56 protein-coding genes and 1 tRNA gene (1 of these 57 cut by a window edge) are annotated in these 57671 nt (G+C 42.2%); 10 read left to right on the forward strand and 47 right to left on the reverse strand.

Annotated features, from left to right (window positions below):
• Positions 1 to 574, reverse strand: the 5' end (the start) of a protein-coding gene (locus OCV57_RS03245) for a segregation and condensation protein A (RefSeq protein WP_138337493.1). 629 nt of this gene lie to the left of the window's left edge; only the first 574 of its 1203 coding nucleotides appear in the window; its start codon is at positions 572 to 574; its stop codon lies beyond the left edge, outside the window.
• Positions 575 to 600: 26 nt separating this feature from the next.
• A complete protein-coding gene (locus tag OCV57_RS03250; RefSeq protein WP_038671741.1) occupies positions 601 to 1266 on the reverse strand; it encodes a site-2 protease family protein in 666 nt (221 codons plus the stop codon).
• Positions 1267 to 1514: 248 nt separating this feature from the next.
• Between OCV57_RS03250 and rpmB the strand changes: the two genes are divergently transcribed.
• The gene (gene rpmB, locus OCV57_RS03255; protein ID WP_022288401.1) at positions 1515 to 1700 is read left to right on the forward strand and encodes a 50S ribosomal protein L28; all 186 of its coding nucleotides are present in this window, start codon (positions 1515 to 1517) and stop codon (positions 1698 to 1700) included.
• A 107-nt stretch (positions 1701 to 1807) separates the two neighbouring features.
• Here the strand turns inward: rpmB and OCV57_RS03260 are convergent, their stop codons facing one another.
• Positions 1808 to 4078 (reverse strand): LTA synthase family protein, encoded by a 2271-nt coding sequence (locus OCV57_RS03260; RefSeq protein WP_267300433.1) that lies wholly within the window; start codon positions 4076 to 4078, stop codon positions 1808 to 1810.
• A 427-nt stretch (positions 4079 to 4505) separates the two neighbouring features.
• Between OCV57_RS03260 and OCV57_RS03265 the strand changes: the two genes are divergently transcribed.
• A complete protein-coding gene (locus tag OCV57_RS03265) occupies positions 4506 to 5291 on the forward strand; it encodes an HAD family hydrolase (protein ID WP_267300434.1) in 786 nt (261 codons plus the stop codon).
• A gap of 47 nt (positions 5292 to 5338) precedes the next feature.
• Here OCV57_RS03265 and nspC read toward each other — a convergent pair whose 3' ends face one another.
• From nspC to speD, 10 genes are read right to left on the reverse strand one after another with little or no spacing between them, the layout of a single operon-like run.
• On the reverse strand, positions 5339 to 6469 hold the full coding sequence (gene nspC, locus OCV57_RS03270) for a carboxynorspermidine decarboxylase (protein WP_138337484.1): 1131 nt from the start codon (positions 6467 to 6469) through the stop codon (positions 5339 to 5341).
• Between the two features lie 16 nt (positions 6470 to 6485).
• Entirely contained in the window at positions 6486 to 6770 is a 285-nt protein-coding gene (locus OCV57_RS03275) for a hypothetical protein (RefSeq protein ID WP_046439728.1), read from the reverse strand.
• The gene (locus tag OCV57_RS03280) at positions 6771 to 7091 is read right to left on the reverse strand and encodes a YbjQ family protein (RefSeq protein WP_038673184.1); all 321 of its coding nucleotides are present in this window, start codon (positions 7089 to 7091) and stop codon (positions 6771 to 6773) included.
• A complete protein-coding gene (locus tag OCV57_RS03285; protein WP_022288395.1) occupies positions 7072 to 7302 on the reverse strand; it encodes a hypothetical protein in 231 nt (76 codons plus the stop codon). The genes OCV57_RS03280 and OCV57_RS03285 overlap by 20 nt, the downstream gene beginning before the upstream one ends.
• Positions 7303 to 7314: 12 nt before the next feature.
• A complete protein-coding gene (locus tag OCV57_RS03290) occupies positions 7315 to 7554 on the reverse strand; it encodes a hypothetical protein (protein ID WP_022288394.1) in 240 nt (79 codons plus the stop codon).
• Between the two features lie 14 nt (positions 7555 to 7568).
• Positions 7569 to 8771 (reverse strand): saccharopine dehydrogenase family protein, encoded by a 1203-nt coding sequence (locus OCV57_RS03295; RefSeq protein ID WP_267300435.1) that lies wholly within the window; start codon positions 8769 to 8771, stop codon positions 7569 to 7571.
• A gap of 38 nt (positions 8772 to 8809) precedes the next feature.
• Positions 8810 to 9658, reverse strand: a complete 849-nt coding sequence (speB, locus tag OCV57_RS03300) for an agmatinase (protein ID WP_267300436.1) — start codon at positions 9656 to 9658, stop codon at positions 8810 to 8812.
• An 11-nt stretch (positions 9659 to 9669) separates the two neighbouring features.
• Positions 9670 to 10521, reverse strand: coding sequence for a polyamine aminopropyltransferase (speE, locus tag OCV57_RS03305; RefSeq protein ID WP_038671730.1), 852 nt, complete (start codon positions 10519 to 10521; stop codon positions 9670 to 9672).
• Between the two features lie 16 nt (positions 10522 to 10537).
• Positions 10538 to 11989, reverse strand: coding sequence for an aminotransferase class I/II-fold pyridoxal phosphate-dependent enzyme (locus OCV57_RS03310; protein WP_038671728.1), 1452 nt, complete (start codon positions 11987 to 11989; stop codon positions 10538 to 10540).
• Between the two features lie 16 nt (positions 11990 to 12005).
• A complete protein-coding gene (gene speD, locus OCV57_RS03315; RefSeq protein ID WP_171028812.1) occupies positions 12006 to 12821 on the reverse strand; it encodes an adenosylmethionine decarboxylase in 816 nt (271 codons plus the stop codon).
• A 217-nt stretch (positions 12822 to 13038) separates the two neighbouring features.
• Here speD and OCV57_RS03320 point away from each other — a divergent pair, with 217 nt between their 5' ends.
• Positions 13039 to 14982 (forward strand): ABC-F family ATP-binding cassette domain-containing protein, encoded by a 1944-nt coding sequence (locus OCV57_RS03320; RefSeq protein ID WP_267300437.1) that lies wholly within the window; start codon positions 13039 to 13041, stop codon positions 14980 to 14982.
• A 78-nt stretch (positions 14983 to 15060) separates the two neighbouring features.
• Positions 15061 to 15597 (forward strand): adaptor protein MecA, encoded by a 537-nt coding sequence (locus OCV57_RS03325; RefSeq protein WP_046439739.1) that lies wholly within the window; start codon positions 15061 to 15063, stop codon positions 15595 to 15597.
• On the opposite strand, the gene rpe is transcribed toward OCV57_RS03325, so the two are convergent.
• The 4 genes from rpe to OCV57_RS03345 all read right to left on the reverse strand — a co-directional run bounded on the left by rpe (position 15580) and on the right by OCV57_RS03345 (position 18680).
• Positions 15580 to 16233 carry a ribulose-phosphate 3-epimerase gene (rpe, locus tag OCV57_RS03330; RefSeq protein WP_117891716.1) on the reverse strand — a complete coding sequence of 218 codons (654 nt, stop codon included), beginning with the start codon at positions 16231 to 16233 and terminating at the stop codon, positions 15580 to 15582. The two genes, OCV57_RS03325 and rpe, sit on opposite strands and share 18 nt — an antisense overlap.
• 86 nt (positions 16234 to 16319) lie before the next feature.
• The gene (gene yfbR, locus OCV57_RS03335) at positions 16320 to 16904 is read right to left on the reverse strand and encodes a 5'-deoxynucleotidase (protein ID WP_267300438.1); all 585 of its coding nucleotides are present in this window, start codon (positions 16902 to 16904) and stop codon (positions 16320 to 16322) included.
• Positions 16905 to 16972: 68 nt separating this feature from the next.
• Positions 16973 to 18196 (reverse strand): sodium ion-translocating decarboxylase subunit beta, encoded by a 1224-nt coding sequence (locus OCV57_RS03340; protein WP_046439744.1) that lies wholly within the window; start codon positions 18194 to 18196, stop codon positions 16973 to 16975.
• 31 nt (positions 18197 to 18227) lie between these two features.
• The gene (locus OCV57_RS03345; protein WP_117957928.1) at positions 18228 to 18680 is read right to left on the reverse strand and encodes an OadG family transporter subunit; all 453 of its coding nucleotides are present in this window, start codon (positions 18678 to 18680) and stop codon (positions 18228 to 18230) included.
• Between the two features lie 236 nt (positions 18681 to 18916).
• Here OCV57_RS03345 and OCV57_RS03350 point away from each other — a divergent pair, with 236 nt between their 5' ends.
• Positions 18917 to 19723, forward strand: a complete 807-nt coding sequence (locus OCV57_RS03350) for a mechanosensitive ion channel family protein (protein ID WP_117864016.1) — start codon at positions 18917 to 18919, stop codon at positions 19721 to 19723.
• A gap of 32 nt (positions 19724 to 19755) precedes the next feature.
• Here the strand turns inward: OCV57_RS03350 and OCV57_RS03355 are convergent, their stop codons facing one another.
• The 25 genes from OCV57_RS03355 to murD all read right to left on the reverse strand — a co-directional run bounded on the left by OCV57_RS03355 (position 19756) and on the right by murD (position 46739).
• Entirely contained in the window at positions 19756 to 20013 is a 258-nt protein-coding gene (locus OCV57_RS03355; protein ID WP_267300439.1) for a hypothetical protein, read from the reverse strand.
• Positions 20003 to 20197: a hypothetical protein gene (locus OCV57_RS03360; RefSeq protein ID WP_022286749.1), complete on the reverse strand. Its 195-nt coding sequence runs from the start codon at positions 20195 to 20197 to the stop codon at positions 20003 to 20005. Before OCV57_RS03360 ends, OCV57_RS03355 begins: the two co-directional genes overlap by 11 nt.
• Positions 20198 to 20239: 42 nt before the next feature.
• Positions 20240 to 20956, reverse strand: coding sequence for a ComF family protein (locus tag OCV57_RS03365; protein ID WP_267300440.1), 717 nt, complete (start codon positions 20954 to 20956; stop codon positions 20240 to 20242).
• On the reverse strand, positions 20931 to 23177 hold the full coding sequence (recD2, locus tag OCV57_RS03370; RefSeq protein ID WP_117938599.1) for an SF1B family DNA helicase RecD2: 2247 nt from the start codon (positions 23175 to 23177) through the stop codon (positions 20931 to 20933). Before recD2 ends, OCV57_RS03365 begins: the two co-directional genes overlap by 26 nt.
• Before the next feature lie 17 nt (positions 23178 to 23194).
• Positions 23195 to 23539, reverse strand: coding sequence for a hypothetical protein (locus tag OCV57_RS03375; RefSeq protein ID WP_117876122.1), 345 nt, complete (start codon positions 23537 to 23539; stop codon positions 23195 to 23197).
• Between the two features lie 142 nt (positions 23540 to 23681).
• Positions 23682 to 24524, reverse strand: a complete 843-nt coding sequence (locus OCV57_RS03380) for a zinc-ribbon domain-containing protein (protein WP_267300441.1) — start codon at positions 24522 to 24524, stop codon at positions 23682 to 23684.
• A 93-nt stretch (positions 24525 to 24617) separates the two neighbouring features.
• Positions 24618 to 25352 (reverse strand): hypothetical protein, encoded by a 735-nt coding sequence (locus OCV57_RS03385; RefSeq protein WP_195249191.1) that lies wholly within the window; start codon positions 25350 to 25352, stop codon positions 24618 to 24620.
• Between the two features lie 116 nt (positions 25353 to 25468).
• The gene (locus OCV57_RS03390) at positions 25469 to 27583 is read right to left on the reverse strand and encodes a polyribonucleotide nucleotidyltransferase (protein ID WP_022286743.1); all 2115 of its coding nucleotides are present in this window, start codon (positions 27581 to 27583) and stop codon (positions 25469 to 25471) included.
• Between the two features lie 177 nt (positions 27584 to 27760).
• Positions 27761 to 28027: a 30S ribosomal protein S15 gene (gene rpsO / locus OCV57_RS03395; protein WP_022286742.1), complete on the reverse strand. Its 267-nt coding sequence runs from the start codon at positions 28025 to 28027 to the stop codon at positions 27761 to 27763.
• Between the two features lie 171 nt (positions 28028 to 28198).
• Positions 28199 to 29053, reverse strand: coding sequence for a bifunctional methylenetetrahydrofolate dehydrogenase/methenyltetrahydrofolate cyclohydrolase FolD (gene folD / locus OCV57_RS03400; protein ID WP_046439758.1), 855 nt, complete (start codon positions 29051 to 29053; stop codon positions 28199 to 28201).
• The gene (gene lgt, locus OCV57_RS03405; RefSeq protein WP_195388494.1) at positions 29054 to 30304 is read right to left on the reverse strand and encodes a prolipoprotein diacylglyceryl transferase; all 1251 of its coding nucleotides are present in this window, start codon (positions 30302 to 30304) and stop codon (positions 29054 to 29056) included.
• A gap of 41 nt (positions 30305 to 30345) precedes the next feature.
• Positions 30346 to 31620, reverse strand: coding sequence for an EF-P 5-aminopentanol modification-associated protein YfmH (gene yfmH / locus OCV57_RS03410; RefSeq protein ID WP_022286739.1), 1275 nt, complete (start codon positions 31618 to 31620; stop codon positions 30346 to 30348).
• Complete coding sequence (yfmF, locus tag OCV57_RS03415; protein WP_267300442.1) at positions 31613 to 32899, reverse strand: EF-P 5-aminopentanol modification-associated protein YfmF; 1287 nt, start codon at positions 32897 to 32899, stop codon at positions 31613 to 31615. Before yfmF ends, yfmH begins: the two co-directional genes overlap by 8 nt.
• 118 nt (positions 32900 to 33017) lie before the next feature.
• Positions 33018 to 33185: a hypothetical protein gene (locus OCV57_RS03420; protein WP_022286737.1), complete on the reverse strand. Its 168-nt coding sequence runs from the start codon at positions 33183 to 33185 to the stop codon at positions 33018 to 33020.
• Between the two features lie 2 nt (positions 33186 to 33187).
• Positions 33188 to 36658 (reverse strand): DNA polymerase III subunit alpha, encoded by a 3471-nt coding sequence (locus OCV57_RS03425; RefSeq protein ID WP_267300443.1) that lies wholly within the window; start codon positions 36656 to 36658, stop codon positions 33188 to 33190.
• A gap of 2 nt (positions 36659 to 36660) precedes the next feature.
• Positions 36661 to 37602, reverse strand: coding sequence for a DNA-binding protein WhiA (whiA, locus tag OCV57_RS03430; protein WP_242989164.1), 942 nt, complete (start codon positions 37600 to 37602; stop codon positions 36661 to 36663).
• Positions 37603 to 37615: 13 nt separating this feature from the next.
• Entirely contained in the window at positions 37616 to 38473 is an 858-nt protein-coding gene (gene rapZ / locus OCV57_RS03435) for an RNase adapter RapZ (protein WP_038671699.1), read from the reverse strand.
• 60 nt (positions 38474 to 38533) lie between these two features.
• Positions 38534 to 39448, reverse strand: coding sequence for a UDP-N-acetylmuramate dehydrogenase (gene murB, locus OCV57_RS03440; protein WP_267300444.1), 915 nt, complete (start codon positions 39446 to 39448; stop codon positions 38534 to 38536).
• 45 nt (positions 39449 to 39493) lie between these two features.
• Positions 39494 to 40216 carry a phosphatase gene (locus tag OCV57_RS03445; RefSeq protein ID WP_267300445.1) on the reverse strand — a complete coding sequence of 241 codons (723 nt, stop codon included), beginning with the start codon at positions 40214 to 40216 and terminating at the stop codon, positions 39494 to 39496.
• A 38-nt stretch (positions 40217 to 40254) separates the two neighbouring features.
• Positions 40255 to 41214 carry an HPr(Ser) kinase/phosphatase gene (gene hprK, locus OCV57_RS03450; RefSeq protein ID WP_022286731.1) on the reverse strand — a complete coding sequence of 320 codons (960 nt, stop codon included), beginning with the start codon at positions 41212 to 41214 and terminating at the stop codon, positions 40255 to 40257.
• A 27-nt stretch (positions 41215 to 41241) separates the two neighbouring features.
• Positions 41242 to 42513 (reverse strand): methionine gamma-lyase family protein, encoded by a 1272-nt coding sequence (locus OCV57_RS03455; protein ID WP_267300446.1) that lies wholly within the window; start codon positions 42511 to 42513, stop codon positions 41242 to 41244.
• Positions 42506 to 43282, reverse strand: coding sequence for a hypothetical protein (locus tag OCV57_RS03460; RefSeq protein ID WP_117863987.1), 777 nt, complete (start codon positions 43280 to 43282; stop codon positions 42506 to 42508). The genes OCV57_RS03455 and OCV57_RS03460 overlap by 8 nt, the downstream gene beginning before the upstream one ends.
• Positions 43279 to 44298 (reverse strand): M42 family metallopeptidase, encoded by a 1020-nt coding sequence (locus OCV57_RS03465; protein ID WP_267300447.1) that lies wholly within the window; start codon positions 44296 to 44298, stop codon positions 43279 to 43281. Before OCV57_RS03465 ends, OCV57_RS03460 begins: the two co-directional genes overlap by 4 nt.
• 6 nt (positions 44299 to 44304) lie before the next feature.
• Positions 44305 to 45321: a zinc-binding metallopeptidase family protein gene (locus tag OCV57_RS03470; RefSeq protein WP_267300448.1), complete on the reverse strand. Its 1017-nt coding sequence runs from the start codon at positions 45319 to 45321 to the stop codon at positions 44305 to 44307.
• A gap of 26 nt (positions 45322 to 45347) precedes the next feature.
• Positions 45348 to 46739, reverse strand: coding sequence for a UDP-N-acetylmuramoyl-L-alanine--D-glutamate ligase (gene murD / locus OCV57_RS03475; protein ID WP_267300449.1), 1392 nt, complete (start codon positions 46737 to 46739; stop codon positions 45348 to 45350).
• Between the two features lie 335 nt (positions 46740 to 47074).
• On the opposite strand from murD, the gene OCV57_RS03480 reads away from it, so the two are divergent.
• From OCV57_RS03480 to eno, 3 genes are all read left to right on the forward strand, one after another.
• Positions 47075 to 48220: a ribose-phosphate pyrophosphokinase gene (locus OCV57_RS03480; RefSeq protein WP_267300450.1), complete on the forward strand. Its 1146-nt coding sequence runs from the start codon at positions 47075 to 47077 to the stop codon at positions 48218 to 48220.
• Positions 48221 to 48291: 71 nt separating this feature from the next.
• Positions 48292 to 48999, forward strand: coding sequence for an IspD/TarI family cytidylyltransferase (locus OCV57_RS03485; protein WP_267300451.1), 708 nt, complete (start codon positions 48292 to 48294; stop codon positions 48997 to 48999).
• Positions 49000 to 49411: 412 nt separating this feature from the next.
• Positions 49412 to 50707, forward strand: a complete 1296-nt coding sequence (eno, locus tag OCV57_RS03490) for a phosphopyruvate hydratase (RefSeq protein WP_267300452.1) — start codon at positions 49412 to 49414, stop codon at positions 50705 to 50707.
• A 208-nt stretch (positions 50708 to 50915) separates the two neighbouring features.
• Here the strand turns inward: eno and OCV57_RS03495 are convergent.
• The 3 genes from OCV57_RS03495 to OCV57_RS03505 all read right to left on the reverse strand — a co-directional run bounded on the left by OCV57_RS03495 (position 50916) and on the right by OCV57_RS03505 (position 52752).
• Positions 50916 to 50991, reverse strand: a tRNA-Lys gene (locus tag OCV57_RS03495).
• Between the two features lie 184 nt (positions 50992 to 51175).
• The gene (locus tag OCV57_RS03500; RefSeq protein ID WP_022286722.1) at positions 51176 to 51547 is read right to left on the reverse strand and encodes a zinc-ribbon domain-containing protein; all 372 of its coding nucleotides are present in this window, start codon (positions 51545 to 51547) and stop codon (positions 51176 to 51178) included.
• A gap of 98 nt (positions 51548 to 51645) precedes the next feature.
• The gene (locus OCV57_RS03505; protein ID WP_267300453.1) at positions 51646 to 52752 is read right to left on the reverse strand and encodes an SGNH/GDSL hydrolase family protein; all 1107 of its coding nucleotides are present in this window, start codon (positions 52750 to 52752) and stop codon (positions 51646 to 51648) included.
• 215 nt (positions 52753 to 52967) lie between these two features.
• On the opposite strand from OCV57_RS03505, the gene OCV57_RS03510 reads away from it, so the two are divergent.
• Positions 52968 to 54158 (forward strand): ATP-binding protein, encoded by a 1191-nt coding sequence (locus tag OCV57_RS03510; RefSeq protein WP_118053959.1) that lies wholly within the window; start codon positions 52968 to 52970, stop codon positions 54156 to 54158.
• A gap of 35 nt (positions 54159 to 54193) precedes the next feature.
• Positions 54194 to 55732 (forward strand): alpha-amylase family glycosyl hydrolase, encoded by a 1539-nt coding sequence (locus OCV57_RS03515; protein WP_267300454.1) that lies wholly within the window; start codon positions 54194 to 54196, stop codon positions 55730 to 55732.
• Positions 55733 to 55805: 73 nt separating this feature from the next.
• Here the strand turns inward: OCV57_RS03515 and OCV57_RS03520 are convergent, their stop codons facing one another.
• Both OCV57_RS03520 and OCV57_RS03525 read right to left on the reverse strand, forming a co-directional pair.
• The gene (locus tag OCV57_RS03520) at positions 55806 to 56588 is read right to left on the reverse strand and encodes an AraC family transcriptional regulator (RefSeq protein ID WP_022286718.1); all 783 of its coding nucleotides are present in this window, start codon (positions 56586 to 56588) and stop codon (positions 55806 to 55808) included.
• 120 nt (positions 56589 to 56708) lie between these two features.
• Positions 56709 to 57587 (reverse strand): fibronectin type III domain-containing protein, encoded by an 879-nt coding sequence (locus OCV57_RS03525; RefSeq protein ID WP_267300455.1) that lies wholly within the window; start codon positions 57585 to 57587, stop codon positions 56709 to 56711.
• Positions 57588 to 57671 lie beyond the last annotated feature (84 nt).

A 57671-nucleotide genomic window follows, 5' to 3' on the forward strand; every position in this document is an offset into this window, starting at 1 on the left:
GGTCGCCCATATCGCATTCACCATGCTTATAAAGTCTTTTAAGGACATGGATTATCTTCGATGTGACCGATACTATCTTATGTGAAACTATCGGCTCGAACATCTTCGCTTTCAGCGGAACGCTCTCACGGGCTTTCTTTGATATGCCCATATAAGCGTCATAAAGGCACTGAGGGTCATGCTCACGGGTATAGGTCTTGTTTACAGGAAGCTTTATCGCCGTCCTTATAAAAACAAGGTCGCCAACGTAAACTTCACGGAGAGTCTGTGCCGCCTGTTTGCACAGAGAATACTCGATGATCCTGCCTTCAAGCTCTTTTTTAAGCTCTTTTGACTCCTCGTCATGAGGCAGAAGCGAACAGGTCTTTATGTATATAAGGCGTGCCGCCATTTCAAGAAAATCAGCGGCATCCTCATAATCCTCGTGGTCAAGATCATTGATATAGTCCATATACTGTTCAAGGAGCAAGGATATCTCAATATCGTAAATATTCAGTTTGTGCTTGCTGATAAGGTGAAGAAGCAAGTCAAGCGGTCCTTCAAACATATCCAGCTTGAACTGAGCAGCACTCATTTACGTTTTTCCTTTCATGAACAGTTTTATTTCAAAAATATCGCTTTTAGTATAGGGTCAACCCAGAACGTAAGTTTATCCATTATCCAGAACATACCATTTTGCAACCAACCTATAGGCGTATCAAGAACGCCTGTTACAACAAGTATCATAAATGCAATAGCGATATAGTTCTGATACTGCGCCATAAAGCGATCTACCTTACTGCTTGTAAAGTAAGAAAGTATCTTCTGACCATCAAGCGGCGGGATAGGTATAAGGTTGAACACTGCAAGTCCCACGTTTATAGCTGTAAAATAATATAATATAAGCGACACATAGTAAAGAGCTATAGAATAATGCACTATATAAAGAACATAGAAAAGCTTATAAAGAACTATTCCGATAAGTCCCATTATGATATTTGAGATAGGACCTGCGGCTGCCGTGAGTGCCATGCCCTTCCTGTAATTCTTAAACCTGATAGGGTTTACCTGAACAGGTTTACCCCAACCAAAACCTATGAAGAATATGCACAATGCACCAATAGGGTCAAGATGTGCAAGAGGGTTAAGGGAAAGTCTACCCTGATAACGAGGGGTATCATCCCCAAGCTTTGTTGCCGCCCATGCGTGAGCGTACTCATGGATAGGTATACACATGAAAATTACGATGAGCTTTGCACCGTAATCAAGAATTTTCTGCGGATCCATATTTTCATGACCTCCTGTCATTTCAAAACAAAATTACACAAACCACAAGTGTAATTATACACTATTTTCAATGAAATTTCAAGGCATTTTGTCTTTATTTTTAATCGAAAACTATAAATATATACGATTTTACGGAAATTTCAAAAAAAATCTCAAAAAGCTCTTGCAATTTCTTTTCAGTTATGCTATAATATTTAATATTGTGAATAATAGTATTGCATTTTTAAGGGTAAAGGAGGTGCAGCGTAATGGCAAAATGCGAGATCTGCGGTAAGGGCGTTACTTTTGGTATCAAGGTATCACACTCACACAGAAGAACAAACAGAACTTGGAAGCCAAATGTAAAGAGAGTTAAAGCTGTTGTAAACGGCACTCCTTGTCACATTTACGCTTGCTCAAGATGCCTGCGTTCAGGTAAGGTAGAAAGAGCTTAATGCTTGAATATTCCAAAAAATCGACTAGCTTCGCTAGTCTTTTTTTTATGCTTTTTAAGATACAACAAAAAAACGGAGCCGAGTGTCATACTCTGCTCCGATTTTTATTATGCAGCGTGTCTGCCAAATGTTCTCTTATTCTCAGGCGGTGCAAAAACAGAATTATCACCTGACGATGAATTGTCACTGTTCATATTGTTGTTACTGAAACCGTGGTCGGTCTTATATATCATATCATAGTAGATTATAGCATTGGAAATGTTAATTCGCTCCTCGGCATAATTTGAATAGTTACTGATATAATCCTCGTCCACAACACCATCGTTTATTCGTGCGTTACAAGAATCCTGACAGTACGTTTCATTCACAGTGGTCTTGAACAGACCCTGATTGTCGTCCATATACACTGGGTTAGGATCATCTTTATATACTTGATTGCATGACACCGCCGTTGCCACATTTTTGTAATCCGTAAGATCAAAATATGTGTTTTTCTGGCTATCATAGTAAACAGTATCTGTTACAAAATTGCCGTTTGGGAAGATAACAACATTTTCCTCGTTATCAGCAACAGAAAAGATATCATGACCAAGTGCATAGACATTTGAGAAGCCAAACATATTTCCAAGTGTTGGCTGAACGTCATACATACCCATTATCTGCTTGACCTCTGTAGGCTCATATCCGCCGTCTTTCGACCATATTATGAACGGCACTTTTCTGTTAAGATTGTAGTAGAAATCGTCAACAGGAACATAGCCCTCGTCATCCTCAGTAAGAACAGAATCAGTAAATGGATTATAGTTGAAATATCGGTCATACTCCTCTGCCTTTATTTTTGCGTCATGGTCACCATAAATAACAACTACAGTGTTATCAAGAAGTCCTGCATTATCAAGTTCTGTCATGAACTGACCGATAGCCTGATCTGCATAGTGAACAGACTTAAAATAAGATCCAAGCTTTGTACCCTCAAGGAACGGTGCAGATTTTTCCTCATACATCCCGTCCTCTTCGTTGTACATCTTATACTTGAAATCTACCTCATAGTCGCTCACACGCTCAATGTCAGTAAACGGCGTATGGTTTGTGAGCATAAGGAACGCACCATACCACTTATCATGCTCCTTGTTTATCTTATCGATCTTTGGAACTGCCTGTCTGAAGAACGATTTGTCTGACAGACCAAGACCAATAGTTTCATCAATGTTAAAATCTTTGTTATAGTTAAAGAAATCATCATAACCAAGGGAATGATGCAGATTAAGTCTGTTCCAGTAAGAGCCGTTGTTGCCGTGCATACTGAAAGTATAATAGCCCTTCTTCTTAAGCATTTTCTGGGTAGTTGTGTAATCTCTGTCCCAATAGTTGATGGCAACTGTACCGCTTGAAGCTGGCATAAGTGAAGAAGCAAAGGTAAACTCGCTATCTGAGCTTGTTCCCACGCTCTCTTGAGCGTAGAAATTTGAGAAATAAAGACCCTCTCTCGCAAGCTTATTCATATTAGGTGTAAGCTCTTCTCCGTTTATATATGTATCCATACAGAATTGCTGAAAACTTTCAGCATGGATAACTATAATGTTCTTACCCTTGAAAATATTTGTGTACTTGTTACTCTTTTCGGAAGTTTCTTCAGTCTTTGACTTATCGTCATAGAACTTATTAAAAACCTCCTCGCTTTCCTCGTAACCAAACATCATATTTATTTTCGCATGAGTGCAGGAAATAACATCGCTGAACTGATATGTATAAAGACCAAAAGTGCCAAGAACATATTCTCTGTTCCACTGCTTAGCAAGTCTTGAATAATCAGTGCCGGTAAGTGTTGAGCAAAATATTCCTGCAAGACCTATGGAAACACAAAATGTTCCAAGAGCATATCCACGGCGCTTTCTCTTTTCCTTGACCTCGGTGATATAATCTCTTGTACGCCTTTTAAGAAGTATGTACACAACTATGATCACAGGGATATCCCACAGGAAAATAAGATCCTTTGGTTCCATGATGTTCTCAGTAACAGCGTCCATTACTCCGCCGAGCTGTGAAGCTGTTGAAATAAGCGACACTGAGATAAACGACTTATAATTTGTATAGTATATAGAATTTGCCGTACAAAGAATAGAAAAAATTATGGTGAGTACAAGCAAATATACAAATTGCTTTCTTGGCTTTTTAAACACATATGAAATTAGAGCAAGCAACAGTATAACTGCTATATCAGCCATGAGCGGTTTTATCTGGCTGTAATTAAACTTAACAGTAAATGCTCTAAGAAGAAATCCATTCAGAACAGATGCAAATACAAATGTTAGAAACAAGATGTTATCCTTCAGATATCCGCCTATTCCGCTGCGGATCTTTGTTATGACCTTATTCATTTATATCTCCTTTTCAATTTACTTTATTCAGTCGCAAAGAATATTGTATAATTTTTTCTGATAAAAGTCAAGCATATTAAAACCTTTTCAGTGAAATACACAAAACTTTCCTCAAACAAGCCAACTAATTTAAGGGCAATATTCCTTGAACAAAGTATATTTTACTCCCATTGAACCTTAATGTCAACAAATTAAGCTGAAATTTCAGCTATTTTTCACTTTTGTAATAATCGCGTAAAACAATTTACATTTTATGTATATTCAAATAATTTAACTGTACAATAATCTCAATGTGCTTTTGTTTATATGGAATAAATATATTAAAATCGACAAAGTTTTTTGTCAAAAATCAAAAATAATTGAAAATAGTATAGAAATACATTATAATATGAATGTCTGAGCATAACAATGATCACGGAGGAAAACAATGATAAAACTTATTGCAACTGACATGGATGGCACTTTGCTTGACGATAACAAGCAGCTTCCCAAAAATTTTGACAACATAGTAAAACGGCTGTTTAATAAAAATATCAGATTTGTTATTTCAAGTGGCAGAAGCTACTGCACGCTAAAAAAACAGTTTTCTGAATATCTTGACGACATGACATTTATTTGCGACAATGGTGCATATGTTGTTGATAAAGGAAAACTTCTTTCGGTTTCAGTGTTGCCAAAGGATACCGTTAAAGAAGCTGTTAGATTTTGCGACAAATTAGGACTTACAGTCCTTCTTTGCGGAAAAAATGGCACATGGCATAACTCAAGAAATGATAGTCAGCACCAAGAAATAGCTTCATACTATGTAAATCAAGTAAAGATGGATGATCTCACCCTTGTTGACGATGATATTTTCAAGATAGCCGTTTTTGAAGAAAGCGGCATTGAAAATGACGGCTACTGCAAGCTCGAAGAACGCTTCGGCGAAAATTTCAACGTGCAGCTTTCAGGTAAATACTGGACGGATATAATGAATAAAGGTGTAACAAAAGGCACTGCACTGCGAACCATAGAAAACCGCATTGGAGTACGATACGAAGAAACCATGGCTTTCGGCGATTATCTTAACGATGTTGATATGCTCAACAATTCTTACTACAGCTTTGCAATGTCAAATGCTCATGAGTCTATTAAAAAGGTAGCAAATTTCATGACAGGCTCAAACAATGACAACAGCGTTATGAAAGAAATCGAAAAACACTGCCTTGCATAAATAAAACATAAACAAAGCGATCTGACCAAAAATCAGACCGCTTTTTCTTATAATCTCATTTTAAAATCATCATAGCCGAACTCTTTTATAAGCTCCAATTCACCGTCAAGCTTTTGGAGATATATTGACGGCAAAGGCATTCCGTTGAAAGTGTTATTTTTACACATGGAATATATAGCCATATCACAGAAAACAAGCCTGTCACCCTCTTTAAGCGGCTTATCAAAGGAATAATCCCCGATTATGTCACCTGCAAGACAGGTCGGACCGCCAAGACGATAGGTGTAAGGCTTTTCGTCTGCCTGCCCTGAGCCGATGATATTCGGTCGGTAAGGCATTTCCAGAACGTCAGGCATATGACAGGCTGCTGATGCGTCAAGGATAGCAAGATCCATGCCGTTTTTAGCCGTGTCTATCACCTCTGAAACAAGATAACCTGCATTGAGTGCAACAGCCTCGCCCGGTTCGAGATAGACCTGAACACCATATTTGTCATGTAGATAATTCACACACTCGATAAGGGTATCTAGATCATAGTCATCACGGGTTATGTGATGTCCACCACCAAGATTTATCCATTTCATATTGTAAAGATACTTTCCGAACTTCTCCTCAATATGTGGTATCGTTCTTTTTAGCACATCAGAGCCTTGCTCACACATAGTATGAAAATGCAGACCATCTATGCCATCAATAAGACTGTCATCAAAATTATCTAAAGTTGTTCCGAGCCTTGAATTTTTGAAGCATGGATTGTAGATATCCGTTTCGATCTCCGAATACTCAGGATTGCACCTTATTCCGCAGGATATCTTCCTGTCGCTTTTTTCAACAATGCCCTTGAATTTCTGCCACTGTTTTGGTGAGTTGAACACGATATGATCGCATATCTGAACAAGCTCATTCATGTCCTTTTCTGTGTATGCAGGAGAATAAACATGAACTTCTCCGTCAAACTCTTCCCTGCCAAGCTTTGCCTCATAAAGACCGCTGGCGGTAGTGCCTTTCAAGTGCTGTGATATCATAGGGTATGTGCTATACATGGAAAAAGCTTTCTGTGCCAAAAGTATTTTACAACCCGTTTTCTCCATGACATTATCCAAGATAGTCAGATTTTTTAGAAGCTTTGCTTCGTCAACAACATAACAAGGTGTTTTCACCTTAGAAATATCAAACATTCTTTTCCTCCACAGCTCATCTATATGAACCATCGTTGATAAAGTTTACTGTAATATTTTTGTTTTTCATTCTTGCGTCCATAAAAACACTAAGAACACCCTTGGCAAATTCAAGACTCTCCTCAGGAATATCGTCAAAGTCATGTATCATTATTTCCAATGGCTCTTCAACTTCACAGAGCTTCTCATAAAGCTTGTCGCCGTTAGCTATAGAATCCATATCATGAGCAAGCGCCTTGCTGACATATGGGTAAAACATATCAGCATTTACCATTTTAACATCGTCTATCATCAATATCATTTACTCGTCCCCCATAAATTTTACTGCTGTTCCGTATGCAATGACCTCAGCCGCGCCTGCCGCAATAGCAGATGAAGCATATCTTATATTAACTACTGCATCAGCACCCAATTGTTCAGCTTCAACCACCATTCTCTTCGTAGCAAGAGCTCTTGCATCATTCATCATCTCATTATAGGCTGTAAGTTCTCCGCCAACAAGATTTTTAAAGCTCTGCATGATATCCTTTCCGACATTTTTGGTCTGGATAGTTGAGCCTTTGACAAGCCCAAGCATTTCAAGCTTTTTGCCAGAAATATAATCAGTATTTACTAAGATCATCATCTTCGCCCTTCTTTATTTCTTTTATACGCTGAATAAGCACCGTTATCGCAACGCCTGACAGCAATGCAGGAACTACCAGAGCAATTATCTTTGCAAGCATAGGAACACCATTCATATATGCAAAAATAACGCCAATAGCTATATAATAAATAGATATCAAAGCAACTATCACAACTGGTGCTATCATTTTTTTTGTTTTGGTTTTCACTTTTCGTCACCTTTAATCAAAAACCATTTTCTTTTTGCCGTTTTTGTTTCGTGGATACTCTCTTATCCTGATGATATTGGCTGTATTCACGATACTTTCGTTTCTGTCATCACCCTGAGTAACTCTTACCCAGCCATCGCCTATCTCTTCAAGCGTGCAGTCTATAACTGATGAAAGCGAGCCTCCCTGCGAAACTGTATAGACAAGCACCTCTTGTCCGAGATATCTCGCAAAAGCTTCTTCGATCTTCATTTTTTGTTCTCCTATTAGTCAACAAGAACAGGATCAAAGTTCTCTGTCCAAGGCAGACCCCACTTGTTAAGTGCGTCCATGAATGGATCCGGATCAAACTCCTCTATATTGTGTACGCCCGGCTTTTTCCACTTGCCTGTGAGTATCATCATTGCGCCTATCATTGCAGGCACACCTGTTGTGTAGGAAATAGCCTGTGAACCGACTTCCTTATAGCACTCCCGATGATCGCATACGTTGTAAACGTAATATGTCTTGTCCTTGCCGTCCTTTTTGCCCTGGAAGATACAACCGATATTTGTCTTACCCTTTGTTCTTGGACCGAGTGAAGCTGGATCAGGAAGAACTGCTTTAAGGAACTGTAGCGGTACTATCTTCTTGCCCTCAAAGTCAATAGGCTCGATAGATGTCATGCCCACGTCCTCAAGGCACTTAAGATGTGTGAGATAGCTTTGACCAAATGTCATGAAGAAACGAATCCTCTTGATACCCTTGATGTTGAGTGCAAGTGATTCAAGCTCTTCATGGTGAAGAAGATACATATCCTTTTCGCCCACCTGATCGAAATTATAAACTCTCTTTATCTCCATTGGCTCAGTTTCTACCCACTTGCCGTCCTGAATATAAGAGCCCTTTGCGGAAACTTCTCTTATGTTTATCTCAGGATTGAAGTTCGTTGCGAATGGATAGCCATGATCGCCTCCGTTGCAGTCGAGGATATCTATATAATTTATTTCATCAAAATAATGCTTCTGAGCATATGCACAGAAAACGCCTGTTACACCTGGGTCAAAGCCAGATCCGAGAAGCGCTGTGATACCAGCCTTTTCAAATCTCTCTCTATAAGCCCACTGCCACTTATATTCAAACTTTGCAGTGTCCTCAGGCTCATAGTTTGCTGTGTCAACATAGTCTACTTTACACTCAAGACAAGCGTCCATGATATGGAGATCCTGATAAGGCAGAGCCACGTTGATACAAATATCAGGCTTATATTCTTTCATAAGAGCCACAAGCTCAGGCACGTTGTCTGCGTTCACCTGTGCAGTTGTGATATTTGTCTTTGTCTTATCCTGAAGCTCCTCCTTGAATTTATCGCACTTTGACTTTGTTCTGCTGGCGATACAGATATCAGTAAATACCTCGCTGTTCTGACAGCACTTGTGTATAACTACACCTGCAACTCCGCCTGCACCGATTATCAATGCTCTTGACATATTAGATCATTCCTTTCTATTTTATCAAATATACTTATTTACTTATAAAAATACAAAAGTATCTCTCTCAGCAGCTTGCAGGCAAGTGCTGTTGAACGTCCTGTCTGATCGTAAACAGGGGAAAGCTCGTTCACATCAAAACCTACGATATTGAGCTTTGCAACTTCCTCCACTGCGAACATAAGCTCCTTAAAAGTAACTCCGCCTGCCTCTGGAGTACCAGTGCCGGGAAACTCTGAAGGATCAAGCACATCAAGGTCAAGTGTAAAGTAAACAGGCTTTCCCTGAAGTTTTTTTACTATGCTGTCAAGTCTGAAGAAGCCGAACTTTTCCATAAAAGTATGCTCTTTCGCAAACTTGAACTCGTCCCTGTCACCGCTTCTGATGCCAAATTGATATATCTTTCCGTTGCCCACAATATCCCAGCATCTATGAAGCACACAGGCGTGTGACTCTTTCACTCCAAGGTAATCGTCCCTCAGATCGGCATGAGCGTCAAAGTGAACGATATGCAGATCTGGATATTTCTCTGCCACAGCTCTAACCGCACCGAGAGTGACAAGGTGTTCGCCACCTATCATGCAAGGCACTTTGCCGTCATCAAGTATTTCTGATGTACGACTTTGGATATCCCTCAGTGCGCCCTCAGGATTTCCAAATGGCAGTTCAAGGTCGCCGCTGTCAAATACGTTTACGTCAAGAAGGTCCTTATCTTGATATGGTGAATAAGTCTCAATGCCGAAACTCTCATTACGCATTGCAGAGCTTGCAAATCTTGTGCCGGGTCTGAATGAAGTTGTGCTGTCATATGGCGCGCCGAAAAGGACTATCTTTGCTTCATCATATTCACAGTCACAGCCTATAAAGGTATGAACATTCTTTTCCATACTTCTCTCCTTTAGTCACAGTCCTCAAGTACATCAAGGACGTAATTCGGCAGTGCGAAACAGCCCTTGTGAAGCTCTGTGTTATAATATCTTGTCTTTATGCCGAACTTTTTCCACTCATCAGCCTTAAGGTCATATATAGGGTGAAGATTTTTCGAGGCAAAGCCGAAAAGCCAATGACCCGACGGATAGGTAGGTATATGTGTCTGATAGACCATTGAAACTGGGAACGCACTGCCTATTCTTCTGTGTGTGCGCTTTACCATATCCACATAGGAATCATAATAAGTGCTTTCATGTTGGTTTATCAATATTCCCTGATCTGTGAGCGCCTTTGAGCAGTTGCCGTAAAATTCTTTTGTAAAAAGTCCCTCTCCCGGTCCAAACGGGTCGGTGGAGTCAACTATAATAAGGTCATATTCATTTTCCTTGCGGCGAACGAATTTCAGACCGTCCTCAATATAGAGGGTAAGTCTAGGGTCGTCAAATGCACAGGCTGTCTGTGGAAGATACTCCTTGCACACATTTACTACCTGCTCATCTATCTCCACCATATCTATCTTTTCAATAGTGTTATATCTGCAAAGCTCACGGATAGTTCCACCGTCCCCCGCACCAATAACAAGCACCTTTTTTATCTCAGGATTGACCGCCATAGGAACTGCAGTTACCATTTCATGATAGATGAACTCGTCCTTTTCGGTAAGCATTATAAAGCCGTCAAGCACTAATACCCTGCCGAACTCATATGTGTCAAAAACGTCTATTTCCTGATAATAGCTTTTTTTAGAATAAAGCTGTTTTTTTACACGAATGGTGAAATTAACATCGTCCGTATGTTTCTCAGTAAACCAAAGATCCATAAAATGTATCTCCTCTCTATGAATTTACCACTACGTTTATGTTGTTTATCTCAAGATCCTCCGTACCTGTAAGAAAACAGCCCTTTTCTTTACAGTATGCGATATAATTAAGTATGTCGGAAGTTATCTTTTCACCAGGGGCAAGGATAGGTATTCCCGGCGGATAGCACATAACAAACTCTCCACATATCATACCGTTGCTTTCTTCGATAGGCACTGATTTTTTTTCGCTGTAGAAAGCTTGCTGCGGCGGTATCTCAACGATAGGATTGATATATTCGTGGTCAAACATTCCTGACGGGTCTTTTGAATAAAGCCTTTTAATTTCGGAAAGTGCGGATATAAAACGCTCTATCTCAAGCTCTCTATCTCCTGCGGAAACTATAGCAAGTATATTTCCGATATCACCGAACTCTATCTGAATGTCGTAATCGTCACGGAGAATGTCATAGACCTCAACACCTGCCAATCCCATGGCTCTTGTGTGAACGGAAAGCTTTGTGCTGTCAAATGCGAAGATATCGTCACCGTTTTCAAGCTCCCGACCGAAAGCATAATAGCCACCTATCTTATTTATCTCTTCCCTTGCATAATCGGCATAGTCAACTGCCTTTTTAAAAAGCTCCTTGCCGTTGAGCGCAAGATTTTTTCTTGCAAGGTCAAGTGATACCATAAGCAGATAAGAGCCGCTCGTGGTCTGAGTGAGGTTAATTATCTGTCTTACGTAACCCTCTGAAACAGTGTCTGCACAAAGAAGGAGCGATGACTGTGTTAGGCTTCCTCCTGTTTTGTGTATTGATACTGCCGCCATATCTGCTCCTGCCGCCATTGCAGAGCAAGGCAGACCCTCACCAAAATAAAGGTGAGTGCCATGTGCTTCGTCCGCAAGCACCAACATACCATGCTCATGGGCAAGCTTGACGATGCTTTTTATATCAGAGCAAATTCCGTAATAAGTCGGGTTATTCACCAAAACAGCCTTTGCATCAGGATTTTCCTTGATAGCTTTTTCAACGTCCTTTACGGACATTCCAAGAGGTATTCCAAGCTGTTTGTTTGTGCCTGGGTTTACATAAACAGGTATAGCACCACACACAACAAGTGCATTGATAGCACTTCTGTGAACGTTTCTCGGCATTATTATCTTATCTCCTGCCTTACAGCTTGTAAATATCATCGTCTGAACTGCAGCAGTAGTACCATTTACTATAAAGAAAGCGTGCTTTGCACCAAAAGCCTCAGCGGCAAGCATTTCAGCATCTTTTATCACAGAAACAGGGTGACAAAGGTTGTCAAGTGGCTTCATGGAGTTCACATCGCACTTCAGACAATCCACGCCCAAAAAGTCACGAAGCTCTTTATTCATTCTTCCGCCCTTGTGACCAGGTACATCAAGACGCACCACTCTGTTCCTCATATGTTTTTTTAAAGCCTCATACACAGGTGCGTTATTCTGTGTTAAGTTCAAATCTATCACTACCTTATCAGTATATGTTCATGCCGCTGTATATCTCGATCATCTCACGGCGCAGACTATCTGTTATGTCAAGCCTTTGCTTCGGCGTAAGCTCATATACGTCCTGCTTGAAAAGATAATTCTGCAAGTCGATATCCTTAATGAGAAGCTTGGTATGGAAAATGTTTGACTGGTAAACATTGACGTCTATAGCGTCATATTTAGTCAGCGTATTTTTATCTATATAATCCTGAATCGAAGTTATCTTGTGATCGATAAAAAACTTTTTTCCCAAAACATCTCGCGTAAAGCCTCTTACTCGGTAGTCAATAGTGATAATATCAGAGTCAAAGCTGCTGATAAGATAATTCAGTGCGTTTAGCGGAGAAATAGTTCCGCAAGTAGAAACATCTATATCCACTCGGAATGTGGAAATGGAGTTGTCTGGGTGATATTCAGGAAATGTGTGAACAGTTACATGGCTTTTGTCAAGGTGAGCGTGTATCATTTCAGGCACATCGCCGCCTATTTTTCCTTGATTGCACGAAGGGTCGATACTGTCCTCATCGAGGGCTTTTTCAGCAATAAGCACGTTCACAGACGCACCCTGCGGCTCATAATCCTGTTTTGATATATTAAGTATCCTTGCGCCTATCATCTCAGTAACGTCGCAAAGAATTTTCGTAAGTCTTTCTGAATTATACTGCTCGTCAATATAAGCAATATATTCCTTTTGTTCTCTTTCAGTTTTGGCATAACATACATCATATATGTTAAAGCTAAGGGTCTTGGTTAGATTATTAAAACCATACAAAGAAAGCTTCTGCTCCAACCCTAACATCACCCGTCCTTTCGGATAAAATAATCAGCCTATCAAGACTAAAATTATAGACTTGTTTTCATTATACCACATCTCGATCAAAAAGTACATAGTTTTACGCACTTTTTTCATATTTTTTTATTAAGCATGGCATAAGTGCAGCAATAAAATAAAAAAGGTTGAAATCAATAAGAAAATAGTGTATAATAAGTTCTGATAATTGTTACAGGAGAAATATACAATGTTATTGAATGTTGAACATCTTTACAAATATTTCAATGGGCAGGCACTGCTCAAGGATATAAATTTTACAGTTGAAGACAGAGAAGCTGTTGGACTTATCGGCATAAACGGATGTGGAAAGTCTACACTGCTTAATATCATTACAGGCAGTGAGGGCTATGACAAGACCCCCGAAGGACTAGGCTCTGTGAATATCGCAGGCAAGGCTTCCATTGGCTTTTTAAGGCAGAACAGTGGACTTAATTCTGAACTTACCATAGGTGAGGAAATGAAGAACGCTTTTGCTCCCCTCCTTGAAACACTGGATAAAATGAAAGTCCTTGAAAAGAAAATGGCAGATGGCGGAAATATTGACAGTATAAGCCACGAATATGCCGAGCTTTCTTCATACTTTGAGGCTCGGGACGGATATAGGATAGATGTAAAAATAAAGCAGGTGCTTAACGGCATGGGCTTTGGCTCAACACCTACAGACAGAGTCATCTCTACCCTTTCAGGCGGTGAAAAAACACGTCTTGCACTAGCTAAGCTTCTTCTTGAAGAGCCTAATCTGCTTATACTTGACGAGCCTACCAACCACCTTGATTTTGAAACGCTCATGTGGTTAGAGGACTATCTCAAAGGCTACAAGGGTGCAATAATCATAGTTTCACACGACAGATATTTTCTAAACAAGGTCTGTACGAGAATATGTGAGATAGAACAAGGCAGGCTCACATCATATCGAGGGGACTATTCCTCCTATCTTGTGCAAAAGAAAATGAACTCAGAGCGTCAGCTCAAAGAATATGAGGCACAGCAAAAAGAGATAGCAAAGCTTGAGGACTATGTGGCGAAAAATCTCGTCAGGGCGTCAACCTCAAAAATGGCGAAGTCAAGACAGCATATGCTTGACCGTATCGAGCGTATCGACAAACCGCTTATGTACTCAAAACCTCCAAAGATAAAGCTTGAATATGATATTGAACCAACAAAGGATATCGTACGAGTTGTTGACTGTCCGCTGGTTGTTGGCGATGGTGCTGACAAAAAGGAGCTTATAAAGTCACTTACCATGAACGTTCGCCGTGGAGAGCACGTTGCTATAATCGGTGCAAACGGTATCGGAAAAACTTCCATACTGAAACTTATCCAAGGCATTATCCCACATGAGGGCGGCAATATAAGCTGGGGCGGAAACGTGAAGATATCCTATTTTGAACAGGAACACGCTATACTTGATCTCCATAAGACAGTGCTTGAAGAAATAATGGATCGCTATCCAAGATTATCAGAACAACAGGCAAGAAGCGTGCTAGGTGCAGTTCTGCTTACTGGCGAGAATGTGTTCAAGCCTATTTCTGTTCTCAGCGGTGGCGAAAGGGCAAAGCTTTGCTTTGCCATAATGGCTCTCAATCGTGGAAATGTACTTGTGCTTGACGAGCCTACAAACCACCTTGACCTAAGCACAAAAGAAATGCTGGAGGACGCTTTGGCAGAGTTTGGTGGAACGATAATCCTTGTATCTCATGACAGATATCTACTCAACAAGGTAGCAAGCAGGATAATAGAGATAAAGCATGACGAGGTGAACTCATACGAGGGCAACTTTGACGCATACAGCGAAGCGGTGAACGCTGCCCGTCAGCTCAAGATGCAGAGCGAAGCAGAGATAAAGCGGGCCGAAGAGGAAAAAGCGTACAAAGAAAACAAAGCAAGACAATATCGCAGTAAGGAACAGCGTGCCGCTGACGCTCAAAAACGCAACCGCATAAGAGAACTTGAAAAGGAGATCGAAGGCACAGAAGTTCTGATATTTGAACTTGAAAATGCCATATCTGACCCTGAGATAGCTTCCGACTACAGCAAAATGAGCGAGAAATGCAAAGAGCTTGAAGAAGCCAAAACCGCCCTTGACCAGAAAATGGACGAGTGGGCTGAGCTTTCCGACCAGCTTTCATAAACAAATTTTCACAGAAATCACCCCTTATGAGTATAATGATACAGCACAGACTGACATTATACATAAGGGGTGTTTGTTTTGGAGATAAAAAGGCTGTCAGAGTATGAAATAAAAGTTATTCTTAACGAAAAGGATATGCGGATAATGAATATATCCTTTGAAGATTTTGAGAAAAACAACAAAAGAAGCAAAGATTTTTTATCTGAACTCATGTTTATACTCAAGGAGACAGGACTTATAAAAATATCCGAAGGAAATATTGAAGTTGATGTTGCTTTGACAAGTGAAGAAACAATAAACATATATTTTATACTACCTAAAAACGACAATCATCACACCACTGAACTTGCCATAATCAGCTACGATCCAAACAAGCTAATATCAAAAGCTGCTGAAATACACAAAAAATACTCCGAAAAGATTATAAAAAGCAGTCTGTATCAGCTTCCTAGTGGTCATGCTCTAATCTTCACCATAGGATACGCACGCTCAACAGTTGCGAAAAAAGATTTACTGAAAACCTGTGCTACTGACAACGTGATTATAAACAAAATAAAGGAGTACAGCCCATTATTGAGCAGTACTCCCTTTGAAAAACTAAACTATTTCTCTTAGAAGCTTAACAGCCTCTGGCATATCGTTTGCCTTAAAAGCGTATGTTCCCGTTACTAAAGTGTCTGCACCCGATTCTTTAAGCAAACCAGCAGTTTCGAGATTTACGCCACCGTCAACCTGAAGTCTGATATCCCTTTCCGTCTGGTCAATCAGATATCTCACTTCGCTTATTTTTTCAAGAGTGTCAGGAATAAACTTTTGACCGCCAAAACCTGGGTTTACTGTCATAACGAGTACCATATCAACAGATTTAAGAAATGGCTGGATCGCACTTACAGGTGTTGCAGGCTTAATGGAGATTCCTGCCTTGATCCCCCTCGAATGTATTTTGTCAATAACAGCTTGCGGATCATCAGCCGCCTCATAATGAAAAGTTATAATGTCAGCTCCAAGATCTGCGTAGTTATCAATATATCTGATAGGATCGCAAATCATGAGATGAACGTCTACTGGAACAGTTATGCTTTTGCCCACACTTTTCAAAAGCGGTTCGCCAAAACTTATATTTCTCACAAACATTCCGTCCATGACATCATAATGAATCCAGTCAACACCAGCGTCCTCAGCACGCTTTATCTCGAACGCAAGGTTTGAAAAGTCGCAGGCAAGCAGCGACGCAGAAACGATAATATCCAATTGAAAGCCTCCGTTAATTCAATATCTTCCCACTTAATATTGTCCTATAATTTCAGTTTCTATTATACAACACCACTGGGGCATTGTCAAGCTTGTTCGTCAAGAGTTAATGTATAAGCTGGAATAAATTCATCAAGAAAAACATTTGCTTCTGGAATATTCATTGCGACAATAGATTCAAGTGTAGATTTTTCAGCTGATGCAAAATCAGTATTTCCCATTTGTCTTTCTTCAAGGCACTTTATAAGTGCAGAAAGCTTATCAGCCGCTTTAACAAGAGACCATGCTTCTTCTTCCTGTGGAGTTTTACAGAAAAGCGGCTCAAAGTCCTCTTTCAGATCATCAGGAAGATAAGACACCAGAGTATTTTTGGCTTTCTGCTCGATCTCATCATATGCGCCTTTTATCTCATGGCTATAATATTTTATAGGCGTAGGCAAGTCACCTGTGATTATCTCGGTGACATCATGATACATAGCAAGCAGCGCACATCTCTCAGGAGAAACATTACCGCCAAATCGCTTATTTCTGATAAGTGCAAGCACATGTGCGATAAAAGCAACTTCAAGGGAATGCTCGCTAATATTCTCATTGATCGTGTTTCTCATAAGTGCCCAGCGATTTATATATTTCATACGAGATATCACTGCAAAAAATTTACTTTCTGACATATCAACACTCCTATACTATACACAAAAATCGGGACGATGCTTTTCATCGTCCCGAAAAATTTCTGATCTTATCTTACAATTGTAAGAAGAACACCAGCAGCAACGGCTGAACCGATAACGCCGGCAACATTAGGACCCATAGCGTGCATCAACAGATAGTTTGTAGGAACTTCCTGCTGACCGACCTTCTGAGAGATACGAGCCGCCATTGGAACGGCAGATACACCTGCTGAACCGATAAGAGGATTGATCTTGTGACCTGAAAGAACATACATAAGCTTACCAAGAAGTACGCCGCAGGCTGTACCAATTGAGAATGCCACAACGCCAAGTGCCATAACTTCTGCAAACTGAATGTTCATGATCTTATCTGCCTGTGTTGTTGCACCAACTGTTACGCCAAGGAAGATAGTGATGATGTTCATAAGCTCATTCTGAGCAGTCTTAACAAGTCTGTCGCAGACGCCACTCTCTTTAAGAAGGTTACCAAACATGAGCATACCAACCAGTGGAGCTGCTGAAGGAACCATGAGTGAGATAACGATAGTTACGAGGATAGGGAAAATAAGCTTTTCTACCTTAGAAACAGGTCTTAGCTGACCCATTACTACTGAACGCTCTTTCTTTGTTGTAAGAGCCTTCATGATAGGCGGCTGGATAATAGGAACAAGAGCCATATATGTATAGGCTGCAAGTGCAATAGTACCAACGCCGATATTACTGTTTGAGGTAAGAAGTCTTGAAGATACATAGATAGATGTAGGACCATCTGCACCGCCGATGATAGCAATAGAACCGCACTCAGCAGCACTCATGCCGAAGAGAGCCGCACCGATGAATGTAAAGAAGATACCGCCCTGTGCAGCAGCACCCATAAGAAAGCTCTTAGGGCTTGCGATCAGCGGACCAAAGTCTGTCATAGCACCGATTCCAAGGAATATGAGTGGTGGATAGATCTGAAGCTTAACGCCCATGTAAAGAATATCCAACAGACCACCCTTTTGAAGTATCTGACCATAATCTATATAGTGGTCATTGCCTGCAACCGTTTTATAGTTCCAGAAGTCTGGATGATACATCTCAGCGTATGGCAGGTTTGTAAGCAGCATACCGAATGAGATAGGCAAAAGCAGAAGCGGCTCAAAGCCCTTTGCAATAGCCAGATACATAAATACGAATGAAATAAGTATCATTACGATATTTTTCCAGCCGCCGTCTACGAGGAAACCCGCAAAACCCGACTGTGACGCCAAAGACGCCATGGTATCAAGAAATGAATTAATTATTGACATCTATTATCACGTTCCTTTCACGTCAACTGCACTAAAATGGTCTTGTATTGTCTATTATGCCTGCGGTAGACCATGCAGGTCTTTGAGGCTTGGCAGTTTTAACGCTCTTAAGAACGAGCTTCTTGCCCTCTTCACTGCTCATAGCTGAAATTGCAGCCATGATAACAGCAACTGTTTCTTCTTCAATGCCGTCTTCTACAACAGGAGCAACAGCCTTTATTGGCTCTGGCTTAGCAACAGCCTTTGCAGCTTCAGCAGCTTTTTCTGCCTCTTCAGCCTTTCTTGCAGCTCTACCGTTGATAACGTCAAATATCTTGCCGTATATCGACACAAGCAGAATAAGCAGAACAAGTCCGATAAATACCACAACTAAACCCGTGATAACGACAGAGGCAACAGTTCCAGCACCCAGATCTTTTTGGTCTGGACTGATCGTACTCTTTGCCGCAACCATCTGAGCTGCAGTGTTAAGAAAATTGATCATAAAAAATTCTCCTTACTGTAAGTATAATAAAACATAATATTATTATACACCAAAGCCACACAAATAGCAAGACTTTTTCCCACATTTTTTTCACAAAATTATCTCCAAGTCAACACCTATTTTTGTTATGATTTCTGATAAAAGTGCATAAATACGCAAAAAAACTTATATATTGGGCACACTTGCAAATATCATGTTAAGATGTTATAATATCTTTACATAATAATGTTACGGAGATGATTTTTTTGTCTGACAAATTTTTGAATTGGCTTGAGGAATTTACACCACATCTTATAGCGGCGGCTGTTATTTTTCTTTTAGGAATACTTCTTGACAAGCTTGTTTTGAAGGTCATGCACAAAGGTTTGAGCATGCGTCGAACAGACGTGACTATACATAAATTTCTCACATCTGTGGTACACACTGTATTGCTTATTATAATAATAGTAATGGCACTTTCTGCACTTCAAGTACCTATGTCATCAATAGTCGCAACTATCGGTGCAGCAGGTCTTGCTATCGGTCTTGCTCTTCAAAACAGTCTTTCAAACGTCGCAGGCGGCTTTATCATACTTTTTTCAAAGCCTTTTAAATGCGGTGATTATGTAAAAATAGGCGACTCAGAGGGAACTGTTGACGCTATCTCTATACTCTACACCACCCTAAAGACCCTTGAGAATAAGATGATATTTATACCAAACGGAGTTGTTTCACAATCGACTATTACGAATATAACTGCTGACGACAAACGTCGCCTTGAACTGAAATTCTCTATCAGCTACAATGACGACCACAACAAGGCAATGGCTATTCTTAGAGAAATGCTCAATGATGAGCCAAGGGTAATAAACGAGCCTGACAAGCCGCTTGTGGCTGTCTGCGAGCATGGCGCAAGCGCTATAATCCTTATCATGCGTGTATGGATACCGACCGATGCTTACTGGGAGATACGATACAAATTTCTCAAAGAGGCAAAGGAACGCTTTGACGCAAACGGCATTTCCATACCATTCGACCAACTTGACGTACATATATCAAAATAACAAAAGTCCGCAGACGACCGTCTGCGGACTTTTTACCTCATATCTTCCCTGTTCTTATATAAAAATCTGTTCACATCAATACTGTCTGCAATTGGTAGCTTGATTTTGTCACAGTATGTTTTTTCAAGACTTTCAAGCTTCTCTGCTATTCTAAGCTGACCGTCAAGCGCACTTTTTATACACTCCGCAAAAGGACTTCCGCATAGATCACTGTAGGTCTGACAAAACTCCTTTGAATACGCCTTGACAAAAAATCTTGCTTCTTTTATTATATTTCCGTCAGTTACCATTGTTATCCTCCAGACTTGTGAGCAACCCTGAACGCTGATTTTTCAAAGCCGCTGTAAGCTTTTGCATATCTTCCTTTAGCTGCGGCTCTTTTATTTCACTCACATAATGCTCAAACCTGTCTATCATGCAGTTTTCAGACACGATAAGTCTTTTTATCGCCGCAAACTGTTCCTCAGTTATCATAAAGACCGCCTCCCGATATTATTATACCGAAGGCGGTCTATTTTATTCTTTGTGTTTTTCATCGAGCAAGGTGGTGGCGATAGCTGCACAAAACACCTTTTTCGCACCCATCTCTTTTAACAGCCTGCTACAGACATTTAGAGTTGCACCTGTTGTGTAAACATCATCAAATAGCAGGACATTTTTACCTTTTATATCAGCGTGTTTCGCTAGAGAATAATAAATATCCCCCGCATGAGTTTTTCGTTGAGCGGCAGTCAAAGTATGCTGTTCTGCGGTATCCCTTGTCCGTCCAAGCAGACGATGATCTTCTCTTATCCCAAGCTCCATAGCCGTAAAGTGTGCAAGCTTTTGTGCCTGATCATATCCCCTTTTACGGCGTTTTGATCTGTGCATTGGCACTGATGTGATGATATCCGCCTGCTGTGCGATACCATTTACTCTTAGCACATTACCCAGAAGCTTCGCAGAATATTCCGCAAAATTAAGCTGTCTGTCGTCTTTAAGCTGATGTATTGCTTTCACGCAGATATCCTCATATCTCATAAGAGTATAAATGCTATCAAAATGTAGTGAATCATGATCTAGGCACTTATCCTTGCCGCACTTTTCGCACAATATTTTTTTATGAAAAGGCAGCTTACATTCACAATTTTTGCACAAAAGCTCGTCCCATTTTATAAAACTTCCACATATAGGACAACGATTAGGATAAACAAAATCAAGCAGAAATTTATATATCAAGCGTCTGCTGACCACTGTCGTCACCCTCCACAAGCTCCATTAGCATATTTTTAAGTGCAGTATACCTCAAAGTGCGTTTATTATTATCTATCATAAAATCAACACGCTTTTTCGAGCCAACTATTATAAGCATTCTTTTGGCTCTTGTCACAGCCGTATAAAGCAGATTTCTGTAATAAAGCTTGTCAAATCCACCGAATACAGTGAGAATGACAACATCAAACTCAGAACCTTGGCTTTTATGCACTGTTATGGCATAGGCAAGCTCCAGATTATCCAGCATTTGCTTGTCATAGACAGCTATTCTGCCCTCAAAATCTATAGTCACAGTTTTAAGTATCTTGTTCACTGCAATTATTATGCCTATATCGCCGTTAAAAATGCCTGCGCCACTTTCGGTCTTGTCCTCGGTTATATACTTTTTCCAAAGAATTTCATAATCATTCTTGGTCTGCATGACCTTGTCACCTTTTCTGAAAGTATAAACAGGGGTCTTGACCTCTGATTTTCCTGCGGCAGGAGGATTAAGCTCCTGCTGTAGACGCTTGTTTAGCTCCACAGTACCCGCAGGACCTTTTCGTGTAGGCGAAAGCACCTGAATGTCGTCAATGGGCGAGTAATCGTAGGCTTTTGGCAGCCTTGTTTTGCAAAGCTCCACCACAAGATCCTGAAGTTCTCCATATTCAAGCCGTTGCATAAAAAAGAAATCCTTATCCTTGCTGGCTAGGTCGATATGCTCGCCGTTTACTATCTTATGGGCGTTCATAACAATCTCAGACTCCTGTGCCTGTCTGAAGATCTCTTTTAGTGTTACAACAGACATTACTCCGCTGTCAATAATATCCTTTAGCACATTTCCTGCACCTACTGACGGAAGCTGATCGCTGTCCCCCACCAGAACGAGCTTGCAGGTAACGCTTATGGCTCTCAAAACGGCTTCAAAAAGGCAGGAATCCACCATGGACATCTCGTCGATTATCAAAGCGTCACAATCGAGAAGATTGTTTTCATCATGTATAAACGCAAGTGTGTCACCGCTTGTATGCTTCACTTCAAGAAGCCTATGGATGGTTTTTGCGTCAAATCCCGTAAGGTCAGAAAGCCTTTTGGCGGCTCTACCTGTTGGTGCACATATCATAACGTTAAGCCCTTGCTGCTGATAAAGAGAAATTATAGCGTTGAGCGTTGTGGTCTTTCCTGTACCTGGTCCTCCCGTCAGCACAAGAAAACCCTTTGACAGTGCAAGATTTATGGCTTCACGCTGAATTTTTTCATATTGTATGCCATTATTTTCCTCTTCAAGATCAATTACTTCGGAAAAATCTATCTTATTGTCATAAGAGATCTGCCGCATTATGGCAAGTCTCCTTGCTATGTAGTCCTCAGCTTTGTAAAAATCTGCAAGCATAACAAAACGTCTGCCATGCTTATCGTAATAGTAGAGGTTTTCCTCCTCGGTTTCATCCTCGATTACTTTTTTTATAAGCTTTTCATCAACATCAAGATAACTCACCGCTGTTTTCACAAGACTGTCTAAAGGCAGGCAGGTATGACCTTGGTCAGCGTTTTGTCTTAGAATATATGTAATGCCTGCCTTTATCCTGCACTCGCTGTCAGCAGGGATATCAGACTTTGCCGCAACTGCGTCCGCACGGGAAAATGACAGATCGACGCCCTGAATACAAAGCACATAAGGGTTTGATTTTATAATCTGCTCGGCAGTGTTGCCCCAACGCTTCCACGCCTTTATGCCATAAGAAGTTTCTATCTCAAATTTGTTAAGATATGACATAAGAGACCTTGCGGCAAAAGTGGTTTTGAACTCCTGAGATATTTTTTCCGCTTTTTTCACTGTTATCCCGTCTATCTCCGTAAGCCTGTCGGGAGTATTTTCTATTATGTCAAGGGTATCGTCCCCGAACTTGTTCACAAGCTTTTTTGCAAGTACAGGCCCTATGCCTGATATAGCACCGCTTGCAAGATAACGCTGAATCGCTGCAGAGGTAGTAGGCAAAGAACGCTCAAAGATATGCACCTTGAACTGCTCGCCGAACTTCTGATGTGAAGTGAACTCCCCTGTTACAACGAGATCTTCGCCCTCCTCAACGTCACCCATTTCGCCAACAACTGTGATAAGGTCATTGTCACAGTTAAGCATAAGCACACAGAAGCCTGTGTCCTCACTTTTAAATATTATGCTGTCAACCTCACCCTTGAGGGTCTTTAAATCTTCCATATTATTCTCCGAATGATCTATTTTTCATGGCATTTCAGCTCTCTGCGCTTGATAAAATCTGCAAGTTCAGTTATATCAACACAGTGAACGATGCTATAATCCTGTTCCAAACGCTTTGAAACATAATTTATCTCGCTTTTGTCAAGCTGAACGAGGATTATTTCTCTTCCATAATATTCAGGCTGAAAAAACTCCTCCCAATAGCAGCTTTTTACCATATGTTCAAGCTCATGTGTATTCTTTTTGCATGGGATAAGCAAATATCCTCCACGCTTGCCAACATTTCGCACCTTATACCATTTCACCCAAAACCAAATAACGACCGCCAGCACAAGAGCCAGAAGAAGTATAAGATTCAACACAAGATCACCTCCACATATTATTAGTACATTTTATGCGGAAAGCAAATTTTGTGTCATATGATTCATTTTACACCTTTTTGACGAAAAAAGCAAGATTTTTATGCAAAACAAAAAAGCTGCCCCGAAGGACAGCTTGAATTATTTACTTTATCTCAACTGAAGCAGCCCAATCCTTGAACTTATCTTCATACTTTGACTTATTTTTCTGCTCGCAGAGAAAATCAAAAATGTAGTAGCCACCGTTGCCCTCTGTTATAGAACTCATGCCGTAATAATGTTTATCTCCTATGCTCTGGGTATAATAAATATATTTTGAATCCTTGCCGGTTATTTTCAAGGTTGTTGAGCCGTTTTCAAGGATAAAATCAAAGATATCCGATGCAGACTCGCCCTTGCCATAGCCGTAAAGTGCAATATCAGAATATGAAAGCTTAACAGCGTTTATGCCCACCTCGTTGTTGGAAAAGTTATCAAGGGCATACAGATTTTTACTGCTAGATTTCTCAATATCCGCAGGTGCTGTCATTGTATAGCCTGTACCCTGCAATGTTTTCGTAGCTGTGTTTTTGTAAAAATATCTCACACCAAAAGCCACCAAGAACGCAAGGATAAACACAAGAACTGTCATCAAAGGCTTTGGTATGCCCTTTTTAGCAGATGTAACAGGCGCTATCTTATAAGGCTCATATGCACTGCCGTATGGAGTTTGAGAATTGCCATTCTGCGGAGGCGGATAACTCTGCTGAGCGTAGCCGTTCTGTGGCTGACAATAAGACTGCTGCCCCTGAGCATAACTCTGCTGAGGTACTGCATTCACAGGCTGTGCACCTGTTGTGTTGCGCTTGCCAAAGCCAACATTCTCACCAAGGTTTGATGTGTCGATAGAATCCATATAACCGCTTGTTTCAGACTTCACAGCCGACCCACAATTAGGACAAAAAGCGTCAGTATCACTGATCTTTGCCGAACAAATAGGACATTTCATATTTTTTTCTCCCTCATATAATTTATGCTTTTATTCTAACATATGCTGTTTATTATGTCAATAATTTAACAAATCGATTTTATAAATTTTGTATTAATTGATATGGATAGTGCTTGCCCACTTTTCAAATTTCGGGTCATAGAAATCCTTTTCATCAGCCTTACAGCCAAAAACAAACCAATAATATTTATAACCTGACTTTTTGCATATAGCATAGTTATAAACTTCGTCGCCCGTTTTTGCACGATAGGTCATTTTAAGCTTGTTACCATCAGCATACACTTCTTTATAGCTGCTTCCAAACTGACTTTTCAAATTGCCCTTCATGTAGGTGACAAACAGTTTCTCAGTAAGAATATCCGTTGTTTCGCCGGCAAGTGAAGAGTAATCAAGGATCATATACTGAAAATCGCTATTAACATCGGCGTACTTTCCGTTGGCTTTTACAGTTCCATCACTGCTCTGTGCCGCATAATCTATTGTGGTTGCCTTTTCAAGTGACCTTGGCAGTTCAACGCTAAAGTTCTCCTCTCTAATGGTATGAGTTGAAACATTGTGATAGTACCAATATCCAAAACCGATAGCTGCGCCCACAAACAATGCCAGCAAAAGGATAAGCACCTTTTTGCCTATAGACATATTCTTTCCCACTGCCCTCACATTGCTGTTAAGACCATTGTCAAAACCATTGTTAAAGCTATTATTGAAACTATTGCCATACCTCGGCTGTGCCGAATTTACCCCTGTCATTTCAATAACTCTTGTGCCACAATTCTGACAGCAAATGCTGTTAGGCAGAATATCGCACCCACATACTGTACATCTCATAAAGATACCCCCTATAAAAATTTATTACTTTTATATTAACATACTTCTTCTTTTTTGTCAACAAATTTGTCAACAAAAAAAGCGGACAGCACATAGCCGCCCGCTCTTAAAACTTATTACTTAGCGTTCTTCTTAGCTTCGATATCAGCAAGAGCGTCTTTTCTTGAAAGATTGATCCTGCCCTGATCGTCGATCTCCATTACCTTAACAACGATCTCGTCGCCAACAGAAACAACGTCCTCGACCTTTTCTACTCTTGATTTGTCAAGCTTAGAAATGTGTACCAAACCGTCCTTACCAGGAGCTATCTCAACGAAAGCACCGAAGTTCATTATCTTTACTACCTTACCTCTGTAGATAGCACCTATCTCAGGGTCATTAGCGATAGTATTGATGATATTGATTGCCTGTTCAGCCTTTTCCTTGTCGATACCTGAAACGAATACGCTACCGTCCTCAGATATGTCTATCTTAACGTCGCACTCAGCAGAGATCTTCTGAATTACCTTTCCGCCTGAACCGATAACTTCTCTGATCTTGTCAACCGGTACCTTTGTTGCCAGCATCTTAGGTGCCCACTTGCTTACCTCAGCACGAGGAGCAGGGATAGCCTTGAGCATTATCTCATCAAGAATATACATTCTTGCTTTTCTTGTCTTTTCAAAAGCACTTGCGATTATCTCAGGTGTCAGACCGTCAACCTTGATATCCACCTGAATAGCTGTGATACCGTTCTTTGTACCGCCTACCTTAAAGTCCATATCGCCGTAGAAGTCCTCAAGACCCTGAATGTCTACCATAGTCATCCAGCTGCCGTCCTCCTTAGTGATAAGACCACATGAGATACCAGCAACAGGCTCTTTGATAGGAACGCCTGCGTCCATAAGTGCAAGTGTAGAACCACAGATAGAACCCTGTGATGTAGAACCGTTTGAAGAAAGCACCTCAGATACGCATCTGATAGCATATGGAAACTCTTCAACAGAAGGAATAACCGGAACGAGTGCTCTCTCAGCAAGTGCGCCGTGACCTATCTCTCTTCTTCCCGGACCTCTTGAAGGTCTTGTTTCACCAACAGAATATGAAGGGAAATTGTACTGATGCATATATCTCTTGGAAGTTTCCTCGTCGATACCGTCAAGTTTCTGAGCGTCTGAAACAGGGCCAAGTGTTGCGATAGTCATTACCTGTGTCTGACCTCTTGTGAAGATACCTGAACCGTGTACTCTTGGGAGAACGCCAACTTCAGCGGCAAGTGGTCTTATCTCGTCGATACCTCTGCCGTCAACACGCTTGCCCTCATATAGCCAGTTTCTAACTATCTTCTTTTGGAGCTTATACATAACTTCGTCAAGAACAGCAGTGTTATCCTCGCACTGCTCATCGAACTTCTCATGAACAGCGTCGATTATTGGCTGGAGTCTTGCGTCTCTTACATTCTTATCATCTGTATCAAGAGCGACCTTTACCTGCTCGCCTACCATTGCTTCAACAGCGTCGAACAGATCGTGGTCAACTTCCATTGACTCAAACTCAAACTTAGGTTTACCGATCTGAGCCTTGATATCGTTGATGAAAGCTACCATTTTCTTTATCTCTTCATGACCTGTCATGATAGCCTTGAGCATAAGATCGTCAGGAATCTGGTCTGCACCTGCCTCGATCATAACTATCTTTTCAGCTGAACCTGCAACTGTAAGGTTAAGTCTGTTCTTAGCTCTCTGCTCAAGAGTTGGGTTGAGCACCAGCTCTCCGTCAACGTAACCTACGTTGATAGATGCAACAGGGCCGTTCCAAGGGATATCAGAGATGGAAAGTGCAATAGATGTAGCTATCATACCTGTGATCTCAGGTGAGTTGTCAGGGTCAACAGAAAGAACTGTCATAACAACTGAAACGTCATTTCTCATATCCTTTGGGAAAAGAGGTCTGATAGGTCTGTCTACACATCTTGAAGCAAGGATAGCCTTGTCAGAAGCCTTGCCTTCTCTCTTTGTGAAAGAACCTGGTATTCTGCCTACTGCATACATTTTTTCCTCAAAGTCAACTGAAAGTGGGAAAAAGTCAACACCCTCTCTTGGCTTTGCGGAAGCTGTAACGTTAGCCATTACAACCGTTTCACCGTATCTTACCCAGCAAGAGCCGTTAGCAAGTCCGCAGGTCTTACCTGTTTCAACTACTACAGGTCTGCCTGCATATGTCGTTTCAAAAGTTTTGAAATTCTCAAACATTGTCTTTCCTCCATTTTAGAAATTTAGTTTTTTCTGTATGGTGAAAGCATTAGCAATAAACAGGATATACGAACCTCATATATTCTGTTTAATGCTAAGTTACCTTTCACCTACAGTTCAAATAAACACCAAAAGGCAGTGGCAATAAATGCCTCTGCCTTGATGTCAGTTACATGATTACTTACGGATACCCAGCTTTTCGATAGTAGCTCTATATCTTTCGATATCCTTCTTCTTGAGGTAGTTGAGAAGATTTCTTCTCTTACCGATCATCTTGAACAGACCACTTCTTGAGTGATTGTCCTTCTTGTGTGTCTTAAGATGTTCTGTAAGGTCGCTGATTCTCTTTGTAAGGATAGCGATCTGTACCTCAGGTGAACCTGTGTCTGTTTCGTGAGTTCTGTTAGCTTCGATAACAGCTGTCTTTTCGTCTTTTCTAAGCATTTTTTGTACCTCTTTCGTTAAAATATTTCCGATGTAAAAGAATATGGCAGGTAACTTTCCCACTTACGGGCGTGACCCATATTCTGTTGCATGGATATGTTGCAGTAAGCAACTCATATATTATACATTATTTCAGACAAATTGTAAATAGTCTTAACAGAAATTTTACAACTATTCTATACCGTGATGAGCCTTGCCTGCTGTGAGTGTGTTTCTCATAAGCATCGCAATGGTCATAGGGCCAACTCCGCCTGGAACAGGTGTGATAAATGAAGCCTTATCCTTGCAGTCCTCGAAATCAACGTCACCGCAAAGCTTGCCGTTTTCATCACGATCCATACCAACGTCGATAACTACTGCGCCCTCCTTGATATATTCAGCGGTTATCATCTTTGGTCTGCCAACAGCAGCAACTAGGATATCTGCTCTCTGACAAACTTCTTTAAGATCTTTTGTCTTTGAATGGCAGATAGTAACAGTGCCGTTATTGTGCAGCAACAGCATAGCCTGAGGCTTGCCTACGATATTGCTTCTGCCAACCACTACACACTCCTTGCCTGCAATGTCAGTACCTGTTGACTTGATAAGCTCCATAACGCCGGCAGGTGTGCATGGCAGAAAACTGTAATCGCCTATCATTATTTTGCCCACATTTACAGGGTGGAAAGCGTCAACGTCTTTGTCAGGTCTGATGTTATTTATTATCACTTTATCGTCAAGGTGCTTTGGCAGTGGGAGCTGAACGAGTATTCCGTCCACTCTGTCGTCATCATTGAGCTTTTTGACAAGGTCGAGAAGCTCTTCTTCTGTTGTTTCCGCAGGGAGAGCATACTTGAATGAATTAAAGCCCACAGTTTCGCAAGCCTTTTCCTTGTTTCTTACATAGACCTGTGAAGCAGGGTCATCACCGACGATGACCACTGCAAGACCTATCTCTATGCCCTGCTCTTTAAGCTTCTCTGTTTCAAGTCTTATTTCTTCCTTGACCTTGGCTGATACTGCCTTGCCGTCAATTATCTGTCCCATTTATTCTTCCTCCGTATCCTTTTCATCTGTATCTTTTACTTCGCTGTCCTCGTCGTTATCGTCACCAAGGATAGACTTATACTCTGTCTCGGCTTTGGTGTGTGACTCCTTGTCCTTTTCCTCGGCTTCTTTAAGCTTGTCTTTTTGAGCCTGCTTGCCGAATTTTTCGTCATATTCTTTTTGAAGCTCAATAAAGCTCTCACCCTTATCCTTGGCTTCCTTTATCTTATGTTTAAGCTCTTTCTTTTCCTGCTGCATATCATTATAGCTGTTATACTGCTCAAGCTGTGCCTTTGAAAGCTCAGTGTCAACGAACAGTTTGTAATCGCTGTTTCTCTTTGTGATACCTCTGAACACGATTATAAGTACAAGTGAAGCAAGAACACAAGTGCCTGCAACAAGCTGTGATACTCTTATGTTTCCAAGATAGAGCGAATCTGTTCTCAGGCCCTCGATGAAAAATCTTCCCAGACCGTACCAGCCTGTGTACATAAGGAATACTTCGCCGTCAAACTTGCGGTGTTTAAGATAGAAATGCAGGATTATAAATCCAATAAGACACCAAATAGATTCATAAAGGAAGCATGGGTGGATAGGGTCAAGAGCCGACACTTTGCCGCCAAGCTCGTCATAATGGTTTGAGATATATTCCATTGTGGTGTTGCTTATCATGCCCCAAGGAAGCTTGGTATTTGCACCGAAGGCCTCCTGATTGAAGAAGTTGCCCCAACGTCCGATACACTGACCGATAAGAAAACATGGTGCGACCACATCAAGAAGCGCAGTAAGCTTCAGCTTTCTTACTTTTGCTATAATTCCGCCCACGATTATCGCACCGATAAGTCCGCCGTAGATAGCAAGACCTCCGTCACGAATATCGAAAAACTCTGAGAATTTCATGCCCTCTGTATTAAAGATGATATAATAAAATCTTGCGCCAAAGATAGCTCCAATAAGTCCGCCGATAACGGAATCTGTCGCTCTATCAGGGTCGATGCCTACGGTCTTCATTCTTCTGAAGCCGTATATCATCGCAAGAAGAATACCGATGGTTATTAAAAAACCATACCAATATATTTTGAAATTCGTACCTGGCACTGTAAAAAGCACTCTGTCGATATCAATACCCTCTTTGAAGATATTGTCACCCTTTCCGAAATTGGGGAAATAAACTCTGTTCGGAAACTCTCTGAGTTTTTCCCTTATTGCGTCATTTGCCGAAGAGTCGGCAAGAAACTGCAATGCTGTCATAAATTTATCATTCCTTTCACTGAGTCTGTGGCTCAAAATACCTATTTATTATCTACCACGGAGATAGACGACTTTTCAGGGTCGAACATTTCTCTTACGGCGTTTTCGCAATCCTCCACAGTCATTTCTGCAAGAACCTGTGCTTCATAGAAAGCGTCGGAGTTTTCAAAATAGCTTTCTGCAAGATAATCTGCTGCTCTTTCAGGATTATTCATTCCTCTTACTATTTCGCCGTACATAGAACGCTTTATCATATCAAACTGCGACTTGTCAAAGCCCTCTGTCTTTACACGTTCTATCTCCGCTAGATAACGGCGATAAAGCTCTTCGGGGTCATGGGATTCACCTGATATTATTGGAGAGAATACTCCGCCGCTTGTGAAAACTTCCACGCCGAACTGCGAATTTATCAGTCCGTCGTCAAAAAGCTGCTTATAAAGTGGCGAAGACGAGCCTATAAGCAGATGAAGCGCAACTGACGCTGTTCCAGCCTTTTTGAAAAGTTCTCTGCCCTCATAAGGCTTGCACTTGAAGCCGATATTGAAAAGTGGCAGACCCACAGGGAAGCTCTGAAATATCTTTTTCTGCGCTACATTCTCAGGCTCATCAGGAAGCTTTGTTTCAAGCTCCATATTCTCGCATGGCTTCAACATTTTATCGCATATTTCCATGACCTTATCCTCGTCAACATTTCCTGCAATGGCAAGGACCATATTGTGAAGATTATAGAAAGTGTAGTAACACTTATAAAGAAGATCAGGGGTTATCTCAGCAATAGTATCAACAGTTCCTGCAATATCTATCTTTATAGGGTGGTTTACATACAGAGCTTTCAGCAGATTATAAAAACACTGTCTTTCAGGAGAATCTGCACACATTTTTATTTCCTGACCGATTATTCCCTGTTCCTTAGCCACAGATTGCTCTGTAAAATATGGCTTCTGAACAAAGTCAAGAAGTATTTCAAGAGAATCCTCCCAGTTTTCCGAGCAACTGAACGTATATGCCGTTTCATCAAAAGACGTGAAAGCGTTTGCGTTGGCACCAGTTTTTGCATATAAGTCAAAAACATCTGTGTCTTCGTTTTCAAAAAGCTTATGCTCAAGAAAATGGGCTATGCCCTCTGGCACAGTGATGAAATCTTTGCTGTCCTTGGTCTTAAAACAGTTGTAAATCGAGCCGTACTTTGTGGCAAATATGGCTTCTGTAGTTGTGAAGCCCTCCATTTTCCACACAAGCACGTCAAGTCCTGATGGGTGATGAAAAACGCTGTAGCTCTCGCCCAGTCGCTCGCTCTTTACGATCTCCTTATTCATCACAGTCCTCCTCTTCCTCGCCCCTGATCACGAAAACAGTATCAGGCTTAAAAGTCTTTGCACATCTTATTATGTCCTCACGAGTAAGCTTTGCTATCCGCTCATTTATCTCCTCAGGGGTGAAAGCTGTGTTTCGTGTGTTCTGTGCAGCATACCAACCCATGATATCATATATGCTGTCATAATTTGACTTAAAGCCTCCGCAAAGAGATTTCTTTGTGTTTTCAAGCTCCTCATCGGTGAAGTCGCCATTACATATGGCTTCGAGCTGTTCTTCGATAGATTTTTTTGCCTTTTCTATGTTACAGCTTTCAACGCCACTATCGATAAAAAGAGTGCCCTTTCTGTCGGCATATGCGGAAGAACAATAATAGCAAAGGCTGAGCTTCTCTCTCACATTTGCAAAAAGCTTTGAAAAAGGCGTTGCTCCGAGAAGCATACAGAAAAGCTTTGCGGTGTAGATATCCTCATAATCAGACTTGAATGCCATGACCATTTTGCTTTGGCTTACCTGCATTTTAAGCTCTCTATAAACAGGCTCCGCCTTTGCAGGTGAATTGTGTCTGTAGTCTATTTTCTCCACAGGCGAAACTCTTTCGAGGGCAGCCATTTCATCTCTTATAAGATTTTCAGCCGCAACAGTGTTTCCACCGCCTGATATGGTTATCTCTATCTTTGCACTTTCAAGAAGCTTTTTGTGTTGTCTTAACAAATCCTCCTGAGTTATGTTCTCAGCAAGCTCCACAGTTCCAATTGCAGACACAGCCGCAGGTTCGCCCTCAAATATGACCTTTTTCGCCTGCAAAAGTGCATAGCCACGCTTGTCATTGACAGTTGCAACAATAGCGTCGATAAGCTCCTGCTTTCTCAAAGTAAAATACTTCTCACAGAACTTTCCATCAACAAGGTGCGGTCTTATAAGACAATTGAGAAGCTGTCTTACAACCTGAACGGATATTACTTCGCCGTCTATAGTATAATCGTCGCCGATAAAGCTCGCAGACAGTCCCACAGACTGATAGTCGCCTATAGTGCCACAGTTAGTACCTATGCTCGAACCATACAGCCCGGTGAGTGTGGAAGTAAGCTTTGTTCGTGAAGGTATCTCTGCATTCGATGTCACAAGCACTGTTTGTAGCATTGCATTGACGCAGGCTGTTTTTTCGTTCAGCGGTGATATAAATGCTATCTTCACGCAGTTTGACTTGAATTTCTTGTCATATATTCTTGTAAGAGATATCCCTCTGCCGAGTTCTTCCCTACTATAAGATACAGCCATTTGATTACTCCTTCAAGCGTTTTCACGCTAAAATTTTTCGTGATAACACGATAATAATATAGTATATCACATTCCTGTGCAGATTTCCATACTTTTCACAAGAATTTCATAAATACACTTATTCTATTACCGTATAAATGAAATTTTCCCAGTGAAGCATTGTTCCCTCGTCTGTTTCGTCAGGCAAAAGCGCTCTTGCCATAAGAAGATCTTCGCCTGTGTCCACATTGAGAAGATGTGCATAATCGCCGTCAATTTTTGTTACCTTATATGTTCTTGGCTCCATTTTTATTCTCCTTTTCTATCCATAAATACCACGTTTTCAGCACCCAGTCTGTTTTCAAGTTCGACGAGCAGTTCAGGACACATTTTCACAGCATGAACAGACTTTATGCCTGTCATTTTGCGTATATCGCTGAAAAACACCGCAAACTTTGAACCAGTCTGTGCTCTGTATTTTTCGGCTATAGTTCTAACAGCCTTTATGCCCTCTGCATCTCTTGAAACAAGCCTTACGCAAATATCCCTTTGAAGCTGTAATGAGCAAAATCTATCGACAGGCTCGAGCATATCCGCAAGTATCTTAGGTTCTTCTTCCTCTTTGCATGATATCTTGCCTTTGATGTGTAGAAGCGCTCTGTCTTTTATAAGGCCTCCCATAGTTTGAAAAACTGACGGAAAAACCACTATCTCTAATGTTCCGAACTTGTCTTCAAGCTCCACAAAACACATCATATCGCCTTTTTTGGTCTTTAGCATTTTTCTGCCCCTGACCATTCCTGCATAGTCTACTTCCGCCCCATCAGCGAAACGTTTATCAGCCATTCCGCCATCGTCTGTACAGGCTTTTATGAGCTGTGCAGAGGTGACGCACCTTGTGGCTGAAATCACACACTCAAAGCGGTCTATAGGGTGGGCGGATATATACATACCAAGAGCTTCATGCTCAAATTCAAGAAGCTGCTGTTCGTCAAACTCGCCGCAGCGTTCTATCTTCTTTTCCATTGGCAAAGCAGCACCCATGCCAAACAAATCAAGTTGACCCTCAATCACACTTCCGTCTGACCGAGTTACGCTTTTCATTATGTCCTCACAAGCATTGAGATGTTCACGTCTAGTGTATCCAAAACCATCAAAAGCTCCACTCTTTATAAGTGCTTCCACTGTTCTCAGGTGGATATCTCTGCCCGAAACTCGTGTACAAAAGTCTTGAAGCGAACGGAACGCTCCACCTGATTTACGCTCAGAAACTATCCTGTCGATAGCCCCCTCACCAAGCGACTTAACCGCAAGAAGTGCAAAGCGTATTCCCTCAGGCTCTGCCACAAAACCGCTTTCGCTCTTATTTATATCCAGCGGCAAAATTTTAACGCCACTTTTGCCAACATCTGCGATATATCCGTAAAGCTTGTCTGTGCTGTCAAGAAGCGTGATAGTCATAAGTGCCGCCATGTATTCTTTATAGAAATGACATTTTAAATACGCTGTCTGATATGCGATAGTTGCATAAGCCGCCGCATGGGATTTGTTAAAGGCATAGCTTGCAAAAGAGGTCATTTCGTCAAATATCTCATTGGCAACATTAGCGGGCACACCGTTTGCCACTGCACCACAGCACTGCCCTTTCTCGCCGTAGATAAACGCTTTTCGCTCGTTTTCCAAAACAGCCGCTTTCTTTTTAGCCATTGCTCGCCTTACGATATCCGCTCTGCCGTATGAATATCCTGCGAGCGTGCGGAATATCTGCATTACCTGCTCCTGATAAACTATACAGCCGTATGTCACTTCAAGTATGCCTTTGAGCAATGGGTGCTTATACACTATCCTGTCAGGTTCATGGCGGTTTCGGATATATGTTGGTATCGAGTCCATAGGTCCTGGGCGGTAAAGAGAGATAACAGCGATAAGGTCCTCTAATCTTTCAGGGCGAAGCTTCATGACAGTCGCAGTCATTCCTGCACTTTCAAACTGGAAAACGCCCTCCGTTTTGCCCTGTGAAAGCATTTCATATACCTTCTTGTCATCAAGAGGTATCTTCTCCAAGTCAAAATCAGGGTGAGTTTCTATCACCTGCTTTCGGCAGTGGTCTATAATGGTAAGGTTGCGGAGTCCAAGAAAATCAATTTTAAGAAGTCCCAATCGTTCAAGCACTGTCATTGTATACTGTGTGGAAACTTGTCCGTCACGAGAATAGAGAGGAACGTAAAAGTCAACCGGCTCTTTTGTGATAACAACGCCTGCTGCGTGGGTAGATACATTTCGTGGCATACCCTCGACGCTCATGGCAATATCAAGAAGTTGTCGTATCTTCATATCAGTCTTATAAAGGGAACTAAGCTCAGGTATATTCTCTATGGAATATTTAAGTGGCTGACCTCTAGGTATCTTCTTTGCAAGCATATCTCCTGTCTGATAAGGCAGACCCATTGCTCTTGCCACATCTCTCACTGCCTGCTTTGCCGCAAGCGTGCCAAAAGTCGCAATCTGCGCCACATGGTCAGAACCGTATTTCTCCACAACGTAATCAATAACACGCTGTCTGCCTTCCATGCAGAAATCTATATCAAAGTCAGGCATGGAAACTCTTTCTGGATTAAGAAAACGTTCAAAAAGCAGGTCATATTTTAGCGGGTCTATACCCGTTATGCCTATGCAATAAGCACACAGACTTCCTGCACCTGAACCACGTCCGCAGCCAACAGGTATACCATGGGTCTTTGCATAATGCACGAAATCCCATACGATGAGATAATAGTCAGTATATCCCATTCTCGTTATAACGTCAAGCTCATAGTCAACACGTTTCAAAGCCTCTTTTGTAGGATTTTCATAACGTTTATAAAGCCCTTTCATGCACATATCGCGAAGAAACTTTTCGTTATCTGAAACACCGTCTATATGGAAATACGGAAGCTTTGTTTTGCCAAACTCAAAGCTTACATTACATCTGTCAGCTATCTTTACTGTATTCTCCAGCGACTCAGGCTGAGAGGGAAAAAGCTCTGCCATTTCTTCTGCTGACTTTACATAAAACTCGTTTGTCGGAAATTCAAGCCTGCTTGGGTCGTCTAGTGTCGTGCCTGTTGAGATACACATTAGCACACGTTGCGCATTAGCGTCTGAACGTCTGAGATAGTGTGCGTCATTAGTGCACACCATCGGTATTCCTGTTTCTCGTGAAAGCTTTATAAGCATAGGCAATATTCTCTGCTGGTCTGCAAACTTATGATTTTGAAGCTCTATAAAGTAATTATCCCTGCCAAATATATCACGATATTTAAGAGCAGTCTGCTTTGCAGCCTCATAATCGCCATTGGTAAGCTTTCTTGGTATCTCACCCGCAAGACAAGCCGACAAGCAGATAAGCCCCTTGTGGTATTTTTCAAGCAGCTCTATATCCACTCTAGGCTTGCTGTAAAAGCCCTCTGTATATGCCGCCGACACAAGCTTTATAAGATTTTGATAACCCTCGTTGTTTTCGCACAGAAGCACAAGGTGATATGGCGAGCTATCTATTTTCGCTAGCTTGTCAAATCGTGTTCTTGGTGCAACATACACCTCACAGCCTATTATAGGCTTTATGCCCTGAGCAAGACACTCGTTGTAAAACTCCACTGCTGCGAACATATTTCCATGGTCTGTGACCGCAACTGCTTTCTGTCCAAGCTCCTTTACACGCAAAACAAGCTCCTTGATACGGCAGGCGCCGTCAAGGAGCGAATATTCACTATGAAGATGTAGATGTACAAACTCAGGCATTTTTATTCCTCTTTCAGTGCAAGACCTTTTTCAACTCTTATCCTGTCAGCTATCTCTGCTATCTTCTGCAATCTATGGTTTGCCCCCGAACGTGAGATAGGAGGATCTATGGCTGCACCAAGATCTTTAAGATTGAAGTCAGGATTATTATATCTAAGCTCAGCTATCTCCTGCAAATTATCAGGAAGAGAATAAAGCCCCACTGTCTCGTCTATAAGCTCGATATCGCTTATCTGCTTTTCCGCTGCTTTCAGCGACTTCTCTATATTGGCATTATCGCAGTTCACCGCTCGGTTTATCTTGTTGCGCATATCTTTCATCATTTTTACGTTCATAAGTTCAAGCGAACACATAGGCGCACCCATAAGAGTAAGCATATCTATGATATTCTCAGACTCTTTTATGTAAACTATCTGTGCGTTCTTACGTTCAACGTGCTTTGGAGTGATATCGTAATTATCTATAAGCAGCATACCAAAATCATTGCAAAGCTCTATCGTTGGCATAACGAACTCCATATGATATTTTTTCTCAGGATTGTTCACCGAACCGCAGGCAAGAAATATACCAGCCACGAGCTGTGGATAAAACTTCTCTTTAGGCAGGTCAGCTTCTTCCAAACGCCTGCTCTTATCCATTCTGAAATAGTCAAGAAGTGTGAGCCTGTCCTCACGCTCAGGAATATCCAAAGCATAAAGCACAACGCCGTTTCGCTTTTTCTGCTCTGTGACTAACACTGCGTTTTCATTACCAGTTATCCTGCCAGTGTTCAACACGAAAAAGTCCGCTACCGCTTTGTTTTCAGTGAGAAAAGATATCTCATCATCTGACAGACAGTTACAATACGTGAGCATACCCATCATGCACACGTCAGCCTTTGGCTTTGAATTTATCTTGCTGATTATTTCTTCTTTTGCTCTATATGAAAAGGATACGTCCTCCAACTTTCAAACCGCCTTACTGATTATTTATATCTCTGTGTGTTATTCTTATCCTGTGACCTTGCTTTCTCAGATGCTCCGCAACTGCTTCTGCAAAGGTAACGCTCCTATGCTTTCCGCCCGTACAGCCGAACGCTATAACAAGCTGTGACTTGCCCTCTTTTTCGTAAAGAGGTATGAGATAGTCGATAAGATCTGTTAGCTTGCCTAGAAGCACTTTGGCTTCGTCAAAGCTCAAAACATAATCATAAACGTCTTTGTCAAGACCTGTTTTGTTCTTAAGCTCAGGTACATAAAACGGATTAGGCAGACACCTTACGTCAAATACAAGGTCGCCCTCGCTCATTGCACCGAACTTGAACCCGAACGACTGAACGTCAATATGCATAAACTCGTTGTTTCCAAGAAATATGGAATAAAGCCTTTCCTTAAATTGAGCTGTTGAGCTTCTGGACGTGTCTATATAAAAATCAGCCTGTGCTTTTATAGGTCTTAATATCTCACGCTCAGTTTCAATAGCTTTTCTTATGTTTCCATATGACACCTCGTCAAGAGGGTGCTTTCTTCTTGTTTCCTTGTATCTTCTCACGATAACGTCATCTGAGCTGTCAAGGAAAAGTATTTTAAGACTCACGCCCTCGCCCTGAAGCTGCTTTACTGTGTCTTGAAGCTTCAGAAAAAGGTCGCCGCCTCTTATATCAACAACAAACGCTACCTTGTCTATTTTTCCGTCAGACTGACTGCATATGTTTGCAAACTTTGGGATAAGCTCAGGCGGCATATTATCAACGCAGTAATATCCTATATCTTCAAGCACATTCACGGCACTTGATTTTCCCGATCCTGACATACCAGTAATTATCACAAACTGCATAACGTTCATTCCTTTCTTACAAAGCTGAAAAAAATCATCACTTATTGATCCCTATTTAAATTATTCCTTGTAAGGTATTATCTTTACCTCACATTCAAGAAGATAGCCTGTCTGCTCTTTGACAATGTGCTGAACGTGTCTTATCACCGACATAATATCCTCAGTTGTTGCACCACCCTTGTTCACCACAAAACCGCAGTGCTTTTCAGACACCTGTGCTCCTCCCACTGTGTATCCCCTCAGACCACAGTCCTCAATGAGCTTTCCTGCAAACTGTCCCTCAGGTCTTTTAAAAGTCGAGCCTGCACTTGGATATTCAAGTGGCTGTTTTGAACGGCGTCTGCCCATAAGCTCCACCATTTTGTCCTGTATATCGTCATACGCTCCTGCCTCAAGTCTGAACACTCCTGAGGTTATGACTTCACCGTTTTTCTGATAGCAGCTGCTGCGATAAGCAAGAGCCATTTTATTTGCCTCTGTAGTATGTACAGTACCGTCTGCCCTCACGGAGTTCGCAGAGGTTATAACGTTTTTTATCTCCCCGTCATAAGCACCTGCGTTCATATATATAGCACCGCCCACAGTTCCCGGTATGCCATAGGCAAACTCAAGTCCTGTGAGGTTATGCTCAAGAGCGAATCTGCACAGCTTTATAAGGCTGCACCCAGCCTCGGCGTATATGGTGTTTTCGTTCATCATTTTTATCTCGTCCACTGACTGACCCATGAGGAACACCACGCCCTCGTAGCCCTTATCGTCAAATAAAAGATTTGAGCCATTTCCAACAACAATATATCTTACGTTCCATTCGTGTGCGGCTCTAACAAGTTTTGCAAGGCTTTCCTCTGAGCTTATATCCACCATTGCAGTACACGTTCCGCCTGTGCGGAATGTGGTATGCTTTGAAAGCGGCTCGTTATAGATAACGTTACATTCAAGCTCTGAGGCAAGATCAAGCAGCTTTTGTGTATTCATATATATCTGTAAAACGCCCTTGTGAGGGCTTCTCCTTTCATCGTTTTAAATATCGAGGTTTGGTCTTTTCGCAAGAACATATTCCCTTATCTTTTCCCAATCACTGTTCATGATAAGCTTCTCAGGAAAATCAAGTTCCTCCGCTATCTTTGCCACTTTCGGTGTTTGACCGATAAGCTGACAGAAATGACAATCAGAGTCAAAGACCACAGGCACTTCATACTTTTTGCAAAGCTTCAAAAGCTCCACTACGTTTCTTCTGGGCGACCTTTTGCACGCAAATGAGCTTTCATTTATCTCCACAAGCTTGCCGTACTCCTTGAACGCCTTTACGCCCTTTTCATAATCGAACATAAAAGGTGCGGTGGTGCAGTGACCTATGACATCCACCTGAGGGTTCTGTGCAACTTTCAGCCAGCTTTTAGTGTGGTTCTCAGGTGTCGAGGGAGTATAGCAGGCACTGTGCATAGACGCCACCACCCATTCAAGTCCTGAAAGCAGCTTTTCGTCAGTATCAAGCTCGCCGTCATCGCTCACAACGTTAGCCTCTATTCCTCTGAGGACGGTTATCCCGTTTATCTTTCTCGGCAGTATGCCAAGGTTCACAAAGTGCCAGATATGAGGTGAATCAGGCATTTTCATGGCATGGTCTGTCATCGCTATGCCTTTCATTCCGTATTTTTCAGCCCACTGGCAGTTCTCTGTTATGGTGGAGTAAGCATGAGTTGAAGCTATAGTGTGCGTGTGCATATCTCCCTGTAAGTGCATTATGATCTATCTCCTATTAAAAAAGTATATGTATGTTTTTAGAAATTATCCCAGTTCTTGACCTTGTCTTTCTTGTCCATTTGCAGACCAAGATTCTGCAAAAGTTCAGCAGCAGCGTTATAACCCATTTTCTTCTGACGGTTGTTCATAGCCGCAACTTCAAGGATAACAGCTAGGTTTCTGCCCGGCTTTATAGGAATTGTAAGGCTAGGTATTTTTATTCCGAGGATAGTAGTATACTCGTTGTCTACTCCCATTCTGTCGTATATCTTTGTGCTGTCCCATGGTTCAAGCTCTACGATAAGGTCTATCTTCTCGCTGACCTTTACAGCACCCATACCGAACAGACGTCTTGTGTTGATGATACCGATACCTCTCAGTTCGAGGAAGTGACGGATATTATCAGGTGATGAGCCGACAAGCGTTCTGTTTGATGTCTTTCTGATCTCAACGGCATCGTCAGCCACAAGTCTATGACCTCTCTTTACAAGCTCGATAGCGGTCTCGCTCTTACCAACACCACTCTCGCCCACGATAAGGATTCCCTCGCCGTATACTTCGATAAGAACGCCGTGGCGTGTTATTCTTGGAGCAAGTTCAACGTTCAGGTAGCCGATAAGTGCGGCGATAAAAGCTGTTGTGCTGTCCTGCGTTCTTGCGATAGGCACGCCGTATTTCTTGGCTATTTCTACCATTTCAGGGTAAAGTTCATGACCTCTTGCCACGATAAAAAGCGGTATCTTAGTGGCGAAAAGTGCGTCTATCCTCTCATATCTTGTTTTCTCATCAAGTGAGGCAAGATAGGCAAACTCCATGTTTCCGCATATCTGAACACGCTCTGCGTTGAAATACTCATAAAATCCCATGAGCTGAAGTCCAGGTCTGTTGCAGTCGTTCTCGGTGACAACAAGGCTGCTGATGTTCTCAGGAGCGTAGATTATCTCCATATTGAGCTGTTTGATTATCTCCTCGACAGTAACGCTGAATATCTCTGCCATTGAATATCATTCCTTTCCAGTCAAATTTTATATTCTAAGTAAACCTTTGCTATACATCTCCTGTGCGGCAAGCATAACGCCTGCTTTGCCTGTTGGGTATGTGATACCGCCCTGAAGCCATGCGGCAAACGGCGGTCTTATAGGAGCGTCTGCTGAAAGCTCTATGGACGCACCCATTGTGAATGCTCCTGCCGCCATTATAACCTTGCTGTCATAGCCCGGCATATCCCATGCCTCAGGGGTAACATAGCTGTCAACCGGTGAGCCTTTCTGTATTCCCTGACAGAAAGCCACGAGGTTTTCCTCGTTTTCAAGAAGAATAGATGCGATTATATCCGTTCTTGTTTCTCCGCTCTCAGGAAGGGTCTTGTAGCCAAGTTTTTCAAAGAAACGGCAGGCGAAAACTGATGTTTTAAGGGCAGAAGCAACCACCTGTGGTGCTAAGAAAAAGCCAAGGAGCATTTCTCTGTTCTGGTTAAGTGAACAACCAACTTCCTTGCCCATGCCAACGCAGGTGAGCCTGTCTGCACATTTTTCCACAAGGTCTGCTCTGCCGCAGATATATCCGCCTGTAGAAGCAATTCCACCGCCCGGATTTTTGATAAGCGAGCCTATTATGATATCTGCACCAACGCTCAGTGGCTCTTTTCTTTCAACAAACTCACCGTAGCAGTTATCCACCATGACGATTATATCAGGATTAGCTTTCTTTGCTGTTTCTGCTATCTTTCCGATTATCTCCACTGTCAGTGATGGTCTGAGAGAATAGCCTCTTGAACGCTGGATATAGGCTATCTTTGCACCAACGGCTTTCTTTGCTATCTCGTCATAATCAGGGTACATCTCGTCAACAAGGTCTACCTGCTCATACTTTACACCGAAATCAATAAGTGAGCCGTTGCCCTTTTCACCTCTGATACCGATTATCTCCTCAAGGGTATCATATGGCTTTCCAGTGCAGGCAAGCATTGTGTCTCCGCTTCTAAGCACGCCGAAAAGCGCTGTTGACAGTGCATGAGTGCCGTTCACAAAAGTGTGTCTTACCAAAGCGTCTTCACCGCCAAGTGCCTGAGCGAACACCTTGTCTGTGGTATCTCTGCCCATGTCGCCGTATCCGTAACCTGTTGTGCCTTTAAGACAGCCCTCACTCACACGATTGTCGATAAAAGCTTTCAGCACTTTCTGTCCGTTATACTCGGCGTTGCTGTCTATTTTTTCAAACATCTCCCTGCACTCATTCTCTGCCTCGGAGGCAAGAGCCAAAAGCTTTGGGTCTATATCAAATATACATTCATTCATTTTCTATTCTCTCCAATACAAGATCTATTCCGCAGGCTTTAAAGCCTATCTCCTCATAATAGCTCACTCTATGGGGTCTTGCAAATAATCTAACCTGAAAGCCGTCCTGTGTGAGCTTTTCACCTATCCAATACAAAAGCTGTCTTGCATGGAACTTTCCACGCTCCTCAGGTATCGTTCCAACGTGTCCCACAAGTGCCACTCCATCTATGATATACTGTATAGTGGCAGTGGTGTAGTTTCCAAGCAGGAATGACTGTGAAAGTCCTCTCCTTACTCTGTGGGAAGTATCCGTAAGCCACAGTTCATAGGAATTTTTTATTGCAGGAAAGCATGGTGCAAGTATCCTGAAAACATCGTCAAGCTTAGGCAGCTCGTTCACGTCAAGGGGCGGAATATCGTTTTTCGCAACAAAGCTGAACTCCGTCCGTTTGTCACCCTTATACTCTGCCTTAGTGAGTTCTGCAAGCTTGTCTGAATACTCCGCCTCGAACTCCACTGCGGCAGGCTTATTCATAAGGATAAACCCTGCAAGCTCGCCCAATACCTTATCGTCAAATCTCTTATCCTTGAAAGTCGATATCATCATAGAGGCGTTGAATACTGATATGATACCAAGCTTTTCTCCGCTTTCCTCAACGGCATAGAAATGCAGAAAATCATACCCTGTGCCGTATGCCGCAAAGTGCGACTTTATACGCCTTGTATAATTGTTAGGTTTAAGACCGCTCAGCAGTTCTGAGCTGATCTCTTTGGTTTCATAGATCATTTGTTATAAGTCCTATCCAAGATCAATTTTGTAAGAACATAAGCGTTCTCAAAGTCCGCTTTATTTATCACGCAGCTAGGCGAATGGAGATATCTGCAAGGGAGTGACACTGCGGCAGTCTTTACGCCGCCACGGGAAACGTGTATCGCACCTGCGTCATTTCCTCCTGCCACCATTGTTTTGGTCTGGCACGGTATGCCGTTCTCTTCCGCCGCAGAAAATGCAAGCTCAAAAAGCTCACGGTCATACATTGTGTGTCTGTCCATATATGAAACAACAGGACCTTTTCCAAGCTCACATACCCTTTTCTCTCCAGAAGCCGATGGAATATCCGCCGCAGTTGTGGATTCAAGCACCACCGCATAATCAGGCGCAACAGTGAACGCCGCACAGGTCGAGCCACGCAAACCTATCTCCTCCTGCACCACGAAGGCGAAATATGTGTCATACTCCACGCCCTCTTCTATCATTCTGAGCATTATTGCACAGCCTGCTCTGTCGTCTATAGCCTTGCACTTCACGAAGCCCTCGCCGAACTCTACAAAATCGGAAACAAATCTCACACTGTCTCCAAGGCGCACAAGCTTTAAGGCTTCCTCACGGCTGTCAACACCTATATCTATGGTAAGCTTATCAAAAGGCACAGACTTTTTTCTCTCCTCGGCTGTGAGATTATGGATAGCCTTTCCGCCCACAACACCAAGGACGTTATTCCTGCCGACTTTGACACGTCTGCCGAAAACAACTCTTGGGTCAACACCGCCGACTGAGGACACTTTCAGCGTGCCGTCACTGTTCACATAGGTGACTATCATGCCAACCTCGTCCATATGAGCAGACACCATTATCTTATTCTTTGGGGCCTTTTTGCCCTTACAGAAAGCTATGACATTGCCAAGGTTATCCACCCTTATTTCAGCTTTATCACCTATTTTATCTATTATATACTCTCTTACCGCTCCCTCGTCGCCTGAAATGCCGTCAAGGAGGCAGAGGTCTTTCAGTTTATCCAACATAAATATCTACACTCTTTTCAGATATTCTGCAATAAGCAGAGCCGTATTATCAATATCGTTTATATCCACTATCTCCACAGGCGTGTGCATATGCTTTTCTGGAATGGATATGGTAACGGCTTTTGTTCCACTTCCGCTCACGCCGATAGCGTCAGCGTTCGTACCTGTTTTTCCGCTCATGACTTCAAGCTGATATGGTATGTCCTTTTCTTCTGCAAGGCTAATAAAGCCATCTGACATTTCTCGTGAAAGGGACGGAGCAATGCCTATCATCGCTCCCTTGCCCATTATGCCGCATTCTTCCTCGCTCTCATAGTGGGTCTTTGCAAAGGAAACGTCCACCACTATCGCATAGTCTGCACTGATATCAAAGGCGGCTGTTTTTGCACCACGCTCGCCAACTTCTTCCTGAGTTGAAAAGCACACTGCGATATTATAAGCTGTCTGCTGACCATTGAGAAGCTCCAAAGTCTTTAGTATAGCCGTACAGCCTGACCTGTCGTCAATTGCTTTAGATGTCACACGGCTGCCTGCCAGTTTTTCGGCTTTGTTTTCTATAAGCACTCTGTCACCAAGGGAAACATACTTTGCTGCATTTTCACGGCTCGTGAAACCTATATCTATGAAAACGCTGTCAAGGTCAGGTGCGACAGAGCTGTCTTTTTCAAGGTGAGGCGGAGTTGAAGTCACAACGCCTGTGAGCTTTTCTTTGCCGTAAACTGTCACCTGCTGAGCCAAAAGAAGCCTTGTATCAAGGCCACCGCAGCCTGATATTTTCAAAAAGCCGTCCTCTGTGATGTATGTGACTATCATGCCTATCTCGTCTATATGGGCGTCAAGAAGCATAACAGGCTTGCCGTCCTCCCAGCTTCCAACCTTGCAGATAACACTGCCAAGAGCGTTATCCAAAGTGACTTCGCCATACTCTTCAAGGAGCTTTGCCGCAGCCTCAGCCGCTGAGCCTTCCGCTCCCGATACACCTGCCGCAGAGCATAGCTGTGACAGTATCTCAAATGTATCCATAATACATATCCCTGCTTTTTATAAAATTAGAGTTCGTTCACAAGTCGCTTGAAATGTCTGCCTCTTGCCTCAAAGTTAGGATAGAGGTCAAAACTTGCACAGGCTGGTGAAAGTGTGACAATATCGCCCTTTTCAGCCATTTTCTGTGCTGTAAGGACTGCCTCTTCAAGGGTCTTTACTCTTACTATCTTAAGACCGCTTTCAGGATACAGCGGACTTTCTGTAACAGCCTTTTCTATCTTGTCTGCTGTTGCGCCAAGAAGAATGAGTATCTTCACGTTCTTGTTCACAGGCTCGGCAAGAGGCTCAAAAGGTATCTTCTTGTCATAGCCGCCTGCGATAACGATAAGTTTCTGATTGAACGAATTAAGTCCTGCGATAACTCTTGTAGGGCTTGTTGCGATAGAATCGTTATACCACTTAACACCGTCTATCTCTCTTACAAATTCAATTCTATGCTCAACGCCACCGAAGTTCTTTGCTACCTGAACTATGCTCTGGATAGATACCTCGCCCCATACTGCGGCAATAGCTGTGAGATAGTTCGCAACGTTGTGGATACCAGGTATCCTTATATCGTCCTTGTGCACTATCTCTGTAGTTCTGCCCTTTTCCGTGTAGCAAAGCATACCGTCGTCATTAAGATATGCGCCTGTCTGAACAGGGTGCTTTAGAGAGAATGTGACAAGCTTTCCTCTTACGAGGTCTGCAAGCTTTATAGTTTCCTCGTTATCTTCGTTGAGTACAGTTCTTGAGTATCCGTTCTGATGAGCGATAAGATTGGCCTTTGCACTGATATACTCCTCCATTGTTCCGTGAACGTTCAGGTGGTTTGGAGTGATGTTTGTGATTGCGGCAACGTTTGGCGACTGTCTCATTGAGATAAGCTGGAAGCTTGAAAGCTCAACTACTGCAACATCGCTGTCTGACATTGTTTCTACGATAGGCAGAAGAGCCTTGCCGATATTTCCGCCGATATGGACACGCTTGCCCTCGGCTTTGAGCATTTCGCTGATAAGGGTAGTAGTAGTAGTCTTTCCGTCTGAACCTGTTACGCCGTATATCTTGCATGGGCAGAGGTCAAAGAAAGTTTCCATTTCTGATGTAATGGCAACGCCTGCTTTTCTTGCCTTTGTAATAGTTTCATCATTATAGTACATACCAGGTGTTCTGAAAACTATATCGCAGTTGAAGATGATATCAAGATAATGCTCGCCCAATGAGAACTCACAGCCCTTTGCGGAAAGCTCCTCATAGATAAGCTCATCAAATTCGTCCTCTGTCTTTTTGTCGCAGACAACGCATCTTATGCCCTTTGAGAGAAAAAGCTTTATAAGCTCCAGATGACTTACGCCCGTACCTATGAATGCTACTCTCTTATCTTTTATTTCCATGAAATATCTTTGTGCTTTTGTCATATCATTAACTCCTTCAATAATTCTGTCAGTTGTGTGCAATATACTGCACACATACCTATTCTACTTTATTATATATCATTTTATCCAAAAACGCAAGGACTTTTTTATATATGCAAAAAAAGTTTACCTGTCGTGCAGTCAGCAAACGTTTACTTGATTTTTGTGTCTAAATGTGCCGCAGTAACAGTGTGTTTTTTGTGAAAAGTGAGAAAAATTTATTATTTGCAAAAAAGCTATTGTAAAATCGGGATTTATAAAGTATAATATATGTATATTGGTATGTTTCGTACTGACCTGAGGTCAGACAACAATTAGTATTGGAGGATATGATAATAATGGGTAATGCTGACAATGTATTGTTCGACAATGACTCAAGAGTTGCACCGCTTGGTCTTATTGCTATGGCAGGCGCTTCCGAGCTTGGCAAGAAGGTAGACGGTTATCTTACAAAATGGGCTAATGAAAACGAATTTGTTAAGGATACTTTCCTTGTTGAGGCTGTTTGTCCTAGATTTTCTTCCGGTGACGGCAAGGGCCTTATCAAGTCATCTATCAGAGGCGACGATCTTTTCATTCTCTGCGACGTAGGAAACTATAGCTGCACATACAACTATTTCGGCAGGGAAAACAGTATGTCACCTGACGATCATTATCAGGATCTTAAAAGAATAATCCAGGCTGCAGGCGGTAAGGCTCACAGAATAAACATCATCATGCCTTCCCTTTACGGCGGCAGACAGCACAGAAGAAACTACAGAGAATCTCTTGACTGTGCAGTTGCTCTTCAGGAGCTTCAGACTATGGGCGTTTCAAATATCCTTACTTTTGACGCTCACGATCCAAGAGTACAGAATGCTGTTCCACTCATGGGTCTTGACAACATAATCCCTTCCTATCAGGTTCTCAAGGCAATGTTTAAAAACCTTTCAGATTTCAGACCTGACAAGGATCACTTCATGATAATCTCCCCTGACGAGGGCGCTATCAACAGAAATATGTACTACGCTTCTGTTCTGGGCGTAAACCTTGGTATGTTCTATAAGAGAAGAGATTACTCAACTATCATCGACGGAAGAAACCCTATCGTCGCTCACGAGTATATGGGTAATGACGTTGCCGGCAAGGACGTTTTCATCGCTGACGATATCATCTCATCAGGCGAGTCGATGCTGGATATCGCTGTAGAGCTTAAAAAGCGTAAAGCTAACAAGATCTACTGCTATGCTACTTATCCAATTTTCACAAATGGTCTTGAAGCATTCAACAAGGCTTATGCTGACGGCATCATCGACGGCGTATTCGGCACAAACCTCACATACAGAACTCCTGAGCTGCTTTCAAGCCCATGGTTCTATGAAGTAGATTGCTCTAAGTACATTGCTTACTTCATTGCGTCACTCAATCATGACAAGTCAATTTCACAGGTCATCGACCCACACACAAAGATCGAAGCTCTGCTGAAGAAATACGGCATAAAGTAAATTCAATACACAACGATAAAGTTCGGGGCGGACGGCTGTCCCGAACTTTTTTTATATGAGGAGAAGATAAAATGATATTTGCAGGGATAGTTGCAGGAGGCTGTGGCTCTAGGGTAAAAAGTGCGGTTATACCAAAGCAGTTTATAGAGATAGGTGGAGTGCCTGTTATCGTTAGAACAGTGAGAGCGTTTCTTGCAGTGGCAGAGATAGATATGGTTTATGTGGGCATTAAACCTGACTGGCACGAATACACTAACGAGCTTTTTGAACGCTTTGAGATAGACAGCAGGCGTGTGAAAGTAATAGACGGCGGAGCTGACAGAAACGGCACTGTAATGAACATAGCTGAGGCAATAGTCGCTGAACATGGTGAGAATGAGGGGGACATAATACTCACCCATGACGCTGTAAGACCATTTGTGACGGAGAAGATAATAAAAGACAATATCGAGGCGATGAAGGAACATTCCGCCTGCGGAACTTATATGCCTGCGGCTGATACCATAATAAGATCTGACGGCGAAAAGGTCAGTGAAACGCTTAACAGAAGCGAGCTTTATCAGGCGCAAACTCCGCAAACTTTCAGACTTGGGGATCTGAGGAGGAATTATTATTCGCTTAGCAAGGAGCAAAATAAAAAGCTGACGGATACTTGTTCTGTGTTTACAGCTTGTAATGAGGATATATACCTTGTTGTCGGGGACGCAATGAATTTCAAGATAACCACAGATAGTGATCTAAGAATGGCGAATGCACTTGCAGAGTTAAATGAGAAATGAGAAATAAATCAAGGCGGTGTCGGAGAACGATCTCTGCACCGCTTTTTTCTATACCCTACCATGCTTTGTGCGGTTTTGAGCATAAATAAGATCACGTCCAAAACGAATATTCTCACAAAGCTTGTCAATAATAACAAACGAAAAGTTTCGCAAAGCTTATCTGTTGTTCAAAAAGTCAATAGCCATGCCTGCAGACAGTACACCTTTTGTGCATATCTATAAAATATGTTAGGTATGCCTAACTAAGATTGACATACGGCTTCACGCATGGTAAAATAAATGTGGTTAGTAATTACTAACCTCGTGAGAATAAATCATGCAGACTTCTCTATGATGACAAGAGCGAAATGTCATCAGCCCGAATGGTGGTGCGTTCGGGTAGTCTGCATAATATTAAAAAGGAGCTTATATTATGAACTATCTTGAGATCGTAAAAGTAATCGGACGTGAAATTCTGGATTCCAGAGGAAACCCAACTGTTGAAGCTGAGGTATATCTTGCAGACGGAACAGTAGGCAGAGGCACTGCACCAAGCGGTGCGTCAACAGGCGAGTTTGAGGCACTTGAGCTTCGTGACGGCGATAAGGGCAGATATGGCGGAAAGGGCGTAACAAAGGCAGTTGAGAACATCAACACTGCTATCAATGACGCAGTCTGCGGTCTTGACGCTTCTGACATCTATGCCGTTGACAGGGCTATGATAAAGGCTGACGGCACTAAGGATAAGTCAAAGCTTGGTGCTAACGCTATCCTCGCTGTTTCTATCGCTGCTGCAAGAGCGGCTTCTATCTCTCTTGATATCCCTCTCTACAGATTTCTCGGTGGCATTTCAGGAAACAGACTTCCTGTTCCTATGATGAACATTCTTAACGGTGGCGCTCATGCTGCAAACACTGTTGACGTTCAGGAATTTATGATAATGCCCGTTGGTGCTCCAAGCTTTAAGGAAGCTCTCCGCTGGTGCGCTGAGGTTTTCCACGCTCTGGCTGCCCTGCTTAAATCAAAGGGACTTGCTACTTCTGTAGGCGACGAGGGTGGCTTCGCTCCTGACCTTGCAAGCGACGAGGAAGCTATCCAGTATATACTCGAAGCTGTTAAGAACGCAGGTTATGAGCCTGGCAAGGACTTCATGATAGCAATGGACGCTGCTTCAAGCGAGTGGAAAGGCTCAAAGAAGGGCGAGTACGTTCTTCCAAAGGCTGGCACAAAGTTCACTTCTTCTGAGCTTATCGAACACTGGAAGAAACTCGTTGAAAAGTACCCTATCATCTCTATCGAGGACGCTCTCGACGAAGAAGATTGGGAGGGCTGGCAGCTTCTTACTAAGGAGCTTGGCGGCAAGGTGCAGCTCGTTGGCGACGACCTGTTCGTAACAAATACAGAAAGACTTGCAAAGGGCATCAGCCTTGGCTGCGGCAACTCTATCCTTATCAAGCTCAATCAGATAGGCTCAGTTTCCGAAACACTTGAGGCTATCAAAATGGCTCATAAGGCAGGCTACACTGCGATTTCTTCACACCGTTCAGGCGAAACAGCAGACACAACTATCGCTGACCTTGCAGTTGCTCTTAACACTTGCCAGATAAAAACAGGCGCACCAAGCAGAAGCGAACGTGTTGCAAAGTACAATCAGCTTCTCAGAATTGAGGAAGAACTTGGCGAAAGCGCAGTTTATCCACAAATGGGCGCATTTAACGTAACCAGATAGTTTTTTGTCATATAAGGATCAAGCTACAAGCTCGAAAAAAGCAGTCCACAGGGGCTGCTTTTTTTGTTGGATAAATGCAGTGTAGTGGCGTCTTGATGTCGCTCGCTCATCACCACTTGTTTGTCCATTTATCATCACATATAACAGACATAAAAAAATCACGCCCTAACAAAGTAAGGCGTGATTCAGACTAAGGATATTTCCCTAGTGGTGAGCTATCGGGGATTCGAACCCCGGACCCTTTGATTAAAAGTCAAATGCTCTGCCAACTGAGCTAATAACTCATATCGTCCTGCAACGACTTAATTATTATACCAATTTTCCGCCCATTTGTCAAGGGGTTTTCGAGAATTTTTTCACTTTTTCCAAACTGCACATATTTATTCCCCATTTGGCATACTTTTATGCGTTTTCTAACAAAAAAACGCCCCTGAAAATCAAGGGCGTTTTATCTGCAAAACTTTAAGATCAGTTTATCTTGTTGCCGCAGTTAGGGCAGAACTGATTTCCAGCCGGAACTTTACCTCCGCAAGTAGGGCAGAACTTTTCACCCTGTGGCGCGGCCTGAGCCTGTGGCTGTGCATATGTCTGCTGTGGAGCGTTCTGCTGTGGAACAGAACCTGCATACTTCTTGAAAAGTGCATAGATGCCGCAGATAACAAGAAGAACAAATGCTATCCAGAACAGTACATACATGAATGTGTAGAAACCGCCATACAGCTTGCTCATACCTGAAAGATAGCTTCCTGCTGCATATGTAACTGCAAGACCCAGAACAACACCTGCACCAGTAGTTACCGGCTTGAGGTACTTGTCAGCAATTTTGAAAAAATCGTTCATTAGAGAATGCCTCCTAATTTAATAATATATATTTATTATACAATCGTTATGTCATAAAGTCAATAGATTCGAGTAAAATTTTTCACTTATTTACGTTTCTATTTGTTTGCTGTAATGACAGAAATAAGCATAAAATTGCTATTTTCTTTACCCTCTGTGTCAATAACTATCTCAACAGTGTGTTCTCCCTTTGCTCCGCTGTATATCTCCTCAAGACAGCAAAGGTCTCCCCAATCCTCGTCAAAGTTGGCGTCAAGAAGAACTTTGTTCTGCCTGTCACCGTCTATGACAGCATATGCAACAGGCGCAGGCTTGTTGATAGTCTTTCTGTATTGCAGCATTATAATACTTCCACTCACGTTGAATTTAATACAACTTCCCTGCTTGTGAGCTATCCAACCACCCTTGAATGGATCGCTCCACTGCTCTGCCGCATGAGTATCAGGCTCAAAGCCCTCCATAACGGGCGAACAGCTATAGTTCTGAAAACGCTGTGCGTCCTCATATCTGCTTGCTGTAAATGGCTCAGGAAGTGAAGGCTTCTTCTCTGCGCCGAGCTTCTTATAGTATGAATATTCTATATCAAGCAGATTGCAGATAAGATCAGCTATCATCTTGTGACCTAGGTCTGTAGGGTGGAGCATATCCGCTGTGTAGTCTGCAAGACAAACGTTTCCAAGCTGTATCTCAGGGAAAATGTAGTTTCTTACACTGACGATAGGCAGGTCATAGTGCAGACCGATAGCGTTATGTATACCCTGTGCATTTGTGCCTGTATCGTAAAAAAGATTGTTTATAAGCACAACTGCCTTGACGCTCTCAGCTTTCAGCAGACGTCTTACAAGGCTCTCATATGTTTCCATAAATAGGGGCGAACTGCTGTCGTTTACCGAAAATTCAACGAAAACAAGGTCTGGCTGTTTGTCAAGGACGTGTTCCTGCACTCTTGCCACCCCAAACTGCGAGGTAGTTGCACCAATACCTGCGTTGAAGTAGCTTATCTCAGCGTCAGGAAAATTCGTCTGCCACCAGTTTGCACTGCGGTCAACATATCTTAACTCAGTTTTTGTAGCATTACAGCCCATTGTTATCGAGCCACCCAAATAAACAATGTTAAGCTTTTTTTCATTCTCTATCTTTTTGAATACCTGTGGAAGATAACCCATACTGCCGATATTCATGATAGATACGTTTTTGTCCGTCATATCCATTTCTCCTTTTATTTCTATAATGGTCTATTATAGTATTATAGCATTTTTCAAAACAAAAGTAAATCATAACGGGCAAAAATATTTTGCTTTAAGCTACAAAAAGCGGTAATGTTTTTTGTTAAAATCGTGCAATGTAGATGTTGACGAAAAGTAATGATATGTTGTATAATAAAGAATAAATATAAAATATGAAGAAAGAAGTGTTCATAATGCACGATTTTAAGGCACTCTGCCGTCAGGCACACACATTAGTAATATTCAAGAGTTTACATGAAGTTCCTGTCTTTGAAAAGCTACTTGACACACTTGCTGTATGCGAATCTGACAGCGACATGGCTATAGAAAAATACTCAGATTTTGTGGCTGAGCTTTTTGCATATTCGGATAATCTTACAGAATATATGCTCAAGCTGGTTCTTGAAAATGAAAACCTTTTTATGCTTAAAAAGGGAGAAGGCAAGGAGACAGGTGCGCTTTTGGAGGAATGTCTTGCAAACGAGCTTGCCGTTATCGAGGAACTTTCACAGATACCAAGTGACGAGATAATCTCAAAGATAGACTATGACGGCTTTCTGCCGAGATATGCTACACAAAAGCTTGACTTCTCGCAGATATATGCCGACAGGATACATGCTATCGGTCAGTACGGATATGGCATTTACTCACAGTATCATGTATTTGTCATAAAAAACGGCAAGATAGTTCCGGTTGAATATCCTGATGACATAAAGCTTTCCGACCTGCACAATTACGAACGTGAGCGTCAGGAGGTTATAAACAACACTCTTGCGCTTTTGAAAGGCAAGCCTGCCAACAACGTTCTGCTTTATGGTGACTGCGGTACAGGCAAGTCCTCAACTGTCAAGGCTATAGCAAACGAATATGCCTGCAAGGGTCTCAGACTTATCGAGCTTAAAAAGAAGCAGCTCCATGAGATACCAGCCATTGTAGAAACGGTAAGCAAAAATCCATTGAAGTTCATTATCTTCATAGACGACCTTTCATTCACAGAGGACGATGATGATTTTGCGGCACTGAAAGCTATCCTCGAAGGAAGCGTTTCATCAACTGCGGACAATCTCTGCATTTATGCTACCTCAAACAGAAGACATCTTGTACACGAGACGTTCTCCTCACGAGAGGGTGACGAGATACACTTCAAAGACACTATGCAGGAGCTTCTTTCACTGTCAGACCGTTTTGGACTTACTGTCACATATCAGAAGCCTGACAAGAAGATTTACCTTGATGTAGTTGAGAAACTTGCAAAGCAATACGAGCTTAAAACTCCTATTGATGAGGTGCTTCAAAAGGCTGAGGCTTATGCGCTTTCGAGAGCAGGACGTTCACCGAGAGTTGCAAAGCAGTTCGTGGAATACATGAAGGGCATGGAAGACTAATAAATATATTCTGACGATATTCAGGAGGAATTATCATGACAAAGCAGCCACAGTGGCTTGACAACGCAGTTTTCTACGAGATCTATCCACAATCGTTCAATGACACAAACTCAGATGGTATCGGTGATATCAAGGGTATTACAGAAAAGCTTGACTATATCTGCGAGCTGGGGTGTAACGCTATTTGGATAAACCCATGCTTCAAATCACCTTTTGGCGATGCAGGCTATGACGTTGAGGACTATTACACAGTCGCTCCACGTTATGGCACTAACGAGGACTTGGTTGAGCTTTTTAATGAAGCTCACAAGCGTGGTATGCACGTCCTCCTCGACCTTGTACCTGGTCATACTGCCGTTACTCACAAGTGGTTTAAGGAATCAATGAAAGCCGAGAGAAACGAGTTCACAGACCGCTATGTGTGGACAGACAGCATATGGGTAGAGCCTGACGGCATGGCTAGTATCCGTGGTATCTCCGACAGGGACGGCTCATGTGCCGTGAATTTCTTCTCACATCAGCCTGCACTTAACTACGGCTATTATAAGCCTGATCCTGAAAAAAAGTGGCAGCAGTCTATGAATGACGAGGGTCCGAGAGCCACACTTGAGGCTCTCAAGGATATAATGCGTTTTTGGCTCAGTGCCGGTGCGGACGGATTCAGAGTGGATATGGCAGGCTCTCTTGTAAAGAATGACGAGAACGGCAAAGGCACTATCGCACTTTGGCAAAACGTAAGAGAATTTCTCGATAAGGAGTTCCCATATGCCGCTATGGTATCAGAGTGGGGAGAACCTGACAAGTCAATAATTGGTGGCTTCCATATGGACTTTCTGTTGCACTTTGGTCCGTCACATTATAATGACCTTTTCCGCTGTGAAGAGCCTTATTTCTCAAAGCGTGGCAAGGGTTCGGCTAAAGAATTTGTTGAAGCATACAAAACCAATTATGCCAAGACAGACGGCAAGGGTCTTATCTGTATCCCGTCAGGCAACCACGATATGGACAGACTTGCAAGAACCCTTGATACAGACGAAATGCGTGTTGCATTTGCTTTCCTGCTCACAATGCCGGGCGCACCCTTTATCTACTATGGTGACGAAATAGGCATGAGATATGTGGAAAATCTGACATCAGTTGAGGGTGGCTATGGCAGAACTGGCTCACGTTCGCCTATGCAGTGGAACAAGGGGCTTAATGCAGGCTTCTCATCAGCTAAGGCTGAAATGCTCTATGTACCGCTGGACAGCAGTAAAGACAGACCTGACGCTGAAAGCCAATCCAAGGACAGCACATCACTTAGAAGCGAAGTCAAAGGGCTTATAAGCTTCAGGCAGAAAAATCCTGCATTGCAAAGCAGGGGCGAGATAGAGTTTTTGTCAAGCGGATATCCTCTGGTATACAGACGTAAGGGCGAGGGACAGAGCATACTTGCGGTCATAAATCCAAAGGGCGAAACGACAGAGATCAAAAACGTCAATGGCAAGATAATTTATACAGTAGGTCATGGCGCAAGCCTTGAAAACGGAAAGCTCATTATTAAAGGCTCGGCCGCTGTATTTGTTGAAGAATAAAATAACATAAAAGAGGTCAGGGACACATTCCTTGACCTCTTTTGTTATGCCGTCTAAAGTTTATCCGCCGTTGTCAGAGCATGCTCCGAAACTCCGTTGGAGTTTTTCCAAAGTGCATTTTAAACCGCTTCATAAAACCATATTCATTAGTATAACCGCACCTCTCAGCCACTTCCCTTACGCTGAGATTTGTCGTTGCAAGAAGCTGACTGGCTCTTTCCATTCGTGCGCTTATAACGTCTGTCATGACGCTCACTCCAAACATTTTCTTATACATATGCTGAAAACTTGACCTGCTTATACCCATATCCCATGCCATGCTGCCTACGTCTGCGATGTCCTCAGGCATTGCGTATATGTATGCTCTGAGCTGCATAAAGCGGCTGTTCCTGTCAGTAATAATACAGGACTTCTTGTCTGTACACTTTAGCTGTCTTGCAAGCTTTAACAAAAAGATCTCCATATAGCACCGTGTTACTTCCTCATGCCCCTCTTTCATGAGCTGATACTCATATGCTACCGAACGCATTATCTGACTAAGCTCATCGATATTTCCAAGGTATACCAGTGTATCTTTTGGAACATCAAGCCTTTCAAATTTTTCATTATCGCCCTGCTCATAATTGAAATACAGCCAATCATCGGTATAAAACTCTTCTGCGGCATGGTATTTCACAGGGGTATCCGGTGAAAGCAGGATAAAAGAATTTTTCTCTGCCCTATGCTCGATACCATTTATAACGAACACCGATGGTTCTTTTATGAGCAATATAAGGGGACAGCCCACCCCATGAGGGCAATCCATAATAAAATCTTTTCTATGACGATAATTATAACCGACCGCACCCACAAGCATTCTGATTCCTCCCTGCTTTTATCAACTTTATTTTACCACACCGCTACATTCTTGTCAACGAAAAAAGAGCAGACGCTTTGTTCTGCTCTTCTTTCACATAATTCTATAATAGTATTACAATTATCCCCAATAGGTTCTCCAAACATTGAAATAACCCCAAGGAATTTTAAATGAGTAGGCTATCTTACTGCTGTTTGTCTTGTAGCTTCTGTTGCACCAAAAGTAAACATTATAGTCATTAGCAATACCGTTAAGGTGAGTTTTGCCATATACTGCACCAAAAACAGCCTGCTTTACTCTTCTGGAAACGTTTGAATAATTTGCTCCGTCCCTTGAAAGCTGTGCAGATGACATAAATCCGCCGCTCCTATAAATAATATCCTGAACATTGTTATATCTTGCATAGTAGGATCTCCACATTGCATTCTTTGTGTACTTTGCGGCAACATACTGGTTTGCAACACAATCTGCAACATAAACGATAGGCTTATCCCACTCTGAACCTGACATCTTGCCAACTTCATGATAAACTATACGGCACATTGCTTCCCAGCCTGCCTTATTGAAGTCCATTCTTGCTGTCTTTATTGTCTGTGCCTTTGAGTAAGCAGAAGCGGCAGAGCCATTTACAGCCTTTACTCTGAACTGATATGAAGTCGTTCTCTGAAGACCTGTAACAGTGCAGTTCGTGTTCTTGACTGTCTTGTATTTCTTCCAGCTCTTATATTTGCCACCCTTGATGTATAGCTCATATTTTGAAGCACCTTTTACCTTGCTCCAATGCACCTTAATAGTGTTTGTCTGCTTGTTATACGGATGAGTGAACTCACTTCCATAGTTTATCTGAGCGGTCATCTTAGGAGTCGAAAGCTTTGCCGCAGCAGCATCGGCACTAAATCCCTCTGTCATTACCAAAAATGTCATAAGCGCTGCAATGAACATCACTATAACTTTCAGTGACTTATTCTTTGCTGAAATAAAACTTGCTGAATGATCCATTAATAATACGGCTTTACAACGCATACACGCTGCATTGCCAATTCACACCCTTTCTTTTAATTAGCGGCGGTCATGTCTGTGCCG

This window comes from Hominimerdicola aceti, assembly GCF_025567495.1.
GTDB lineage: Bacteria > Bacillota > Clostridia > Oscillospirales > Ruminococcaceae > Hominimerdicola > Hominimerdicola aceti.

Bases quoted from the DNA above. Each gene is read 5' to 3' on its own strand.
- OCV57_RS03250 (WP_038671741.1), bottom strand. From the start codon at position 1,266: ATGGATCCGCAGAAAATTCTTGATTACGGTGCAAAGCTCATCGTAATT.
- rpmB (WP_022288401.1), top strand. From the start codon at position 1,515: ATGGCAAAATGCGAGATCTGCGGTAAGGGCGTTACTTTTGGTATCAAG.
- OCV57_RS03260 (WP_267300433.1), bottom strand. From the start codon at position 4,078: ATGAATAAGGTCATAACAAAGATCCGCAGCGGAATAGGCGGATATCTG.
- OCV57_RS03265 (WP_267300434.1), top strand. From the start codon at position 4,506: ATGATAAAACTTATTGCAACTGACATGGATGGCACTTTGCTTGACGAT.
- nspC (WP_138337484.1), bottom strand. From the start codon at position 6,469: ATGTTTGATATTTCTAAGGTGAAAACACCTTGTTATGTTGTTGACGAA.
- OCV57_RS03275 (WP_046439728.1), bottom strand. From the start codon at position 6,770: ATGATATTGATGATAGACGATGTTAAAATGGTAAATGCTGATATGTTT.
- OCV57_RS03280 (WP_038673184.1), bottom strand. From the start codon at position 7,091: ATGATCTTAGTAAATACTGATTATATTTCTGGCAAAAAGCTTGAAATG.
- OCV57_RS03290 (WP_022288394.1), bottom strand. From the start codon at position 7,554: ATGAAGATCGAAGAAGCTTTTGCGAGATATCTCGGACAAGAGGTGCTT.
- OCV57_RS03295 (WP_267300435.1), bottom strand. From the start codon at position 8,771: ATGTCAAGAGCATTGATAATCGGTGCAGGCGGAGTTGCAGGTGTAGTT.
- speB (WP_267300436.1), bottom strand. From the start codon at position 9,658: ATGGAAAAGAATGTTCATACCTTTATAGGCTGTGACTGTGAATATGAT.
- speE (WP_038671730.1), bottom strand. From the start codon at position 10,521: ATGGATCTTTGGTTTACTGAGAAACATACGGACGATGTTAATTTCACC.
- OCV57_RS03320 (WP_267300437.1), top strand. From the start codon at position 13,039: ATGTTATTGAATGTTGAACATCTTTACAAATATTTCAATGGGCAGGCA.
- yfbR (WP_267300438.1), bottom strand. From the start codon at position 16,904: ATGTCAGAAAGTAAATTTTTTGCAGTGATATCTCGTATGAAATATATA.
- OCV57_RS03340 (WP_046439744.1), bottom strand. From the start codon at position 18,196: ATGTCAATAATTAATTCATTTCTTGATACCATGGCGTCTTTGGCGTCA.
- OCV57_RS03345 (WP_117957928.1), bottom strand. From the start codon at position 18,680: ATGATCAATTTTCTTAACACTGCAGCTCAGATGGTTGCGGCAAAGAGT.
- OCV57_RS03350 (WP_117864016.1), top strand. From the start codon at position 18,917: ATGATTTTTTTGTCTGACAAATTTTTGAATTGGCTTGAGGAATTTACA.
- OCV57_RS03355 (WP_267300439.1), bottom strand. From the start codon at position 20,013: ATGGTAACTGACGGAAATATAATAAAAGAAGCAAGATTTTTTGTCAAG.
- OCV57_RS03360 (WP_022286749.1), bottom strand. From the start codon at position 20,197: ATGATAACTGAGGAACAGTTTGCGGCGATAAAAAGACTTATCGTGTCT.
- recD2 (WP_117938599.1), bottom strand. From the start codon at position 23,177: ATGGAAGATTTAAAGACCCTCAAGGGTGAGGTTGACAGCATAATATTT.
- OCV57_RS03380 (WP_267300441.1), bottom strand. From the start codon at position 24,524: ATGAAATGTCCTATTTGTTCGGCAAAGATCAGTGATACTGACGCTTTT.
- OCV57_RS03385 (WP_195249191.1), bottom strand. From the start codon at position 25,352: ATGAGATGTACAGTATGTGGGTGCGATATTCTGCCTAACAGCATTTGC.
- OCV57_RS03390 (WP_022286743.1), bottom strand. From the start codon at position 27,583: ATGTTTGAGAATTTCAAAACTTTTGAAACGACATATGCAGGCAGACCT.
- rpsO (WP_022286742.1), bottom strand. From the start codon at position 28,027: ATGCTTAGAAAAGACGAAAAGACAGCTGTTATCGAAGCTAACAGAACT.
- folD (WP_046439758.1), bottom strand. From the start codon at position 29,053: ATGGGACAGATAATTGACGGCAAGGCAGTATCAGCCAAGGTCAAGGAA.
- lgt (WP_195388494.1), bottom strand. From the start codon at position 30,304: ATGACAGCATTGCAGTTTCTTGCCGACTCTTCGGCAAATGACGCAATA.
- yfmH (WP_022286739.1), bottom strand. From the start codon at position 31,620: ATGAATAAGGAGATCGTAAAGAGCGAGCGACTGGGCGAGAGCTACAGC.
- yfmF (WP_267300442.1), bottom strand. From the start codon at position 32,899: ATGGCTGTATCTTATAGTAGGGAAGAACTCGGCAGAGGGATATCTCTT.
- OCV57_RS03420 (WP_022286737.1), bottom strand. From the start codon at position 33,185: ATGGAGCCAAGAACATATAAGGTAACAAAAATTGACGGCGATTATGCA.
- OCV57_RS03425 (WP_267300443.1), bottom strand. From the start codon at position 36,658: ATGCCTGAGTTTGTACATCTACATCTTCATAGTGAATATTCGCTCCTT.
- rapZ (WP_038671699.1), bottom strand. From the start codon at position 38,473: ATGCAGTTTGTGATAATTACTGGTATGTCAGGATCGGGAAAATCAAGT.
- murB (WP_267300444.1), bottom strand. From the start codon at position 39,448: ATGAATACACAAAAGCTGCTTGATCTTGCCTCAGAGCTTGAATGTAAC.
- OCV57_RS03445 (WP_267300445.1), bottom strand. From the start codon at position 40,216: ATGCACTTACAGGGAGATATGCACACGCACACTATAGCTTCAACTCAT.
- hprK (WP_022286731.1), bottom strand. From the start codon at position 41,214: ATGGCAGAGATATTCAGCGTTACTGTCGAGGAGATAATCAAACAGCTC.
- OCV57_RS03455 (WP_267300446.1), bottom strand. From the start codon at position 42,513: ATGAATGAATGTATATTTGATATAGACCCAAAGCTTTTGGCTCTTGCC.
- OCV57_RS03460 (WP_117863987.1), bottom strand. From the start codon at position 43,282: ATGATCTATGAAACCAAAGAGATCAGCTCAGAACTGCTGAGCGGTCTT.
- OCV57_RS03465 (WP_267300447.1), bottom strand. From the start codon at position 44,298: ATGTTGGATAAACTGAAAGACCTCTGCCTCCTTGACGGCATTTCAGGC.
- OCV57_RS03470 (WP_267300448.1), bottom strand. From the start codon at position 45,321: ATGGATACATTTGAGATACTGTCACAGCTATGCTCTGCGGCAGGTGTA.
- murD (WP_267300449.1), bottom strand. From the start codon at position 46,739: ATGACAAAAGCACAAAGATATTTCATGGAAATAAAAGATAAGAGAGTA.
- OCV57_RS03480 (WP_267300450.1), top strand. From the start codon at position 47,075: ATGGGTAATGCTGACAATGTATTGTTCGACAATGACTCAAGAGTTGCA.
- OCV57_RS03485 (WP_267300451.1), top strand. From the start codon at position 48,292: ATGATATTTGCAGGGATAGTTGCAGGAGGCTGTGGCTCTAGGGTAAAA.
- eno (WP_267300452.1), top strand. From the start codon at position 49,412: ATGAACTATCTTGAGATCGTAAAAGTAATCGGACGTGAAATTCTGGAT.
- OCV57_RS03500 (WP_022286722.1), bottom strand. From the start codon at position 51,547: ATGAACGATTTTTTCAAAATTGCTGACAAGTACCTCAAGCCGGTAACT.
- OCV57_RS03505 (WP_267300453.1), bottom strand. From the start codon at position 52,752: ATGACGGACAAAAACGTATCTATCATGAATATCGGCAGTATGGGTTAT.
- OCV57_RS03510 (WP_118053959.1), top strand. From the start codon at position 52,968: ATGCACGATTTTAAGGCACTCTGCCGTCAGGCACACACATTAGTAATA.
- OCV57_RS03515 (WP_267300454.1), top strand. From the start codon at position 54,194: ATGACAAAGCAGCCACAGTGGCTTGACAACGCAGTTTTCTACGAGATC.
- OCV57_RS03520 (WP_022286718.1), bottom strand. From the start codon at position 56,588: ATGCTTGTGGGTGCGGTCGGTTATAATTATCGTCATAGAAAAGATTTT.
- OCV57_RS03525 (WP_267300455.1), bottom strand. From the start codon at position 57,587: ATGGATCATTCAGCAAGTTTTATTTCAGCAAAGAATAAGTCACTGAAA.